We start from the raw sequence: 57,671 nt of genomic DNA, 5'->3' as shown, positions 1-57,671 counted from the left end.
CGCATCACCTTTATCGGCGCCGGATCGACCGTCTTCATGCGCAACATCATCGGCGACGTGCTGTTCAAGCCGGCGCTCGCCGACGCCACCATCGCGCTGATGGACATCGATCCCGAACGGCTCGCCGAGAGCGCCGCCGTCGCCGGCAAGCTCGTCCGCTCGCTCGGTGTCAAGGCCCGGATCGAGACCCATACCGACCGGCGCCGGGCGCTCGAGGGCGCGGACTTCGTCGTCGTCGCCTTCCAGATCGGCGGTTATCGGCCCGCGACCGTGATCGATTTCGAGGTGCCGAAGGAATTCGGCCTGCGCCAGACGATCGCCGATACGCTCGGCATCGGCGGGATCATGCGGGGGCTGCGCACCGTGCCGCATCTCTGGGCGATCTGCGCCGACATGGCCGAGGTCTGCCCCGACGCGCTGATGCTGCAATACGTCAACCCGATGGCGATCAACACCTGGGCGATCGCCGAGAAACATCCGGCGATCAAACAGGTCGGCCTCTGCCATTCCGTGCAGGGCACCGCCTTCGAGCTCGCCCGCGACCTGGACATCCCGCTCGAGGAGATCCGCTATCGCGCCGCCGGCATCAACCACATGGCCTTCTATCTCGCCTTCGAGCAGTTCATGCCCGACGGCAGCCATCGCGACCTCTATCCGGACCTCGTCCGCGGCTATCGCGAGGGCCGGTTCCCGAAGCCGAGCCACTGGAACGAGCGCTGCCCGAACCGGGTGCGCTACGAGATGCTGACCCGGCTCGGCTATTTCGTCACCGAGAGCTCGGAGCACTTCGCCGAATATGTGCCGTGGTTCATCAAGGACGGCCGGCCGGACCTCATCGAACGCTTCGGCATCCCGCTCGACGAGTATCCGAAGCGTTGCGAGGAACAGATCGCCCGCTGGAAGAACGAGGCGCAGGCGCTGATGGGCGCCGAGACGATCGCGGTGACGGAGAGCAAGGAATACGCCGCGACCATCATGAACGCGATCACGACCGGCGAGCCGGCCGTCGTCTACGGCAATGTCCGCAACAAAGGCTGCATCACCTCGCTGCCGGAGGACTGTGCGGCCGAGGTGCCCTGCCTCGTCGACGCGAACGGCATCCAGCCGACCTTCGTCGGCGCCCTGCCGCCGCAACTGACCGCGCTGATCCGCACCAACATCAATGTGCAGGAACTCACGGTGAAGGCGCTCGTCACGGAGCAGCGCGAGCACATCTACCACGCCGCGATGATGGACCCGCACACCGCCGCCGAACTCGACCTCGACCAGATCTGGAGCCTCGTCGACCGCCTGATCGCCGCCCACGGCGCCTGGCTGCCGGACTGGGCGCGCGGCTGAGCACGCGCCGCTCCCCCTCTCCCGCCGGCGAAGTCGGCTGTTGCCGACTTCGCCTTTTCCCCACTCGGCTCGGCAACAGCCGAGCCGAGTGGGGAGAGGGCTTCCGGCCTTGGCGTCGCAGGGAGCGTGAGCGACCGAGACGCGTAGGCCGGAAGGGTGAGGGTGGCACGCCTTCGTCAGCCGAGAGAAGGCCCTCACCCTACCCTCTCCCGCGAGCGGGAGAGGGGGCGGAGACGTTGCGCGGGACGGCTGAGGGTCCCGATTTTTGCGCTCGTCGGCTTGCCGCGTCTTCGGCGGCCTCTCAGCGCAGCACGTGCCGATCGGCTCGCCGGTGGCCCGGCGATTGCTTCGTGCCGGGCGGCTGCGGGTCGGCCGGACAGGAAACGGGCGGATGAACGAACAGGCAGCGCGGGACGGCGGCGACATGATCTGGCCGGTGCCGCTGTCGGCACGGCGCGGCCTCGTCCATCCGGCCTTCGCCTGGTCGGGCTTCACCTCCGCCTTCGCCTCGATCCTGATCGGAGCCCGGCTGCAGGCGGAGCTCGGCACGCTCGATGCGCTGCTCGCCTCGGTCCTCGGCTGCTGGCTGCTGTTCATCTATTCCGCGGCGATCGGCTTCGCCGCGGGACGCTGGGGCCTCACCTCGCAGCTGATGCTCGCCGCGGTGTTCGGCCGGGCGGGCGCGATCATCCCCGGCGCGCTGCTCGCGCTGCTGGTCGCCGGCTGGTTCGGCTTCCACGTCGTGCTGACCGTCACCGTGCTCACCGAAGCGCTCGGCATCGCGGCGCTGCCCGGCATCTGGTTCTTCGCCTTCGGCGCCCTCTTCGCCGCGCCGGTCGTGCTCGGCCTCAGCCGCGGCTTCGGCTTCACCGCGATCGCCTTCCCGGCCATGGTGTTCTATGCCGGCGCGGTGACGCTGCGCGACATCGTGCCGAACCTCGACACGCTGCTCGACGGCCCGCTCGACGGCAGCCTCTCCTTCGGCACCGGCGTGTGCGTCGCCTTCGGCATGTTCGTCGTGTCCGGCACGATGACCGGCGACATCGTCCGCTATTGCCGCACCGGCAACGAGGCGGTGCAGGCGATGGCGATCGGCTTCATCTTCTCGAATCTGCCCTTTCTGATCCTCGGCGTGCTGCTCGGCGCGGCCGGCATCTCGCTCCCCGCGCTCTTCGCGCGGCACGACCCGCTGTCGCTCGTCCTCCTCGGCCTCGTCGTGCTGTCGCACTGGACGACCTGCGATGCCTGCCTCGCCAATGCGAGCGTTACGCTCAAGGGCGCCTTTCCGCGCCTGCCCTTCGCGGCGGCCGCGGCCGGTGCGGCGCTGATCGGCGTGCTGCTCGCGCTCGCCGGCGCGATGGACGATGTCTTCGCCTGGGCGACCTTCCTCACCGCCGTCGTGCCGCCGATCGGTGGCATCATCGTCGCCGACTATTATGTGATGCGCGGCCATATCGGCTTTTCCCGCGGCCGCGATCTGCGGGTGAACGTCGCCGCCCTGATCGCGCTCGCGATCGCGGTCGGCGCCGCCCTCGTCATCCGCAGTGCCTATATGGCGGAGATCACGCCGCTCGTCGGCGCGCCGATCGCCGGCCTCGTCTATCTCGCCCTCGCCACCTTCGCGCCGACCTCGCTCGGCGCCCGGCTCGGTCGGGATTCGCTCGGCGCCGAAGCGATCGACTGAGCGCGATGCCCGACCGGCGGAACCGCCCGCTCCTCTCCCGCACCCCGATCGAGGCCCGCACCGGCCTCGTCGCGATCATCCTCGTCTCCTCGCTCGCTTTCCTGCTCCTCCAGGCGCGGAAGGACATCCAGAGCAATCTCGCCATCCACGAGGCGCGGCTGGCGCTGCAATTCGCGACCGTCGCCGCACAGCCGGGCATCGCCGAACTGAAGACGGTGATCGACGATCCCGGCCGGGCGCTCGGCGACGCGCCGTCCGGCCTCGCGCCGCTCGCCGGCCAGGCGACGATCGCCATCCCGCTCGCCGGGGCCGGTGTCCGAGAGCCGGCGCTCGCCCTCCTCGGCGTGCACGCGGCGCCGCAGGAGGACACCGGCGGCAAGTTCGTCATCCGCAACGGCCGGCTCTTCGCGGCGATCCGCGACGGCACGGTGGCGGTGATGACCTCGGCACCGGTAACGGCGCTGACGGTCGGACTATGGAGCCGGCTCGCCATCGATATCGGCTGCGTCGTCTTCCTCGGCTCACTGCTCCTCCTCGTGCGCGAAAGCCGGCTGAGCGACTATTCGGTGCGCCGGCTGCTCGATTCCTCGCCGGTGCCGCTGCTCCTGATCGACGACGCGGGACGCGCGGAGTTTGCGAACGCCGCCGCGCACGAGCTCTTCCCCGGCACGCCCGCCGGCTCGGTCGGCGGCCTCAAGAGCGCGCTCGCCCGGCACGGCGCGCTGTTCGACTGGCTGGTCGCCGCCGACGGCGTCGAGGGCGCCGCCGAGACGCGGGAGTTCGCCCTTCTCGATGGCGATGGCACCACCCGCCACGTACTGGTCTCGCGCCAGGCGCTCGTGGTGCGTGCGCGGCGCATGATCATCGCGAGCATCGTCGACATCACCGTGCGGCACGAGGCCGAGATGGCGCTCGTCCGGGCGAAGAACGCCGCCGAGGCGCTCGGCCGGATGAAATCCGAATCGCTCGCGATGATCAGCCACGAGCTGCGCACGCCGGTGAACGGCGTGCTCGGCCTCGCCCAGCTGCTCGCCCGCCAGCCGCTCGCCGAGACGCCGATGCGGATCGTCCGCCGCATGGTCGAGGCGAGCCGCACGCTCGGCGTGATCATCAACGACATCGTCGACCTCGCCCTGCTCGAGATCGGCCATATGCGGCTCGAGCGGCGCAGCTTCGACCCGCGCGAGACGATCACCGCGGCGGTGACGCTCGCGAGCGCCGCCGCGCCGGAAAAGGGTCTCGGCGTGCGCGTCACGATGCTCTCGCCGCTGCCGCCGGAAGTGTTCGGCGATCCCGCCCGACTGCAGCAGATCCTCATCAACCTCGTCGGCAACGGCATCAAATTCACCGAGGCGGGCGGCATCGAGGTGCGCACCGACGTCGCACGGCGCGACGAGGCGACGATCGAACTGGCGATCGAGGTGATCGACAGCGGCATCGGCATCGCCGCCGAGGTGCTGCCGCGGCTGTTTCAGCCCTTCTCGCAGGCCGAGACCGGCCGCAGCCGGCGCTATGGCGGCACCGGCCTCGGCCTCGCCATCAGCAAGGGGCTCGCCGAGGCGATGGGCGGCGGAATCACGGCCGAGAGCGAACTCGGCCGCGGCTCGACCTTCCGCGTCCGGCTGCCCTTCGGCCTCGCCGCGGACGTCGAGGCGGCGCCACGCGGGCCGCTCGCGGGGCGGGTGCTCGTCGTCGACGATGTCGCCCTCAACCGCGACGTGGTGGCCGACCTGCTGCGCGCCGAGGGCTGCACCGTCGAGGCCGTCTCCTCGGCCGAGGAGGCGCTCGCCGCGCTCTCGGCCGGGCGCTACGACCTCGTGCTGATGGACATCCGCATGCCGGAGGTCGACGGCCTCGCCGCCACCCGGGCGATCCGCGCCGATCCCGGCGCCGGCCGCCATCTCGGTCCGGTGATCGGCCTGACGGCCCATCTCGCGGCGACCGACCGGCCGCTCTATCTGCTGCGCGGCCTCGACGCGGTGATCGAGAAACCGGTCGAGGCCGACCGGCTGCGGGCCGCGCTCGCCAGGACGCCGCAACCGCCGCGCGCCGCCGCCGAGCCGGCGCGGCTCGTCCATCTGCGCGAGACCCTCGGCCACGAGCGGACGGACCGTATCCTCGCCGCCTTCGCCGGCGTCGCGGAAGAGGCGGTCGAGGCGATCGCCGAAGGCTGTTCGCGGCTCGATATGGCGGGGCTCGCCGATCACGCCCACCGGCTCGCCGGGGCGGCCCGCAATGTCGGCTTCGACGGGCTCGCCGAAGCCGCCGAGCGGCTCGAGGAGGCGGTCGCGGACGGGCCCGCGGCGGTCGCCGAGGCCGCTCTCCCCCTCGTCGCAGCCCATCACGAAGCGGCCGCCCGCATCGCGGCGCTCCCCCGTGGCGGCGCGGCAGCCGCCGAGCCGGCGCTTCAGGCGGAGAACAGATAGCCGGCGCCGTGCACCGTGGTGATCAGGCTCGGCCGCTCCGGATCGACCTCGAGCTTGCGGCGCAGCCGGCGCACCAGCGTATCGATGGTGCGGTCGAGCGGGTCGAAACGGCGGTGGCTCGAGGCAGCGATCAGCCGTTCGCGCGACATCACCTGGCCGGGATGGCGCACGAAGACGGCGAGCAGATCGAACTCCGCCGTCGTCAGCGGCACCGCGCCGCCCGTCTCGTCGGTGACGAGGCGGCGCCCGAGATCGAGCGTATGGCGGCCGAAGCGCAGCGTCTCGGTCGGGCTCGCCAGCCGGCTGTGGCCGACCCGGCGGAGCAGGTTGCGCACCCGCGGCAGCAGTTCGCGCTCGTCGACCGGCTTGGCGATATAGTCGTCGGCGCCGTATTCGAGGCCGAGGATACGGTCGACCTTGTCGTTGCGTCCGGTGATCAGGATGATGCCGAGTTCGGACCGCGCCCGCAGCGCTCGGGTCAGCGTCAGCCCGTCGACGCCCGGCAGCCGGATGTCGAGCAGGACCAGATCGAGCGGGTCGGGCCGCATCAGCCGGTCGAGCCCGTCCGCATCGGCCGCGCAGCGCACGTCATAGCCCTCCGCCTCCAGGAAGCCGGCGAGCGTCTCGCGGATCGAGGCATCGTCATCGACGACGCCGAGCCGGGCATCGGTCCTGTCCTGTCGCACCATCCGAATCCTCGTTCACAAATTTCTACAAAATTATCCTCCCGGTTCAAAGTCCGGCGCGGACTCGTTCACATCGGCTCGCGAAGCTCCACGGCGTGACAGGCGCCCGCCGGCCAGGGCGCGGCGATGAGCGGAGCCCGACCCCATGCATCTTTCCTGCCGTTTCCGCGCCCTCTCTTCCACCCGTCTCGCCGGCCGGCGGGAGCGCTAGACGGATGGGGTCCTTCTCGCTGCTGCGGCGGGTGGCCGGCGCCATCCCGAGCCTCATCGGGGTGATCATCGTCACCTTCCTCCTGTCGCGCGCCCTGCCCGGCGATCCGGCGGTCTATTTCGCCGGCCCGGCGGCGAATGCGGAATCGGTCCAGCAGGTGCGCGAGAGCCTCGGCCTCGACAAGAGCTGGCCGGAGCAGTTCGTCCGTTATGTCCTCGACCTCGCCCATGGCAGCCTCGGCAATGCGCTGACGACGGGCCAGCCGGTGCTCGACGATCTCGTGCAGCGCCTGCCGGCGTCGATGGAGCTGACGCTCTGCGCGCTGCTCTTCGCGGTCGTGCTCGCGGTGCCCCTCGGCGTGCTCGCCGCGGCGAAGCCCGATTCGCTCGTCGACCATCTCTGCCGCGCGCTCGTCACGGTCGGCGCCGCCTTCCCGACCTTCTTCGTCGCGCTGCTCTTCGTCTATCTCTTCTACTATCTGCTCGGCTGGGTGCCGCAGCCGCTCGGCCGGCTCGACGAAATCTACTATTCGATGCCGCCGACCGTGACGGGCTTCCTGCTCGTCGACACGCTGCTCGCCGGCGATCTCGAGGCCTTCCGCGGCGCGGCGGCGCAGCTCGTCCTGCCCTCGATCTCGCTCGGGCTCTTCGCCCTCGCCCCGATCGCCCGGATGACGCGGGCGGCGATGCTGACCGCGCTCGGCTCGGACTTCGTGCGCACCGCCCGGGCGAACGGCCTGTCGCGCCGCACCGTCCTCTTCACCTACGCCTTCCGCAATGCCCTCCTCGGCATCGTCAACACGATGGGCATGGTGTTCTCCTTCCTGCTCGGCTCGAACGTGCTGATCGAGCAGGTGTTCGGCTGGCCGGGCGTCGGTTCCTATGCGGTCAGCGCGGTGATCGCCTCCGACTATGCCGCCGTGCAGGGCTTCATCCTCCTGATGGCGGTCGCCTATGTGCTGCTCAACCTCGCGGTCGATCTCGTCGCCGGGCTGATCGACCCCCGCGTCCGGTTCGAGGGCTGAGCGATGGCGACGACGCTCCGGCTCCGCGACCTCCGCTACGCCTTCGGCGAAAACCCGCTCACCGCGATCGCGCTCGCGATCTTCGCCCTTCTCGTCGCCTGCGCCATCGTCGGCCCCGCGCTCGTTCCGCACGATCCGCTCGCCACCAATTCCGACAGCCGGCTGATGCCGCCCTCGGCGGAACACTGGTTCGGCACCGACCAGCTCGGCCGCGACATTCTGAGCCGCGTCGTCGTCGCGGCCCGGCTCGATCTCGGCATGGCGGTCTCGGCCGTGCTCCTCTCGCTCGCGATCGGCACGACGCTCGGCGCCATCGCCGGCTATCGCGGCGGCTTCATCGACCATCTGATCGGCCGGGTTTTCGACACGATCATGGCCTTCCCGCTCTTCGTGCTCGCCATGGGCATCGTCGCGGCGCTCGGCAATTCGGTCGCCAACATCGTCATCGCGACGGTGATCATCAACCTGCCCTTCTACGGCCGCTTCGCCCGCGCCGAAGTGAACATCCGGCGCGACATGGCCTATGTCGAGGCGGCCCGGATGGGCGGCAATGGCGCGGCGCGCATCCTCGTGCGCCACATCGTGCCGAACATCCTGCCGCCGATGATGGTGCAGGCCTCGCTCAACATGGGCTGGGCGATCCTCAACGCCGCCGGCCTCTCCTTCATCGGCCTCGGCGTGCGGCCGCCCGCCGCCGAATGGGGCATCATGGTCTCGGAGGGCGCCAGCTTCATCTTCTCCGGCGAGTGGTGGACCTTCGTCTTCCCCGGCGGCGCGCTCGTGCTCGCCGTGTTCTGCTTCAACCTGCTCGGCGACGGCCTGCGCGACATGATCGATCCGCGGAGGCGGACATGAGCGCGCCGCCCCTCCTCGCGGTCGAGGGCATGAGCCTCGACTTCCGCACCCGCGACGGGCGGGTCAAGGCTCTCGACGGCATCTCCTTCGAGGTGCAGCGCGGCGAGATCCTCGGCATCGTCGGCGAGAGCGGCTCGGGCAAGTCGGTGAGCGCCTATGCGATCATGGACCTGCTCGACGACAATGCCGAGCTCGGCGCGGCGCGGCTCGACTTTGCCGGCGCCGACCTCCTCGCCGGCGACCGGTCGGCGCTGCGCGGCATGCGCGGCCGCGAGATCTCGATGATCTTCCAGAGCCCGCGCACCGCGCTCAATCCGATCCGCCCGGTCGGCAAGCAGATCGAAGACGTGCTCGTCCGGCACGGTCCCGTGCCGCGGCGGCAGGCCAAGGAGAAGGCGATCGCGGCGCTGCGCAAGGTCCGCATCCCCGACCCCGAACGGCGCTACGACGCCTATCCCTTCGAGCTGTCCGGCGGCATGTGCCAGCGCGTGATGATCGCCATGGCGCTCGCCTGCGAGCCGATGCTCCTGATCGCCGACGAACCGACCACCGGGCTCGACGTGACGACCCAGGCGGTGATCCTCGATCTGGTGCGCGACCTCGTCGACCATTCCCGCATGGCGGCGATCCTGATCACCCACGATCTCGGCCTCGCCGGGGAATATTGCGACCGCGTCGTCGTCATGCACGCCGGCCACGTCGTCGAGACCGCACCCGTCGCCGATCTGCTCGCCCGGCCGGCCCATCCCTACAGCGCCCGGCTGATCGCCGCGACGCCGTCCTCGGCCTCGTCCGTCGACGGGCTGGCGAGCATTCCGGGCAACCTCCCCAACCTGCTGCGGGACGATCTGCCGCTCTGCCGCTTCCGCGAGCGCTGCGACCGGGCGATCGCCCGCTGCGACAGCGATCCGCTGCCCGCGACCGAGGTCGCACCCGGCCATCTCGTGCGCTGCTGGAGGCCGCTGTGACCGCGCTCGTCGAAGCGAAGGGGCTGAAGCGCTTCTACAAGGTCGGCAGCGGCCGGACGCGCGGCACGCTGCACGCCCTCGATGGGGTCGACCTTTCGATCGGCACCGGCGAGAGCGTCGGCCTCGTCGGCGAATCCGGCTGCGGCAAGTCGACCCTCGCCCGCGTGCTCGCCCGGCTCGTCGAGCCGACCGCCGGCTCGATCCTCTTCAGGGGCGAGGACATCGCGGCGATCCCGCTCCGCCGCTTCGTCGCGAGCCCGGTGCGGCCGCGCATCCAGATGGTGTTCCAGGACCCGACCGAGAGCCTCAACCCGCATCTGACCGTCGGCGAGGCGGTGGCCGACCCGATCCGCCGGCTGACGGGCGTCCGCGACACCGCCGAGATCGACCGCCGGGCGCATGCCGCGCTCGAGCGCGTCGGCCTGCCCGAGGTGCTGATCGGCCGCTATCCGCACCAGCTCTCCGGCGGCCAGAAGGCCCGCGTCGGCATCGCCCGGGCGATCGCGGTCGAGCCGGAACTGCTGATCCTCGACGAGCCGACCTCGGCGCTCGACGTCTCGGTCCAGGCGGTGGTGCTGAAGCTCCTCGCCGACCTGCGCGACCGGCTCGGCATGAGCTACGTCTTCGTCTCGCACGATCTCGACGTGGTGCGGCTGCTCTGCGAGCGGGTGGTGGTGATGTATCTCGGCGAAGTGGTCGAGAGCGCGCCGGCCTCCGCCCTCTTCGAGGCGCCGGCGCACCCCTATACCCGCGCGCTGATCGCCGCGATCCCGGACCCGCAGCGCCGCGGCGCGCGGCCGCCGCGGCTCGACGGCAGCCCGAAGAGCCCGATCGACCCCGATCCGAACGCCTGCCGCTTCTACGGCCGCTGCCCGATCGGCCAGCCCGTCTGCGGCACGACCAAGCCGCCGCTGAAGCCGGTCGGAGCGGGACACAGCGCCGCCTGCCATTTCGCCGGACCGCCGGCCGAGACCCTCGGGAGCCAAGGACAATGACGACATCCGACAACGCCATCGCCCGCATGACCGCCGTCGAGATCGCCGAGAAGGTGCGCTCGAAGGCCCTCTCCGCGCTCGAGGTCGCCGAGGCGGCGCTACGCCGGATGGAGACGCTCGAGCCGCACATCAGCGCCTATTGCGTCCCGACGCCGGAGGTGGCGCGCGCCGCGGCGCGGGCCGTCGACGCCAAGATCGCCGCCGGCGAGGACGCCGGTCCGCTCGGCGGCGTGCCGATCGGCATCAAGGATCTCGTCGCCACCGCCGGCATCGAGACCGCGATGGGCTCCAACCTCTACAAGGGCTGGGTGCCGGAAGAGGACGACATCGTCGTCGAGCGGCTGAAGGCGGCCGGCGCCGTGATCCTCGGCAAGACCACCGTGCCGGAATTCGGCTATTCGGGCGTCGGCCACAACCCGCTCGGCATCACGGCGCGCAATCCGTGGAACCTCGCCATGACGCCGGGCGGTTCGTCGGCCGGTTCCGGCGCCTCGGTCGCCTGCGGCGTGTCGCCCTTCGCGATCGGCTCGGACGGCGGCGGCTCGATCCGCATCCCTTCGGCCCATTCCGGTCTCTACGGCATGAAGGCCTCGATGGGCCGTGTGCCGCTCTATCCGGGCTGCCGCGACGAGCGCTTCCCCGGCGTGTCGAGCTGGGAATCGCTCGAGCACATCGGGCCGATGAGCCGCACCGTCGCCGATTCCGCGCTGATGCTGAGCGTCATCGCCGCCGGTCCCGACATGCGCGACCGCTATTCGCTGCCCGGCCCGGAATTCGACTGGAACGCCGCGGCGAAACCCCGCTCGCTCGCCGGGCTGCGCGTCGCCTATTCGTCCGACTGGGGCTATGCCGCGGTCGATCCGGAAGTGCGCCGCGTGGTCGGCGAGGCGGTGAAGGTCTTCGAGCGCGACCTCGGCTGCATCGTCGAGGAGGCGCATCCCGGCTGGGACAATCCGGGTCCGCATTTCTGGACGCTCGTGATGGGCGAATCGGATCTGACGGGCATGCGCAAGATGATCGAGGGCCGCGAGAGCGAGGTCTCGCCCCACCTCGTCGCCTTGATCCAGCACGACTGGAAGGCGGCCGAGATCACCGATGCGAAGACGGTCCGCAAGGCCGTCGTCAACAAGATGTGGCGCTTCATGCAGCGCTACGACCTTCTGCTCACCCCGACGCTCGCGGTGCCCCCCTTCCCCGTCCACATGCAGGGACCGGAGATGATCGAGGGCCGGATGGGAAGCACCGGCGACTGGCTCGCCTTCACCTTCCCGATGAACATGACCGGCCAGCCGGCCGCCTCGATCCCGGCCGGCTTCACGAAGGACGGCCTGCCGGTCGGCCTGCAGATCACCGGCCGCCATCTCGCCGATCCGCTGGTGCTCGCCGCCTCCGCCGCCTTCGAGGCCGCCAAGCCCTGGGCGCAGGTCTGGCCGCCGCTCGTCGCCGAACTGGGGCTGTGAGCATGGCCTGGTCGCCCGAAACCGGCAGCCTCGACTTCCGTACCCTGCACGACGCCTATCGGGCGGGGACGCTGACGCCGAGCGCCGTGATCGACGCCGTCTATGACCGGATCGCCGTCCGCGGACCCGATCCGGCCTGGACGACGCTCATCCCCCGCGAAGAGGCGCTCGCCCGCGCCGCCGCGCTCGAAGCCTCGGGCGAGGGACCCGACGCGCTGCCGCTGTTCGGCCTGCCTTGCGGCATCAAGGACAATTTCGACATTGCCGGCTACCCGACCAGCGAGGCCTGCCGGGCGAACGAGCGGATCGCCGAGACGACCGATCCGACCGTCGCGCGGCTCGTCGCGGCGGGCGCGATCGTCGTTGGCAAGAACAATATGGACCAGTTCGGCATGGGCCTCGTCGGGGTCCGCACCGATTACGGCATCCCGTCCTGCGTCTTCGATCCGGCCTATATCTCCGGCGGCTCGACCTCGGGCGGCGGCGTCGTGGTCGCGGCCGGCCTCGTCAGCTTCGCGCTCGGCGGCGACGCCGCGGGCTCGGGCCGCGTGCCGGCGGCGCTCAACGCCATCGTCGGCCACAAGCCGACCAACGGGCTGATCCCCTTCGGTATCTCGAAGGCGGGCATGGGCGCCAGCCACACCGTGCTGACGCTCACCGTCGAGGACAATGTCGCCGCGCTCAACACGCTCGTCCGGCACGACCCGGACGATCCGCTGTCGCTGCCGGAGGCGGAGGGCTTCACGCTCACCGTGCCGCCCGCGCCCGAGCGCTTCCGCTTCGCGGTACCGAGCCGCGAGAGCCGGCTGTTCGCCGGCGACGCGGCGGCCGAGGCGCTGTTCGACGCGGCGATCGCCCGGCTCGAGGCGATGGGCGGCACCGCGGTCCCGTTCGACTACGCCCCGCTGCACGCCGCGGCGCGGATGCTCTACGAGGACGCCTTCATCGCCCGGCGCTACGCCAATCTCGAAGAGACGTTCCGCCGCTGCGGCGACCGCTTCCACCCGGCGAGCCGGGAGATCCTCGCCTCCGGCGCCCGCTACAGCGGCGCCGACGTCTTCATCGCCCAGTACAGGCTCGCCGGATACCGCAAATACGCGATGCGGATCTTCGAGGACGCCGACGTCATGGTGACCCCGACGACGCCGACCACCTTCACCATCGCCGCGCTCGAGGAGAAGAACATCGGACGCAACGCGATCATGGGCAGCTACACGAATTTCGTGAACCTGATGGAGTTCTGCGCGCTGTCCGTGCCGAACGGCTTCCGGCCGGACGGCCTCGCCCAAGGCCTGATGCTCATCGGCCCGTCCTTCGCCGACAACCGGCTGCTCGGCCTCGGCGCCGCCTATCACCGCGCGCTCGGCCTGCCGATGGGCGCGACCGGCCATCCCCTGCCCGTTCCTGCCGGCTGAGCCCCCCCCGACCGACTCCACCGATCCTTCCCGCTCCACGCCTTCACGGGCCTCGAAGAGCCCGACCTTCCGCAGACCACGACAGAGATCCAGAGGAGAATTCGAGATGTTCGAAGTCAATCGCAGGCAGGCCTTCGGCCTGTTCGGTGGCGCAGCCGCCCTTTCCATGACCGGCGGCTGGCGCGTCGCCGAGGCCGCGACGCCGAAGGACACGCTGATCCTTCTCAACGAGATGGGTCCCAACTCGCTCGATACCATGCTGCCGGCGGCGAACGACCAGGCCCGCATGGTCGCCTGGAGCGTCTATGACCGGCTCGTCACGCACGGCACCAAGACGATGCCGAACGGCGCGACTGGCTACGACGCGAGCGTGTTCAAGCCGGAACTCGCCGAGAGCTGGGAGGTGCTCGACGGCGGCAAGACGATGATCTTCAAGCTGCGCCAGGACGCCACCTTCCACGACGGCAGCCCGGTCACCGCCGAGGACGTCAAATGGTCGTTCGACCGCGCCATCGCGGCCGGCGGCTTCCCGGCCGTGCAGATGTCGGCGGGCTCGCTCGTCAGCCCCGACCAGTTCACCGCGGTCGACACGCACACCTTCAAGATCACCTTCGAGAAGGCGAACAAGCTCTCGCTGCCCGATCTCGCCGTGCCGGTGCCCTGCATCGTCAACAAGAAGCTGGTGATGCAGCACGTCACCGACGCCGACCCGTGGGGCCTCGAATGGACCCAGCGCAACGACGCCGGCGGCGGCGGCTTCACGGTGCAGAGCTGGAAGCCCGGCGATCAGCTCGTGCTCACCCGTTTCGACGACTGGAAGAGCGGCCCGCTGCCCGAGATTAAGCGCGTCGTGTTCCGCCAGATCGCCTCGCCCGGCACGCGCCGCGCCCTGCTCGAGAAGGGCGACGTCGACCTCTCGGTCGGCCTGCCGCCGAAGGACTATGCCGAGCTCGCCGCGGCCGGCAAGCTGAAGGTGATCGGCACGCCGGTGCAGGGCGACCTCCTGTTCATCGACATGAACGTGCAGATGAAGCCGTTCGACAATCCGAAGGTCCGCGAGGCGATCGCCTATGCGATCCCCTATGAACAGATCATGGAGACCGCCCTCTACCAGCGCGGCCTGCCGATGTTCGGCGCCGATCCGGCGCCCGAGACCTATCCCCCGACCTGGCCGACGCCCTCGCCCTTCAAGACCGATCTCGACAAGGCGAAGGCGCTGCTCGCCGAAGCCGGCCTCGCCGAGGGCTTCGAGACGACGCTCTCCTTCGACCTCAGCCAGGCGACGACGCGCGAGCCGATCGCCCTCCTCGTCCAGGAATCGCTCGGCAAGATCGGCGTCAAGATCACCATCGAGAAGGTCCCCGGCGCCAACTGGTTCGCCAACATGGCGTCGAAGAAGATGCCCTTCGTCATCGCCGAGTTTTATCCCTGGCTCGACTATCCGGAATACCACTTCTTCTGGACCTATCACGGCGGCAACAATTCGGTGTTCAACACCTGCAACTATGTGAACCCGGCGCTCGACGCGCTGATCGAGACGGCGCGGTTCACCACCGACGAGGCGGAATACAAGGCGACGCTGAGCAAGATGGTCGGCACCGTGATGGCCGACGTGCCGCGCATCCCGCTCGCCCAGCTCTTCGGCGACGTGGCGATGCAGCCGAATATCGAGAACTACGTCTACTGGTTCCACCAGCACATCGACTACCGGACCATCAAGAAGGCCTGAGGAGGGGCAGAGGATGCGTGACGCCTACGGAGCCTTCGTTCCCCATGTCGACTGCGTCGTGCAGGGATCCGGCCGTGGCCCGCTCGCGGGTCTGACCTTCGCGGCCAAGGACCTGTTCGACGTCGCCGGCCATGTGACGGGGAGCGGCAATCCGGACTGGGAGCGCACGCATCCTCCCGCCCGCCGGCACGCCGTCGCGGTGGCCGCCCTGCTCGACGCCGGCGCGACGCTCGCCGGCAAGACGATCACCGACGAGATCTCGCTCGGCCTCGTCGGCCGCAACCAGTTCCACGGCACGCCGATCAACGCGAAAGCGCCGGATCGCGTGCCGGGGGGCTCGTCCTCCGGCTCGGCTGCGGCGGTCGCCGCCGGCCTCGTCGACACCGCGCTCGGCACCGATTCCGGCGGCTCGGTGCGCACGCCGGCCGCCTTCTGCGGCCTCTACGGGCTGCGGCCTACGCATGGCCGCATCTCCGTCGAGGGGATGGCGACGCAATCGCCGAGCTTCGACACCTGCGGCTGGTTCGCCGCCGATGCCGAGACCTTCGTGCGGGTGGGCGAGGTGCTGCTCGCCGCGCCCGCCGTCGAGGACGGGCCGCGACGGATGATCGTCGCGACGGACTGTTTCGCGCTCGCCGAACCGGACGTGGCGGCGGCGCTCGCACCGGTCGTCGCCCGCATCGCCGGCGGCTTCGACACGGTCGTCGAGGCGCCGCTCGCCGAAGGTGACATTCTCGACTGGTCGCGCAACCAGTCGCTCCTGCAGCGGGGCGAGTTCTCGCGCACCTTCGCGCCCTGGGTCGAGCGGGTCGTGCCGCGCTTTTCGATCGAGGTCGGCACGACGCTCGCGCTCGCCGCACTGCTCACAGAGGCCGACCTCGCCGGGCCGAAGGCCTTCCGCGAGACGGCGCGCCGGCGGATGGCCGATCTCCTCGCCGACGACACGGTGCTCTGCCTGCCGACGACGCCGATCCTGCCGCCGCGGCGGGACGAGCCCTTCTCGGCGCTGATGCGCTCGGTCGGCCGGATCATCGAACTGACGGCGATCGCCGGTCTGACCGGCCACCCGCAGGTCAACCTGCCCTTCGCCGTGCATGGCGGAATCCCGGTCGGCCTGTCGCTGATCGGGCCGAAGGGATCGGACGAGCGCCTCATCGCGCTCGCCCGCCGGCTCGCCGCCCTCTGACCGCGGTCAGCGGAAGCGGAGGTTCTTGCGCGTCAGATCGGCGACCGAGCTCGCGCCCATCAGGCGCATGTCGCGCTCGATCTCGGTCCGCATCAGGCCGAGCGCCCGCTCGACGCCGGCCCGGCCCGCGGCGGCGAGCGGGAAGAGATAATAGCGGCCGAGGCCGACCGCCTTCGCCCCGAGCGACAGCGCCTTGAGGACATGGCTGCCGCGCTGCACGCCGCCATCCATCATCACATCGATGCGGTCGCCGACCGCGTCGACCACTTCGGCGAGCTGGTCGAAGCCGGAGCGCGAGCCGTCGAGCTGGCGGCCGCCATGGTTCGACAGCACGATGCCGTTGCAGCCGATCTCGGCCGCCCGGCGGGCATCGTCGACCGACATCACGCCCTTCAGGCAGAACGGCCCGCCCCACTGGTCGACCATTTCGGCGACATCGTCCCAGGCCATCGCCGGATCGAGCATCTCGGTGAAATAGCGGCTGATCGACATCACGCCCGAGCCCATGTGGACATGGGTGTCGAGCTGCGGCAGACGGAAGCGCTCATGCGTGAAATAGTTGATCGCCCAGGCGGGCTTCACCGCGAACTGGGTGATGCCGGCGAGATTGAGCCGGAAGGGAATGGCGAAGCCGGTGCGCTTGTCGCGCTCGCGATTGCCGCCGGTGATGCTGTCGACGGTGAGCATCATCACCTCGACGCCCGCCTCCTTGGCGCGCGCCATCATCTCGCGGTTGAGGCCGCGATCCTTGTGGAAATAGAACTGGTAGACCTGCGGCCCGGAGCTGATGCGGCGCGCCTCCTCGAGGCTCACCGTGCCGAGCGAGGAGACGCCGAACATCGTGCCGAACTTGTGCGCCGCGGCGGCCACCGCGCGCTCGCCCTCGTGGTGGAAGAGCCGCTGCAGCGCGGTCGGGGAGCAATAGACGGGCATGGCGAGGCGCTGGCCCATCACGGTGACCGACATGTCGACATGGCCGACGCCGCGCAGCACGTTCGGCACGAGGTCGCAGTCGTCGAAGGCGGCGGTGTTGCGCCGGAGCGTCACCTCGTCCTCGGCCGCGCCGTCGATATAGTTGAAGATCGGCCCCGGCAGGCGCTGCTGCGCCATGCGGCGGAAGTCGTGGAAATTGTGACAGTCCTGAAGACGCATGGCCGTTCCCTCGCCGATCCGGCGAGGGCGTAGCACATCCGCGGGACCGCTTCCTACCCGTGCCGCGCCGGCCGCTGCGCCGCCCGAGGCGACGGAGCGGCCCGGCGGGAGATCAGCCGGGGAAGAGCGTGATGCCGCCGTCGACCCGGATCACCTGGCCGTTGATGAACTTCGCCCGCGGCCCGGCGAGGAAGGCGACCGCGTCGGCGATCTCGTCGGGCTCGGCATAGCGGTTGAGCGATCGGATCGAGGAATCCATCCGGTTCGGATCGACGACGCGGGTCGCCTGGAAGCGGGCCGATTTGGTCGGGCCGGGGCTCACCGCATTGATGCGGACGCCCTGGTCGATCAGCTCCTTGGCGAGGCAGCGCGTATAATGGACGACCGCCGCCTTGAGCGTCGAATAGACGACCTCGGGCGAGCAGCCCATATGCGCGGCGGCGGACGCGATGTTGATCACCGAGCCCGTGCCCGCCTTCACCATCGGCGGCACGAAGGCCTGGCAGACCAGCATGGTGCCGATCAGATTGTTCTCGGTCAGCACCTTGATGTCTTCGAAGGCGATATCGAGCGCATTGTTGGGGTTCGGCTTGGTCCCCGCCGCGCCGATGTCGCCGCCGGCGCAATTGACGAGGATGTGCACCTCGCCGAGCGCCGCCTCGATCTCGGCCTTCATCTTCGCGACCGCGTCCTTGTCGCCGATATTGCCGGTGACGGCCGTGACGCGGCCGCCATGCCGGCCGATCTGCGCCGCCACCTCACCGAGGTCCTTGAACTCGCCGTATTTCGCCGGCTGGTTCCAGTCCATGTCGTGGATGGCGACATCGGCGCCGAGCTCGGCGAGCCGCTCGGCCATCACCCGGCCGAGTCCGCGGCCCGAGCCCGTCACGAAGGCCGTCTTGCCGCTCAATTCCCTGGTCATCGATCGCTCCCGTCGCTCAACGCATGATTCCGAGCGCCCGCATGGTCGCGGCGCTGCGCCGGATCATGTCGAGCTCATAGGCTTCGAGGGCGCCGTCCTCGCCGCGTTCCCAGGGGGTGCGGGGATCGGCGTCCTCGGGCAGCCGGTTGACCTGCGCCGCCCTGAGGCAGGCGGCGAGCTCGCGCGCCGTCTTCGGCGCATAGCCGTTCCACCAGTCCGGCGTGAAGAGGCGGACATGGCGCGCCTCGAGCGCACCCGGCTCGAGCACCGCGGTCAGGCTGTCGTGATGTTCCGCGAGCAGCGCGATCATTGCGGGATAGGGCACGGCACCGTCGCCGATCGCGCAGCGCACCAGCCGGTAGCCCTCTTCGGTGAACTGGACGCGGTAGTCCTTGAGGTGCACATGGCGCACGAAGGGCGCGATGCGGCGGGTGAAATCGAGCGGCGCCTCGGCGACCGGGAAGGTGTTGCCCGTGTCGAAGGTGATGCCGACGCCGGATCCCGCCTCCTCGCAGAAGGCGACGAGCTCCGCGCTCGTGAAATCCTGATGGTTCTCGATCGCCAGCACCGTGCCGGCATCGGCGGCGCGCGGTCCCCATTCGGCGAGTGCGGCACGGATCGAGGCGACGAGCGCATGCCATTTCTCGCCGAAGGCATTGCGGTCGCCGCACAGCACCGGCGAGAGGCCGAGCCGGATCGTCGTCGCCCCAAGCGCTGCGGCCGAGCGAAAGGCGCTCTCCATCGGACCCATCATATTGAGGCCGGCGCTCACCACCGGCGTCATGCCGAGATCACCGAGCCGCGCCTTGAGCCCGGCGAGCTCCGCGTCGCTCATCGCCTGCAGCCACGGATCGTAGATCTCGAGCGTCTCGGCGCGGAGCTCGGTCGCGATCGCGATGAAGCCCTCGAGCCCGGTGGCGGCTGCGTTGGCGCGCGGTGTGCCGCGGCCCTGCAGGCCGAGATGATAGGTCAGTCCATAAGGGTTCAGTCCGACGCGGAGCATGGCGGGTCCTTCAGCGCAGGCCGGCATCGACCGTGATGGTCTGCTTGGTGATCATCCGGCTGTCGTCGGCGGCGAGGAACAGCACGGTGCGGGCGATCTCCTCGCCGAGCAGAACCCGCTTCAGGATCTGCCGGCCGACGATCGCCTCGACCGATTGCTCGGTCGGATACCAGAGTGCCCGCTGCCGATCGGTCATCACGGCGCCGGGCTCGATGGCGTTGACGCGGATGTTGTCGTCGCCGAAGGCGCGGGCGAGCGCGCGGGTGAGCCCGTTCACCGCCGATTTCGCCGTCGCATAGACGGCCATGTCGCCGGCACCGTGCCGCCAGGCGATCGAGGAGAAGTTGACGATCGAGCCGTGGCCGAGCGCCCGCATGTGCGGACGCACCGCCTGGGCGGCGAAGAATTGCGGCTTCAGATTGATGCCCTGCGACCAGTCCCAGTATTCGGGCGTGACGTCGTCGACCTTGTGGCGGTCGTCGTTCGCGGCATTGTTGACGAGGACGGCGACCGGCCCCAGCCGGTCCCGCACCGTCTCGATCGCGGCCCGGAGCGCGTCGATGTCGGAGAGGTCGCACGGCAGGAAGAGCGGCGCATGGGCCGCACCGCCGAGCGCCGCGGCGAGCGCCCCGCCCGCCTCCGCCTGGATGTCGAGAAAGGCGACGCGGGCATCATTGGCGGCGAAGGCGCGCACCACATCGGCGCCGATGCCCGAGGCGCCGCCCGTGACGAGCACGACGCGCCCGGCAAGGCTCGGATATTTGGCGAAGGTCACGGGAAGCCTTTCAGATCAGGCGCTGCGTCTCGGGATCGAAGAGGCAGGCGCGGGTCATGTCGACGCCGAGGCGGATCCTCTCGCCCATCCTCGGCGCACTGTCCGGCTCGAAGCGGCCGACCACTTCGAGCGCACCGAAGCGCAGCACCGCGATCGTCTCCGCGCCGGTCGGCTCGACCACCTCGACCGGCGCCGACAGGGTCGCGATGCCCGGCTTGCGGGCATGGATCTCGGCATCGTAGCGCGACAGATGTTCGGGCCGCACGCCGAGCACCACGGCGCGGCCGATCCGCTCCGCCGCCACATCGGTCGCGAGCGGCAGCACGGCGCTGCCCCCATCGGCGAGCGGGAAGGTGACGGCGACGCGGTCGTCGGCCCGTGTCAGCTGCGCCGGAATGAAATTCATCGAGGGCGAGCCCATGAAGCCGGCGACGAACATGTTGGTCGGCCGGTTATAGGTGACGTGCGGCTCGGCGAATTGCTGCAATTCGCCGCGATGCATGACGGCGATGCGCGAGGCGAGCGTCATCGCCTCGACCTGATCGTGGGTGACGTAGATCGTCGTCTTGCCGACACGGTGGTGCAGCTTCTTGATCTCGGTGCGCATCTCGACGCGCAGCTTGGCGTCGAGGTTCGACAGCGGCTCGTCGAAGAGAAAGAGCTTCGGATCGCGCACGAGCGCGCGGCCCATCGCGACGCGCTGGCGCTGGCCGCCGGAGAGCTGGCCGGGCTTGCGGCCGAGCAGCGCCTCGATCTGCAGGAGCGCCGCGACCCGCTTCACCGCGGCGTCGCGCTCGGCCTTCGGCACGCCGCGCGATTCCATGCCGAAGGTGATGTTCTCGCGCGCCGTCATGGTCGGATAGAGCGCGTAGGACTGGAACACCATCGCGATGTCGCGGTCCTTGGGCGGCACGGAATTGACGAGCCGCCCGCCGATCCGGATCTCGCCGCTCGTCACCGTCTCGAGCCCGGCGATCATCGACAGAAGAGTCGACTTGCCGCAGCCCGACGGGCCGACGAGGGCGATGAACTCGCCCTCCTGCGCCTCGAGGTCGACGCCCTTCAGGACTTCGTGCGCGCCGTAATTCTTGCGCAGGCTGCGGATCACCAGTGAAGACATGGGACTTCCATCACTTGATCGCCCCTTGGGTGAGGCCGCGGACGAAATACTTGCCGCCGAAGAAATAGACGAGCAGCGGCGGCAGCGCGCCGATCAGCACCGCGGCGCTCATCACGTCATAGGTGCGCGCCGTGGTGCCGCCGGCGGTGAGCGCGACGAGCGCGGCGGTGATCGGCTGTTCGCGGCCGGAGGTGAACACCACGCCGAAGAGATATTCGTTCCAGATGCCGGTGAACTGCCAGATCACCGTGACGATCAGGATCGGCGGCGACAGAGGCAGCACGATCTTGCGGAAGATCCGCCAGAAGCCGGCGCCGTCGATGCGCGCGGCCTTGATCAGGTCATCCGGGATCGAGACGTAATAGTTGCGGCAGAACAGTGTCGTGAAAGAAATGCCCTGGATGACGTGGACGAGCACGAGGCCGTAGGTCGAATTGGTGAGGCCGAGCTTGCCGAGCACGAAGGCCCAGGGCATCAGCGCGATCTGGCCGGGCATGAAGACGCCGAGCAGCATCAGCGTGAACAGCGCCTCGGAGCCGCGGAAACGCCATTTCGACAGCACATAGCCGTTCAGCGCGCCGAGCAGCGTCGAGATGATCGTCGCCGGAATGGTCATGGCGAGCGAGTTGAGGAAGTTGCGCTTCATGCCCTCGCAGGTGCCGCCGATGCAATAGCTGCCCCAGGCGGAGCTCCAGGCCTCGAGGGTAAAACTCCTCGGCAGGTTGATCAGGCCGTTGCGGGCGATCTCGGGCTGCTCGCGGAAGGAATTGAGCACCACGACGACGAGCGGCGCGAGATAGATGAGCGCGAAGACGCCGAGGATGCCGTAGATCGCGATGCGGCCGGCGAGGAAGCGGCGGCCGGCGGCGGCGGCCTCGGGATCGGCGACGCGGGCGAGCGAGAGGTCAGCCATGACGGCTCTCCCGGCGCCGGCGCCAGACGACGAAGAAGGAATAGGGCACGAGCACCACGGCGAGCGCGGCGAGCATCATCATCGCCGCGGCGGCGCCCTCGCCGATCTGGCCGCGCTGGAACATCAGATCGTAGACATAGATCGCCGGGAAAGTGGTCGAGACGCCCGGCCCGCCGCGGGTGAGCGCGGCGACGAGGTCGAAGGTCTTGATGGCGAACTGGATCTGCACGACGGCGACGGCGAGGAAGATCGGCGCGATGGTGGGCAAGATCACCTTGCGATAGGTGCGGAAGGCCGAGGCGCCGTCGATCTGCGCCGCCTTGACGAGATCGGGGTCGACCGAGCGCAGCCCGGCGAGGAAGAGCGCCATCGCAAAGCCCGAGGACTGCCAGATGCCGGTGATGATGACGGCGTAGATCGCCGTGTTGCGGTCGGAGGCGAGCGCGAAGGAGAAGCTCTCCCAGCCGAGGCTGCGCACCAGCATCTGGACGCCGTCGGCGGGATTGTAGAGCCAGCTCCACACCGTGCCGGTGACGATGAAGGAGACCGCGAGCGGATAGAGGAAGATCGTCCGCCACAGCGCCTCGCCCTTGACGCGCTGGTCGATCAGGATGGCGAGCAAAAGGCCGACCGCCATCGAGCCGAGAATATAGAAGGCCGAAAAGAAGAAGAGATTGTTATAGGCGATGTTCCAGCGCCGGTTGGCCCACAGCGAAGCGTAGTTCTCGAGGCCGACGAAACCGTAGCTCGGCAGGAGGCCCGAATTCGAGAGCGAGATGTAGAGCGTCCACAGCGTGAAGACCACGACATAGACGAAGGAGGCGAGAAGCGAAGGGGCGAGAACCACGACCGGCCACCATCGTCCGGCGCGCTGGCGGAAGGACACACCTTCGCCGTCAACCATCGCAATCGTCATCGCAGGCCCGTCCGACGCTTCTCGCGGGAGAAAGGGGGCCGGGCGGCGAACCGCCCGGCCGGCGGAGATCACATCTGGGCTTCGACGGCGTCGGCCATCGCATTGGCGCCGTCTTCCGGAGACATCGACGGGGTGTTCACGAACTCCGTCACCGTATCCATGATGGCGCCGCGATATTTCTGCGGGATCGTCATGTTGTGGGCCATCGAGCGGACGAGCGTGCCCGCCTCGATCGAGGCCTGCAGGTCCTTCTGGGAGAGCTGCTGGCAGGGGTTGAAGCCCTGCGACAGGTCGACGTCGAGCCGGGCCGGGATCGAGCCCTTGGCCTGGTTGAAGACCGTCTGGAACTCCGGCGACAGGATGGTCTTGGCGAGCAGCTGCTGGCCGTCGATGTAATCCTGGTCCTTCTGCGTGAAGAAGACGACCGAGTCGGAGTTGAGGATGAAGCCCGGCTTGCCCCAGTCGGTCGGCGCCTGGCTGCAGACATAGTCGGTGCCTTCCTTGAAGCCGCCGGCGGTCAGGAGGCCGATGGTCCAGTCACCCATGATGTGGAAGGCGGCCTCGCCGCGGCCGACGAGATGGGACATCGTATCCCAGTCGCGACCGACCATGCCGGGGTCCATGTATTCCGACGTCATCTTGCGCAGCTGGGTGAGCGCCTTGACCATGCCCTCGCTGCGCATCGCCTCGACGTCGCCCTCGACGAACGCCTTCTTGTAGAGGTCGATGTCCTGGCCGTACACCACGACCTCGAACACGGTCGAGTCGGTCCAGTCGGCGGTCGAATGCGCGATGCAGATCTTTCCGGCGGCGACGACCTTGTCGCAGGCCGCGTTGAACTCGGCCCAGGTCTTCGGAACCTCGGCGACGCCGGCTTCCTGCAGCACCTTGGGCGAGGACCACAGCCAGTTGATGCGGTGGATGTTCATCGGCGCCGCCACCCAGTGGCCGGCCGGCTTCATGACCGGCAGCAGCTCGGGGGCGACCACCTTCTCCCAGCCCTCGGCGGCGGCGAGATCGTCGAGATTGGCCGTCATGCCCGTCTCGTTCCATTCGGCGATCTCCGGCCCCTTCAGCTGCACCGCGGGCGGCGCGTTGCCGGCGACCACGTCGGCCCGCAGCTTGGCGAGCGTATTCGCCGTATGACCGGCGATCGAGGTCTGTTCCCAGGTGCCGCCGGCCGCGGTGAACATCTCACCGAGCTTGGCGATCGCCGCGGCGTCCGATCCGGTCGCCCACTGGTGCAGGATATTGGTCTTGGGCTCGGCGGAGGCGGCCCCGACCAGAGCGGCATAGGTGATCGTTACGGCGAGAGCCGTCTTCAGCATGGCGTTGTCCTCCCTCGCGCCGGCTGCGGTTTTCCGCTTCGTCGATCCGGCGGCCCTGTTCTCGGGGCTCAATAAGTTCTATGATGAAATAATTCGGCTGTCAACGTTTCGACCATGATGCACGAGAGTCGCCTGAAATCCCTGCTCGACGACCGCGAGTCCGGCGCGCCCGCGACGCGGATCGTCCGCATCATGAGCGAACGGGGCGCCCTGTCGGCGGCCCAGATCGCCCGTCTGACCGGCCTCGCCCGCTCGACCGTGTCGATGGCTCTGGCGGAATTGCGCCAATCCGGCATCGTCGTCGAGGTTCCGGGCGGAGAGGAGGCGGCGAAGGGCGTCGGCCGGCCCGCAACCGCCCTCACCCTCAACCCCGAAGCCGGCACCTGCATCGGCCTGCACATGAGCCTCGACGACATCCAGCTGGTCGTGGCCGACGTCTCGCATTCTGTCATTGCCGAACAAAATATTGCAATGCAGCGCGATTATTCGCCCGAGGAAGCAGCTGCAGCGACGAAAGCCGCCGTCGAACGGACCTATCGCGAGAACGGGCTTTCGGCCTGTGGCCTGCTCGGCGTCGGGGTCTCGGTCTCCGCGCCCGTCAGCCCGGACGGAACGGTGCAGCGGGCGAGCATCGTGCCGACCTGGGCCGGCGTGAACATCCGCGACGCCTTCGAGCCGGTGTTCGGAAGCCCGATCCTCGCCGACAATGAGAGCAATTGCGCCGCGATCGCCGAGATGATGTGGGGCGCGGCGATCGGCTGCGAGGACTTCGTCCTCTTCAAGATCGATCTCGGCGTCGGCGGGGCGATCGTCTCGGGCGGCCGGGTGATGACCGGCATCGCCGGGGGCGCCGGAGAGTTCGGCCATCTGTCGCTCGATCCGGACGGCGATCTCTGCCGCTGCGGCAATCGCGGCTGCCTCGAACTGACGGCGAGCTTCAACCGGCCGCTCGAGCAGCTCTCGCGCCTCTATGGCCGCCGCATGACGATGGACGACGCCATCCGGCTGGCGGAACAGGGCGATGTCGGTGCCCGGCGGCTGATCGAGGACACCGCGGCGGTCGCCGGCCGCGGGCTCGCCCTCGTCGGCACGCTGATCAACCCGCCGCTGATCATCATCGGCGGCCGTATGGCGCTCGCGGGCGACATCCTGCTCGCGCCCCTCGTTGCGGCCTATGAGAAGCACACGCTGATCAAGGCGCGCGACGTCGCCGAGCGGCTCAGGACGCGGATCACGATCGGCAAGTTCACCGAGAACGACAAGCTGCTCGGCGCCGTCGGCCTCGTCTTGCGGCATCACGGGCGGCTCGACTGAGCCGCCCGCCGGTCCCGCCTCAGAACCGCGTGCCGAGCCGCGCCGAGCCCGTGCCGCCCGCCACACCGTCCCCGTCGAGACGGGTCCGGTAATCGAGATCGAGGAGCCAGCCGGGATCGAACCGGATGCCGAGCGCGAGCCCGACGGTCGCGATGTCACGCGCATCCGCTTCCGTCTCGACGGCATAAGGCAGGCCGCCGAGATCGCTATAGCCGAGCCCGACCCGCGACCCGTCGGCGAAATCGTGGCTGTATTCCGCGCGGACCTCGGGCGCGATGCTCCCCCATTCCGTATCGAAGACGTAGCGCAGCCGCGCCCCGAGCGCGCCGGACAGGCTGTCGACCGTCTGGTCGCCATAGGTCAGGCCATAGACCCCCCCGCCCGTCTCCGAGAACCCGTCGAGCCAGGCGCGGGAGAACCCGGCCCGGGCATAGGGCGAGATCAGCCAGGCGTCGTCGCGAAATTCATAGGCGGCCGTGAGAGAGCCGAACAGCTGCGTGCCGCTCCGGCTGCCATCGGCCGTGCTGCCGTCCACCGTGACGTAACGGCTGGAATCGAGGTCGATCCAACTGCCGCCGAGGAGCCCGTCGAGGAACAGACCATCGATCGGCTTGTAGCTGCCATAGAGCGCGCCGCTATAAGCGTCGACCAGCGTCTCCGTCCCGTTGTCGCCGACATCCGAGCGGTCCCGGCCATAGCCGAACCCGAAGCCGGCGACGAGGGCGGGGGAGAAGCGGTAGTCGACGCCGCCGCTGACGCCGACCGCAGTCGAATCGAGATCGATCCCGCCGTCGCGCCGGGAGAAATCGATGAAACCGCCCGACCACACGGCGAGCGGGCCGCGATCGGCCGCCGGCCGAGCGATCGCCGCATCCGCCGGCGATGCCTGCGGATCGGCGGCTTCGTCAAAGGCGAGGAGGCCCTGGGGTCCGGCGTCGCCCACCGCCGTTGTCGCGCGCTCGAAGAAGGAATCCTCGGGGCGCGCGGACCGGTCCTGCAGCACGCCGATGCGCACCTCCATGCTCGAGGCCCATCGCTCATCGTCGTCGTGCAGGCGTTCGAGCCGGCCCTCGAAGTTCTGGAGCTGAATGCGGGCGACCCGCCTCGTGGCGTCGGCCTGGGCGTTCACGAGCCCGATCACTTCGACATCGAGCGAGGGATCGGGCCGGGCCGGCGGATCCGCCGCGATCGCGATCGTATAGGCGGCGCTGCCGGTGTTGCCGACATTGTCGGTGGCGGTGATGGTGAAGCTCGCGGTCTCTTCCGTCGTCGGCGTGCCGGACAGCGCGCCGTACAACCCGCCGGCGTCAAGGGCGAGTTCGACTCCGGCCGGCAGGGCGCCCGAAGTCACCGCATAGCTATAGGGCGACGTTCCGTCCGAGGCGGTGACGCTGACGCTGTAACCCGTCCCCACCGTGCCGCCGGGAAGCGCCCCGGCCGCCGGCGAGAGGCTGAGCGTCACCGCCTGATAGGTGAAGCCCGAAGCGAGCGTGTCCGAGCCGTCGCCCGTCGTCACGACGACGTCGACCGCGCCGGCGACATGGGCCGGCGTCTTCACCGTCAGCGTCGTATCGTTGGTCACCGAGAGGTCGGTCGCCGCCGTGCCGCCGAAGGTCACGCCGGTCGCGCCGGTGAAGCCCGTGCCGGTCAGCGTCACGCTCGTCCCGCCCGTCGTCGGCCCGGTCGTCGGCGAAAGGCTCGCCAGCTCCGGACCGGACGCCTCGGCGGCGATCGCGATCGTATAGGCGGCGCTGCCGGTGTTGCCGAGGCTGTCGGTGGCGGTGATGGTGAAGCTCGCGCTCTCTTCCGTCGTCGGCGTGCCGGACAGCGCGCCGGTGCTCGCATTGAGATTGACGCCCCCCGGAAGGGCGCCCGAAGTCACCGCATAGCTATAGGGCGACGCTCCGTCCGAGGCGGTGACGCTGACGCTATAATCCGTCGCCGCCGTGCCGCCGGGAAGCGCCCCGGCCGCCGGCGAAAGGCTGAGCGTCACCGCCTGATAGGTGAAGCCGTCATCGAGCGTGTCCGAGCCGTCGCCCGTCGTCACGACGACGTCGACCGCGCCGGCGACATGGGCCGGCGTCTTCACCGTCAGCGTCGTGTCGTTGGTCACCGACAGGTCGGTGCCCGCCGTGCCGCCGAAGGTCACCCCGGTCGCGCCGGTGAAGCCGGTGCCGGTCAGCGTCACGCTCGTGCCGCCCGTCGTCGGCCCGGTCGTCGGCGAAAGGCTCGTCAGCTCCGGGCCGGACGCCGCGGCGGCGATCGCGATCGTATAGGCGGCGGCGCCGGTGTTGCCGACATTGTCGGTGGCGGTGATGGTGAAGCTCGCGCTCTCTTCCGCCGTCGGCGTGCCGGACAGCGCGCCGGTGCTCGCATTGAGATTGACGCCCCCCGGCAGGGCGCCCGAAGTCACCGCATAGCTATAGGGCGACGTTCCGTCCGAGGCGGTGACGCTGACGCTGTAACCCGTCCCCACCGTGCCGCCGGGAAGCGCCCCGGCCGCGGGCGAAAGGCTGAGCGTCACCGCCTGATAGGTGAAGCCCGAGGCGAGCGTGTCCGAGCCGTCGCCCGTCGTCACGACGACATCGACCGCGCCCGCCGCATGGGCCGGCGTCTTCACCGTCAGCGTCGTATCGTTGGTCACCGACAGGTCGGTCGCCGCCGTGCCGCCGAAGGTCACCTCCGTCGCGCCGGTGAAGCCGGTGCCGGTCAGCGTCACGCTCGTCCCGCCCGTCGTCGGCCCGGTCGTCGGCGAAAGGCTCGCCAGCTCCGGACCGGACGCCGCGGCGACGATGGTGATGGTATACTCGGCCGAGCCGAACAGGCCCAGGCCGTCGGTGTAGCGGATCGTGAAGGTTGCCGTCCCCGCCTCCGTCGGCGTGCCGACCAGCCCGCCCCAGTCGGGATCGAGCTCGATTCCGGCGGGCAGCGCGCCTGCCGCGAGAGAGATGGTGTAGGGAGCCGCGCCACCGCCCGATTTGTCGATGAACACGCTGTAGGGGACACCCACCGTGCCGCCGTCGAGCGCGCCGGACTCCGGCGACAGAGTGACCGGGGGATAATAGGTGAAGCCAGAGGCGAGCGTGTCGGAGCCGCCGGGGGTCGTCACGACGACGTCGACCGCGCCCTCCGCATGGGCCGGCGTCTTCACCGTCAGCGTCGTGTCGTTGGTCACCGAGAGGTCGGTCGCCGCCGTACCGCCGAAGGTCACGCCGGTCGCGCCGGTGAAGCCGGTACCGGTCAGCGTCACGCTATCGCCGCCCGTCGTCACGCCGAAGTCCGGCGAAAGGCTGGTCAGCTCGGGACCACCGGCGCTCGCCAGCCGGCAGGTCAGCGTCGCCGTCGCGGTGCCCGATGACGCCGTGCTGCTGTAGACGCCCACCGCATAATCCTCGTCCGGATCGAGGATGAGCGTGCCAGTCAGCGACACCTCGGAGCCGTTGCCCGGCCTCGCATCGGGCACGGCATAGTCATTGTAGTCGTTCTTGAAAATTGTGAACACAGCCGAACCATTCCAGTCCGATGACTCCGGCTCGGCGTTGAGTTCCGCGTTCGACGAATTGCTCGTGCTCGCCTGGTAATCGATCACCTCACCCGCGGCGAAGCTGGCATATTCTTTCTCGACCTTGTTATTCGGGGAGGCTCCCTGGGGCGAGGTAACGCCGGCGCCCCAGTCCGCATTCACCGCGACGCAGGCGTCCGACAGCGCTGCGGCGGGCGAGGACAGACCGACGAGGACGAGGAGCAGGAAGAGCCCCGCGCCCAGCCGGGCGGCCCGTTGCCGCACAGAGCCCCACAAAACACGCCGCCCAGCAGAACACCTGCCGCGCACGCGCCCCCCCTCTTCCGCCCCGAAGCCCGGCATGAATGAATTTCACTCCGAATAAAATTTCTATCGAGCTAAAAACTAGCTCACCCCAGGAAGGAAGACTTACACGAGGAGAATAAAAAATCAAACTATTCCGTTGACCTTTTTCAGAGATGTGCCACCATTGTATTATGTAGATCGCGTATAAAATATACGCAAGAAGTCAAATCTCATTCGGAAAAATACGGATATGAATATATGTCCGTAAATATAAATGTTCGGTCTTCGCCAATAGAAGGTGGATTCGCTGTCTGTATCAGACCGGCGAGGCCTGCCGCCCGTCCGAACGGCGATCCCGGCCAGGAAGACCGACGGATCACTCTGGCCAAGAGCTTCGGCGCACGGGGTGCGACAGAGGCATCGGCCCTTGATCGTCTTGCCTTCGATCCGGTGCGAGGCGCTCGCCAGACCGGCGACCGCCCCATGGCCGCTCCCGGCACCCTTCCCGCCCCCTCGCCTGTGCCCTTAAGAAATGGAGGAACGTCATGGTGACCGAGCCCACGAAATCCACGGACAGGGAGGCAGAAATCGTCTCTCTCATCGGTCATGTCGCGCTCATGGCGGTGAGCGAGCCGCCGAAGAACTGGATCCCCTGCGACGGCAGAACACTTCTCAGAGAGGCGAATGAGATCCTCTTCTCCGTCATCGGGACGACCTATGGCGGTGACGGCGAGCGGACCTTCCTCGTCCCGGATCTTCGAGCGGCGGTGCCGATCCATGATTCGACGCATTACGGCCAGGGCGTCAAATCGGCGCGGCTGGAACAGCCGGTGATCGCACTCACAGAGAAGAATCTCCCGCCCCACACCCACGCGGCGAGGTTCACGGGCAAGGACAGCGAGGCGACGGGGTCGGTCGCCCTGACGGTGGTGGACAAATCCGGTCAGGCGGCCCCGGAGAAGGATGGGTTCCTGGGCAAGGGCGGCAGCGGAACAGACGGAGCACAGATCTATGTGACGCCGGCGGACGCCAAAGACGCCGCCAGCGTGACGCTGAGCGGAGGCGCGGCTCAGATCAAGCTGCCCGGAAACGTGACCACGGACCCGACGGGCTATCCCGACGTCCAGCTCAAAGTCCCCGCTGTGGGGATGATGTGGTGCATCTGCGCCGCCGGTCTTTATCCCGAATTCTAAGGCCAACCGCCATGACCCCGAGCATCTACACCGATCTCCAGCTCGTCAACGCGACGCGCGACGCGCTCTATTCCGGCAATGGCGGCAGCAATGCGCACATCTCCCATTCCTACCAGATGTGGTATTGGTTCGGCGGCTATCGCGACGACCAGAAATTCACATCGCCCCTCGTCGAGCGGGCGAAGACCAGGACGCATCGCCTGCAGTTCATGCGCGGTGTCGGCGATCAGACCGACGCCGCGGATATGCAGATCAATGTCGGCGAGGCGAACACCGGCGCCTGCAACGTCGTGTATGTGCGGGCCGACAGCTTTCCGGGCACGCGCCACGAAATCAGGGCCGAGGTGCAGAAGCCGGCGCTGCCGATACAGGGTCCGTTCATCGTCGCCTTGAACGAGCACGGCAAATGGCCGGCCGACGGCGCAACGACCCTCAAATGGTTCGCGGCCGGCCAGCGCCTCCCGATGACGATCGACGACGGCGATCAATGCATGGCGATCATCGATCTCGGCATCTTTCTGCCCTCCGCCCTCGCCAGCCGACTGGTCGACTCGATCGCCGCCGGCACCTTCGGCGGCGATGACGCCCAGACGGTCTGGTTCAACGTCACCCGCTATGTCGACCTGACGCCCGGGAATTGACCCGGCGCCACGCCGGAACGGGCGGTCCGTCCGCCTCTCACCCCCTCACGCCCGGCTTCGGCACGATTCGGAGGAGTCTCATGGCTGCGCAACCCGACGATCGCTACGACCAGCTCAGTATTCTCGACGGCGTCATAGGGCAAGTCGCCCTTCTGGCGATGAACGCCATCCCAAGATATTGGACGGCCTGCGACGGAAAGATTCTTCAGATTGATCATAATCAAACTCTTTTCTCTCTCATCGGGAATGCCTTTGGTGGCGACGGATTAAAGACCTTCGCCGTCCCGGATCTTCGCACTGCGGTGCCGATCCACCGTCCGGCCCAGCGGGGGGCGGGTGTCAAATCAGCGGACCCCCAGATGCCGGCGATCAAGCTCACCACGGCTCATCTCCCGGCCCACACGCACAAGGCGACCTTCACAATGGTGGAGGGCAAGGCGTCGGGATCCGTCACCCTGACGGTCGTGAAGAAGGCCGGCACCGGCACGCCGACGGACGGGGGTTTCCTGGGCTTGGGCGGCAGCGCCGCCGCCGCCGCACCGATCTATGTGAAGCCGGAGGACGCCAAGGACGTCAAGGACGTCAAGCGCGTGACACTGAACAGCGTCGCGGTGAAACCGACAGGAGAGGTAAACATCCCCTTCAAGGGCGAGGCGCCGTTGGTCATCCCCTATCTGAAAATGATCTGGTGCATCTGCATTGTCGGTATCTACCCGAAATTCAGCGAGAAATCGCCATGACACCGGATATCTTCACGGACCTGCACTTCGTCAATGCGACGCGCCACGCGCTCTATCCCGGCCATGGCGACAGCAATGAAGGGTTCTGCCACACCTATCAGATGTGGTGGTGGTTCGGCTCCTACCGCGACAATCAGGAATTCGACACGCCGATCGTCGACCGCGCCAGGGCGAAGACGTTCCGGCTGCAGCTCAACCGCGGCGTCGGCGACCAGGACGACGGCGCCGACATGCAGGTCAATGTCGGCGACGACAACACCGGCACCTGCAATGTGGTCTTCGTGAAGGGCCGCAGCGACAATCGCAGCGGCCATCACCTCATGGCCGACGTGCAGAAGCCGGCCCTTCCCGGACAGGGACCCTTCGTCATCGCCTTCAACGAGCACGGCAGATGGCCGACCGACGGGTCGGCTTCCCTGCGCTGGCTCGCGCCGGCAACGCATCTCGAGATCCCGATGTGCGAGGCCGATCAATCCATGGCGATCATCGATCTCGGCCTCTTTCTGCCCTCCTCGTCGCCAGCCGGCTGGTCGACTCGATCATCGCCGGCACCTTCGGCGGCAATGACGCCCAGACGGTCTGGTTCAACGTCACACGCTATGTCGACCTGGCGCCGAGCGCCTGACCCGGCCCCGGTGGAGCGGACGGCGTGCCGTCCTCCCGCCGCCCTCTCAGACCCCGCCGCGACTTGATTCGGAGATCCTCATGCCCGCGCAAACACCCCCTGTCCCGGAGATCATCGACGGGATGATCGGACAGATCGCCCTCTTCGCATTTCAGAAAATCCCGGAGAACTGGCTCGCCTGTGACGGGACAGCCATCAATACCGCCGATTATCCCCTCCTCTTCAGGCTCATCGGCCAAGCCTACAACAAAGAAAATGAGAAAGCCGGTACCTTCCGCCTTCCCGACCTTCGAAACGCGGTGCCGATCCACAATCCGGCTCAGCGGGGGCCGATCGTCGACTCGGCGCTGGCCGACGCGCCGGCGATCAAGCTCACCAAGGAATGTCTCCCGTCCCACACCCACACGCCGGTAAGCACCGACGGGATATCGATGCCGGTCGACGTCGCGCTCACCATTCTGAAAAAGACCGGCGCCAACGTTCCGACGGAGGGAGGGTTCCTGGGCGCCGGCGGCACCGGCGCTCCGATCCATGTGAAGAAGGAGGACGCGGAGGGCGCCGAGCACGTGACGCTGAACGGCGGCGCTGCGGTGACGATGAAATACACGCCATCGGGGACCTTGACCTTGGATGAGGCCGGCACGGAGACACTGGCCCCCGTCACCATCCCTTACGTCGGGATGTCGTGGTGCATCTGCTATGCCGGCACATACCCCGTGTTCCGATAGGCCGGAGCCAGCGCCCGCCCCCTCCGCCGCTTCTCGTCCCCCGCGCCACGCCCCCCGGGGCCTGCACCGTCCGGCAGCGCCATCGCCGCGGCACGATGGGACGGCGCCTCGCGCGCTGTCCGTCGCATGGCCGGCCCCGGCGCCCGCGCCACCTCCCCGACCGACCGTCGCGGCCGGCGATGTTTATCTACACTAAACAGAACCCCGGACCTCGCGTGATCAGGGCGGCGCAGGTCTGCACGATCGGTCTCTATTAAGTAAATATTACCTATTATTACATTGATTTCTTCTCGCCGATAAAAGACCCTCCCTCGCATTGATCCTGAAGACACGAGCGCCGATCACTTCGAGCGTTGCGCGATGTTCTCCGCTGCTCTTCGCAGCGACGGGCATGGCTCGCACGCGGGGGCAGCGCTGCTCGTGATTTCGGGACCGGCATAGAGCGGAGGAAGCCTGCCTTGGAACCCGTCCCCGGACCCCTGCTCGGTCAAGTGAGCCTGTTCGCCGGCAATTTCGTGCCCCGGGGCTGGATGTCCTGTGACGGCTCCCTTCTCGCGATCAAGGACAACATGGCGCTCTTCGCCATCATCGGCACGCTCTATGGCGGGAACGGGACGACGACCTTCGCCGTGCCGGATCTGCGCAGCGTCGCGCCGATGCACGACATGGCCTATGTCGGCCAGAGGACGGCATCGGCGATGACCGGCGCGCCGGCCGTCGTGCTGGCGACGAACCAGTTGCCCTCGCACACCCATAAAGGCTCGTTCACCGGAACCGCCAGCAATGCCACCGTATCGATGGCCCTGACCGTCAAGGACACGGTCGGCAATGCCGATCCGCAGGCCGGCGACTTCCTCGGCAAGGGCGGCACGGGCGGCGCCGCGGCGCCGATCTATGTGCGCAAGACCTCCACGGCCGCGGATGTCAGGCTCAGCCCGACGATGGTCGGCATGACTATGGTGCCGCAAGGAACGGTGACGGTCGGCCTCGCCGGCAGTGGCGAGGCGGTCGTGCTGCCGCACATCAAGATGATCTGGGCGATCTGCATCGTCGGCCTGATGCCGAGCCGCTGGTAAGGAGCGCCGCCATGTCACCCGATGTCTTCACTGATCTTCAGGTACTTAACGCCACCGCCAGCGGCCTCTATCCGGGCAGCGGCGGCAGCAACAAGGGCTTCTGCCACAGCTATCAGATGTGGTATTGGTTCGGGTGCAAGGAAGAGGCGCAGAACTATCCATCGCCGGTCGTCGAGCGGGCGAAGGCGAAGACCTACCGGCTGCAGTTCAAGCGCGGCGTCGGGGATCAGGACGACGGCGCCGACATGCAGCTGAACGTCGGCGACAAGAACACCGGCGATTGCAACGTCGTCTATGTGAAGGGCCGCAGCGACAATCGCAGCGTCCATTTTCTGTCGGCGGAGGTGCAGACGCCGAACCTCACCGGCCGCGGCCCCTTCGTCGTCGCCTTCAACGAACGGGGCAAATGGCCGACGCTCGGACCCGGCCCGCTGCAATGGAAGACGCCGGAGCAGAGCTTCGCGATGCCGATGTACAATGACGATCAGTGCCTGGCGATCATCGATCTCGGCATCTGGGTGCCGCCCTTCATCGCGGATGTCTGGCTCAGGGCGATGAGGGCCGGCACGTTCGGCGGCAACGACGCCATCATGCTGTGGACCTATGTCATGCGCTATCTGGACGGCCAGGTCGACGGCTGACAGCGCCATTGCGGGCGGGGGGCCGCGCCTCGGCCCCGCGATGAGGGCGCGAAGCGGCACCAAAGGGCCGGCGGCCTCGATCGGGATGGGCGCGGGCGGCCGACGGGCCGCCCGCGCGTTTGGTCAGTAGGCGATCTTGAGGCCGATATGGCCGGCGACGCTCGCATCGCCCTCGTCGGGCAGCCGGCCGGTCACCTTGGCGAGCCCGCTCACCGAGGCGCCGAACGGCACGTCGAAGGCGACGCTCGTCTCGAGCCAGTTCGCCGCGCCGACATCGCCCTCCACCGTGCCGCCGAACAGGCCCGGCAGGTCGAAGGCGATCGTGTCGCCATCCGTCTCGCGGTGCACGCCGGCAAGGCCGAGCCGCGCCGTCGGGCCGGCCGCGAAGCGATGCTCCAGTTCGAGCCCGGCGCGGATCAGCTGCGTCGTCGTCGTGAAGCCCGAGATCACCGCCGGGAACGGCCCGTTCGTCTCCGTCCAGCCGTCGAAATCGCTCTGCATGACGGTGTAGGTCGCGTAAGGCGTCAGGCTCGTCGCCGGCGCCGGCAGGGCGAAGCGCCAGCCGAGCGTCGCCGAGGCGCCGAGCGTGTAGCCCGAGGTGTCGCCGCGCGAGGTGACCGGATCGACGCCGTTCAGATAGCCGCGCTTCACGTCGCCATCGAGCCAGGCGGCCGCGAGGCCGGCCTCCCACACGAAGCCCGCCGCCGGACGGCCGGCGATCTTGGCGACGACCGAGGTGGCGTCGAAGGACGACCAGCCGTCATAGGCGAGATCGGTGTCGAGCACCGACTGGTCGACGAGGAAGCCCGCCGTCACCGTGTCGGAGAGGCGGAAGTCGAGCCCGACGCCGCCGCCCGCCATCGGGTCGGTGTCGAAGGACCCGTAGGCATAGGCCGAGCCGTTCTTGCCGACCGGGCCGGCGAGCGCGTGCGAGACCGTGTCGAACAGGTCGTCGACATGGAGATTGGCGGTCTCCCCGCTCGCCCCGACGCTCTCCACCGACCGGTAGACCCCGTCAACCGTCGTCACGCCGCATTCGTCGCCGTCGCCGCAGCGCGACAGCCAGAAGATGAACACGGGGTTGTTGACGCCATCGTCATAGGAGCCGTTACCCACCATGACGTTGCCGTCGGCCGAGATGCCGCTGGGGGTGCCGAAGAGGCCGCCGGCCGACAGGAAGCTCATGCCGGTGACGTCGATCCCCTTGCCGGTGAAATAGTCCGCCATGGTCTGCCAGCCGTCCTCCAGGGACCAGCGGAAGGCCGAGCGCGGCGCGGTCGTCATCTCCGGGTAGAGATCGGCGGTCTGAAGAGAGGTGCCGACGATCACGGTGCCGTCGTCCGACATGCCGCCCATCAGGTCCTGATAGCTGCCCGTGCGCTCCGCACGGTCGATCGAGATGTCGACCAGCCCGTCCGCATCGGTCCAGCGGAAGGCGTGCGTCGAGGTGATGACGCCGAAGTCGCCCGTCTGCATGTAGCCGGCGACGACATCGCCCGAGCGCGACATCAGCGCGCCGAAGCCGCTATCGAAGCCGTCGAGCATGCCGAGATCGCGGAAGCCGTCCGTGTCCGACCAGAGGAAGGGGCGACTGCCTTCGCCCACAAAGTAACCGGTCAGCCGCGAGCCGTCGTAATTGGTCGCCGAGGCCCAGAGGTCCGAAGCCGTGTTTCCCGTATCGCTCAGGAATGCCGCCTTCGTGAGCGTCTGCAGCGCGCCGCTATCGGTCTGCCAGCGCGCGAGCTCGGTGGTCGGCGCACCCAGACGTCCATAGATGACCTCGCCGTTGCCGGAGACGAGGTTCGCTTCGCCATACGTCCAGATGCCGGCATCGAGCGCATGGATCGCGCCGGTCGAATCCCAGTAGACGGGAACGTTCTGCGCGGCGAGCGCTTCCGCACTGTTATAGGCCCGGCCGACGATCACATTGGCATCGCCGCTCGCCGCCGCGATGGCATCCAGATAGTTCGTGCTCGGGGTCGCGAAGGTTTCGAGCAGAGTGAGCGTGGTGCCGTCGAACCGGAAGCGGGACTGCGTGGGGCCGCTGCCGACCATGCCCACCAGAGTGTCGCCATCGTCGGACAGCGCCACCGGCGTGACCGTATCGCTCTCCCGGCCGGGCAGGCCGAACGGCACCGGCGTTCCGCCATCCCACCAGGCCACCCCGTCCCCCGACGACTGGATCACCGCCCGGCTGCCGTCGCGCGCCAGCAGGGGCGGCAGGTAGACGCTCATCATGATGATGTCAGCGGGTGAGACGTCGTTGAAGACGCTCGTATGGAGCTCCTCCGACCAAGCCGGCGTCAGGCTCGTCGTCGCGAGCAGCAGCGCGCCGGCCAGTCCGCCGAACCGCAGCGCGGTCCCGCGCGATCCGCGGGTACCCCTCATCGTCGTCATGTCCCAAACCCCCTCGATGCACCGGAGGGGCGCCGGCCTTGCGGCGGCAGCGCCCGTCGCGGAGAGGACCCGGCCGCCCCGCGGTCCGCCCCTCGTTCCTTCCACCTCTCGCCACCCCGCCCGGGGGCAACGATGCGGGCACGGCCGGGTGGGATGTCCCGGCCTGCGGACGCCTTCGGTCGCCCCCGAGCGAAGTGTCGAGCGCCGATCATGGTGAGAAATGCGAGGGTCTGCCTTTCGCCGGGCGGCCGCCGCTTGTCCTCGGGCGGCTTTTTATGCAGCCACCACTCAGCGTTGCCGGCGGCGGGCGTCGCGGCGCGAGGCGGACGCCACGCCCGTCAAGGGCGGGAGCGGAGCAAGGGGAAGACACGGGCGGAGCGGAGAGCCGACGGTGCGGCGGGACGGACACACGCGAGGAGAGGCCCGCCCGTCCCGGTCGAGCGGCGGCGGAGCGCCGGTCGAAAGAACATAGGCGCCCGCGAGAGACGGGCGAAGCCGGCGAGGGCTTGTGCGGGATGGCGCGGGCGGCCGGCGGGCCGCCCGCGCGTTTGGTCAGTAGGCGATCTTGAGGCCGATATGGCCGGCGACGCTCGCATCGCCCTCGTCGGGCAGCCGGCCGGTCACCTTGGCGAGCCCGCTCACCGAGGCGCCGAACGGCACGTCGAAGGCGAGGCTCGTCTCGAGCCAGTTCGCCGCGCCGACATCGCCCTCCACCGTGCCGCCGAACAGGCCCGGCAGGTCGAAGGCGATCGTGTCGCCATCCGTCTCGCGGTGCACGCCGGCAAGGCCGAGCCGCGCCGTCGGGCCGGCCGCGAAGCGATGCTCCAGTTCGAGCCCGGCGCGGATCAGCTGCGTCGTCGTCGTGAAGCCCGAGATCACCGCCGGGAACGGCCCGTTCGTCTCCGTCCAGCCGTCGAAATCGCTCTGCATGACGGTGTAGGTCGCGTAAGGCGTCAGGCTCGTCGCCGGCGCCGGCAGGGCGAAGCGCCAGCCGAGCGTCGCCGAGGCGCCGAGCGTGTAGCCCGAGGTGTCGCCGCGCGAGGTGACCGGATCGACGCCGTTCAGATAGCCGCGCTTCACGTCGCCATCGAGCCAGGCGGCGGCGAGGCCGGCCTCCCAGACGAAGCCCGCCGCCGGACGGCCGGCGATCTTGGCGACGACCGAGGTGGCGTCGAAGGACGACCAGCCGTCATAGGCGAGATCGGTATCGAGCACCGACTGATCGACGAGGAAGCCCGCCGTCACCGTGTCGGAGAGGCGGACGTCGAAGCCGACGCCGCCGCCCGCCATCGGGTCGGTGTCGAAGGACCCGTAGGCATAGGCCGAGCCGTTCTTACCGACCGGGCCGGCGAGCGCGTGCGAGACCGTGTCGAACAGATCGTCGACATGGAGATTGGCGGTCTCCCCGCTCGCCCCGACGCTCTCGACCGAGCGATAGACCCCGTCAACCGTCGTCACGCCGCATTCGTAGCCACCGCCGCAGCGCGACAGCCACGTCATCGCCACAGGCGGGTCGCTGCCTTCGGCGATCGTGCCCATGCCGACCATGACCGTGCCGTCGGCGGAGATCGCATTCGTCAACAGCACCGGGCTGCCGATCGCCAGGAAGCTCATGCCGGTGATGTCGATCCCCTTGCCGGTGAAGTAATCCGCGACGGTCTGCCAGCCCTCCGCGACCGACCAACGGAAGGCAGCCCAGTCACTGATACTTTCGACGTTCGTCAGTGAGGTCCCGGTCGATGTGATGCCGACGATCACGGAGCCATCGTCCGACATGCCGGTCACGACATCGCTGTAGGTGCCCGTCCGCTCGGCCCGATCGACCGAGATGTCGACCACGCCGCCCGCCTCCGTCCAGCGGTAGGCGTGCGGCTCGACGAGGCTGGTGATGTCGTTGCCGGCCGTCCCGGACATGATGCCGCCCACGACATCGCCGTCGCGCGACATCAGCATGCCCATGCCGGCCTCGAAGCCATCGGGCAGAGCGATCTGCTCGAAGCCGTCCGAAAGGGACCACACGAAGGGCTTGGCCGCGCTCTCGAGCAGCGCGTAACCCGTCATGTGCGCGCCGTCATGGTCGATTGCTGCCACGGCGAGCGATGTTCCGAGAGTAGAGGTGTCGCTCTGATAGTCGGCATCGCCATAGATATCCCACGTTCCGCCGGGGATATCCCATCGATAGATTCCATCGTCCGACGAGCCGAAAGCATATGTGCCGTCATACGAAACCCGCCATGCCACGCCGGCACCACTCGTCGTATAGAGTTGATGGATGGTTCCGTCCGCTTCCCAGTAGACCGGTACTGATGTGACGCCGTCGCCGACACTAGCCGAATACGCCCCGCCGACGATCACGCTGCCGTCGCCGCTCAGCGCCCAGGGCTCGTCCCCGCTTTTCGTGCTCGGCGAGGTCAGCCTGCCGAGCGGGACGAAGGATGTCCCGTCGAAGAACACGGCCGAGTCGAACGCCGCCGCATCGTTCACGGTACCGAAGTAACGGGAGCCGTCATCGGACAGGCCGATGCCGTAAAAGGGATAGTCCGACACGGTGATCGGCCGCGGCTCACCTCCGTCCCACAGGCCGAAGGTGCGCGCTTCTTCAGGACCCGTCCAGACGAGGGCGACGCTGCCGTCACGCGCCAGCACCGACGGCCGGAACAGCGCCGAGATGTAGAACAGAAGTTGCGACTGATCAGAGTCCAGCGAAAATCCCGACAAGGGATTGGTCGCCAGCTCCGCCGACGACGCCGGCGTCAGAATGCTCGTCGCCAGCAGGACGGCGAGCGCCGCGCCCCCGATCCGCCCGGCGCTCCGCCGGGCGCCGCTTCCATTCGTCGACGCCATGTCCGCCCCTTCACGACTCGCGGCGAGGGCTGCAGCCTTTCACAGGCTCCCCACCGCCGAGCAGCCGACCGCCCCCCGGCGAACCGTCGCTCGTCCATCCTCATGTCGCACCCGGCACAGCGGCCGAACACGACTGCCCGAGTCGCGGCGCGGTCTTTCCCCGCCGCATGCGCCGCCGCCCCTTTCGAGGCGGCATTGACGGGAGAGGATCATCCGGAATAGGGATCATCGACTTGTCGTGGAGACGCCGTTTCTTGTCATGAAGCGGATTTTTTCGCGGCAGGGTCTCGCAGTCCTTCGTCGGATACGGTCCGGAAGGGGGGTGAGGCGAGCGCCGGGGGGCGTGGCATGGCGGTGCAGACGGCGGCAGGAGAGGAAGCCTCGATCCTGCTGATCGACGATTCGACGGTGGACCTGCGGGTGCTCGTCGATACGCTTTCGGATTTCGGCCTGCGCGTCTATCTCGCCTTTGACGGCCTCGAAGGCTACCGTCGGGCCGAGCTCGTGCTGCCCTCCCTGATCCTGCTCGACATCGGCATGCCCGGGCTCGACGGCTTCGGCACCTGCCGGCGACTGAAGAGCAATCCGCGCACACGGGACATTCCGGTGATCTTCCTCTCGTCCGCCACGGAACGCGAACGCCGGCTCGAAGGGCTGGAGCTCGGTGCCGTCGACTACATCGCCAAGCCGTTCGACGAAGCGGAAGTGCTCGCCCGGGTGCGCATCCATCTCGACATCGCGCGGCGGCTGCGCGGCGCCGCCCCGGACGACGCCGGTGCGGAGCCGGAGCGCCCGGCCGGCCTGTCACGCCGCGACGCGACGCTCGTCGAGGGCGCGACCGCGATCCTTCGCCGGGCGATCGGTGCGCCGCCCTCCCCCGATGCGGCCGCCCGCATGCTCGGGACCAATGAGAAGCGTCTCAACGAGGCGTTCCATGCCGCCTTCGGCGTGCCCGTCTTCGCCTGGCTGCGCGAGGAAAGGCTGCGTCTCGCCCGCGAGCTGCTCGTCGAGACGGAGACGCCGATCGCCGAGATCGCCGCCCATCTCGGCTATTCCAACCAGGCGAACTTCTCCCGCGCCTTCCGGCAGCGCTACGGCTGCGCCCCGATCCGCCTGCGCAACGGAGGCGCCCCTATGCCGGACGCGTCGTCCGATACCGCCGAACCGCCCGGCCCGCCGGCCGTGCCATGAGCCGCCGAGGCGCCACCGCTCGTATTCTCGGCCGTCTCCTCGCGCTCCTCCTTTCACTCGCGCTGCTGCCGGCCATGCCGGCCGGCGCGGCCGAGCCGGTCGCCGCGCGCGATCTCGCGGTCTGCGCGGCCCCGCCCGACCTGGCCATCGCCGCCGTGGCCGCGGGCGGCTGCGCTTTCGAGCCGGTCTCGACGAAAACGGATCTGGCGCGCGGCTTCTCGGCCGACACCAACTGGCTGCGCCTGACCATCCGCAACACCGCCGCGGAGGAGACCGAGCGCTGGCTGGCGATCGGGCATCCCCGGCTGCAGCGGGTGACGCTCTATGCGCCCGACCCGGCGGGGGGGTGGCACGCCACCGCCTCCGGCACCCGCATAGCGATGGCCGCGAAGCCGCTCGCGACCGCCGACGCGGTGTTTCCGCTCCGTCTCGCCGCGCGCTCGGAGGCCGCGCTCTATGTTGCGGTCTCCTCCGAGACATCGATCGACCTGACGCCGACGCTGTGGCGGCCCGACACCTATCGCGAGCGCAGCCACACGACGCGGCTGGTCCAGGCGGTCGCGATCGGCGCCCTCCTGCTCGCCGCAGCGCTGACCCTCTTCCTCTACGGACGGCTGCGCGAGCGGGTCTATCTCTATTTCGCGGCGAGCCAGCTCGCCATCGTCGTCATGGATGCGAGCTATACCGGCTTCCTGCCGGCGACGCTCTGGCCGCCGCCGCTGCCCTTCGACATCCGCGTGCAATCGCTCGCGAGCGGGGCGAGCTGTCTCTTCTTCATTCTGTTCGTGCGGGCCTTCCTGCCGCCCGGGAGCCGCCTCCACCCGCTCTCCCGCGTGCTCACCGTGCTGCTCGTGGTAATGATCGTCGCAACCGGCTATGCCTGCCTGGTGCGCTATGGCACGGCGGCGCCGGTTCAGGCGCTCGCCGCGATCGCCATCATCTCCGTCGCCATCCTGCTCTTCCTCCACGCCTGGCGCTCGGGCATCCGGCCGGCGCGCTACCTCCTCTTCTCCTATGCCGTGCTCGCCGTCGTCCTCCTCTACCGGATGGGGTCGGCCTTCGGCCTCGCGACCCCCTCCCTGCTCTACCAGATCGGCTTTTCGTGGTGCTTCGTCCTCGTCGCGCCGAGCATTCTGATCGGCGTGATCGAGCAATCGGAGAGCCTGCGGCGGAACGCCGTGCAGATCCGCTCCGAGGCGCTCGCGCGGATGCGGCTGATGGCGCAGATGAGCCATGAGCTGCGTGCCCCGCTCAATGCGATTCTCGGCTTCTCGCTGTTGCTCGGCCGCGGCAGCGGGCGCACGACGCCGCTCGAAGCCGCGGCGACGATCGAACGCGAGAGCCGGCGCCTGCTCATCATGGTCGACGAACTGCTCGATTTCTCGCGCAGCGAGGTCGGCCAGCTCGCGCTGTCGCCGGCGCCGGTGCGGCTGTCGGCGCTGCTCGAGGACGTGCGGCGCGCCGGCGAGGTGGCGGCCGCTGCGCGGGCCAACCGCTTCAGGATGGAGGTCGAGCCGGACCTGCCGGAACGGGTGGTGGTCGACGCCCGGCGGCTCAGGCAGGTGCTCGACAATCTCGTCGGCAACGCCGCGCGCTACACCGAATCCGGACGGATCACCCTCGATGTCGCGATCGACCGGGACGCCGGCGGCGCGCCGCGCCGGGCGCGATTCGCGGTCGGCGACACCGGCCCGGGCATCGGCCCGGAGGAGCGCGGCCGCATCTTCGAGCCCTTCGTGCGGGGCGAGGCCGGGCGGGCGCAACCCGACGAAGGCGCCGGCATCGGCCTCGCCCTCAGCCGGCAGCTGGTGACGCTGATGGGCGGCGAGATCGCCCTCGAGAGCCCGCCCGAAGGCGGCAGCCGGTTCCGCTTCTCGGTCGCCGTCGAACCCGCGCCCGGCGACGAGGCGGACGGCGCGACCCCGGCCCCGCCCGCCCGTGACCCGCCCGCCGATCCCCGTCTGGCGCCGCTCGGCGCGCTGATCGAGGCGGGCGCGCTGAGCGACATAGAAGACTGGCTGGAAGCCTTCCGCGCCGCCCATCCGGACGAGACGGCGCTCCACGCCGCGCTCGCCGATGCGACCGCCCGGCTCGACTTCGCCGCGCTCCGCCGGATCGTCGAGGGCGAGCGCGCGTGAGCGCGAGGCGCGCCGTCGCCTGACGCGCAGGGCCCCGGCGATCCACCGAAACCGCGACCGGTCCGCACCGCGGCGGGAGAGCGCAGGCCGGCGGCCGCCCATCCGGGAGCGGACACGGAGCGGCACACCGGGCCTCGGTCCGCACTTCATCATGCAGGTATTTGCCTGCCCTTGACATGCAGGTCAATGCCTGCATGATAGCGGTCATGACGAACGAGAACGCGCCGCCGGATGCCGACAGGGTCTTCAAGGCGCTCGCCGATCCGACGCGAAGAACGCTGCTCGACCTGCTGGTCGAGCGGAACGGGCAGACCCTCGGCCAGCTCTGCGCGAATCTCGCCATGGCGCGGCAGTCGGTCACCCAGCATCTCGGGATTCTCGAGGACGCCGGCCTGATCAGCACCAGACGACGCGGCCGCGAGAAGCTCCATTTCATCAATCCCGTGCCGCTGCACGAGGTCTATGTGCGGTGGGTGAGGAAATTCGAACGGCAGCGGCTCGATCTGCTGCACGACCTGAAGCAGGACCTCGAAGGAGACGGGCCATGAGCCGGGAAAAGACGAGCTTCGTCTATGTGAGTTACATCCGCTCGACGCGCGACAAGGTGTTCGAGGCGATCACCCGGCCCGATCTGGCGCGGCGTTACTGGGGTCACGAGAACGTCTCCGACTGGCAGCCCGGCTCGGACTGGCAGCACGTCCGCGCCGACGCGGCGCGCACCCTCGATCTGGTCGGCAAGGTGGTCGAGATCGCCCCGCCGGACCGCCTCGTCATCACCTGGGCGAACGCCTCGCAGGCCGACGACGCCGAGGCCTACAGCCGGGTCACCTTCCTCCTCGAGGACTACCGGGACATGGTCCGCCTCACCGTCTCGCACGACGAGCTCGAGGCCGGCAGCGGCATGGAGAAGGGCATCACCCGCGGCTGGCCGGCCGTCCTGTCGAGCCTCAAATCCTTCCTCGAGACCGGCGCCGGCCTCGACATCGTGCCGAAGCCGTAAGGGGCGGGCCGCGAGGCGCCGGAAAAGGCGCGGGACCGTCCGGCGGAGGCGCGCACGAAGCCGGCCCCGCCCCTGCGCCCGGGCAAGGCCGTCGCGCAGCCTTCACGCCGCATCGCTCGACGGAGGACCACGACATGACGCCCCCCTATACCGGCGGCTGCGCCTGCGGCGCCGTCCGTTACACGATCGCCGCCGAGCCGATCTTCCAGAACCATTGCCAGTGCCGCGACTGCCAGAGGCGGAGCGGCACCGGCCACGGCTCCTATCTGAGCTTTCTGTGCCGCTCCGGGGCGGCGATCACCGGCGAGACGGCGGAATGGCGCGTCACGGCCGACAGCGGCCGCGACAAGCTCTACGCCTTCTGCCCGCGCTGCGGCACGCCGACCCACCTCACCTTCCCCGCCATGCCCGAGCTGATCGCCGTCCCGGCCGCGAGCCTCGACGACCCGACCCGCTTCCACCCCGCCGCCCTCACCTACGCGATCCGGGGCGAAGCCTGGGACCCGATCGACGAGACACTGCCGCGATTCGAGCGGATGCCGGGGGGATAGGGGCCAGCGGGGGCTTCGCGCAGAGGCGTATTTCGACCCCTGCGTAAGGAGGAAGAGTCGACATTCCCGGCAAAACAAGATCTAATATTTGAAACAGACAACCCGCTTCGATTACCATAGGAGCCTTTTATAGTAATCAGAATGGCTTTGTATTTGAAATGAGAATCAGCACATCCTTTGCGGATCGGGACGTCGATGGAGCTTTCGTCCACCTGCGGATCGGGAATCGCCCCATCGAGGATATCTTTGACCCACGCGGCGACGCCGAGGGAATCCGGATCACGCTTGTAAACTCCGATCGGACGGACCCAATCTCCGTCCAAGCCGTAATGCAACGGCGATATTGGGGCGATCCTCCTCATCTATACTGGGCAGCGGCACCCGATAACGAGACCTGGACATTTGGGGCGGCACCTGTCCACAAAGATGTGCAGGACGAGGCGAGTTCAGACGTGTGACGGCTCAGGTAAATCGACTGGGTCGATAGGGGACGAGGTCCTAAGTCCTGTCGACAAAGTGTGGCATCCATATTTTTGCCGCGGCGAGTGCCAGGAGGCCACGCCTTTGCCCTGATTGAACCGGTCAGCCAACACTGATACCAGAAAAATTTGGGGTTCTACGGGACTTCCGTCGACATTTTTTTGATATTATATGTTTTTAAACTTGTAACAAAAGGCCAGGATTGAGCAAAGCAGGCGACCATCATTACGTGCCGCAGTTTCACCTCGGGATGTGGAGCGGACCGTCCGGTCAGATTAACCAATGGGGACGCATCGCTTACAACAACAAGCTCGTTTGCACGCCTGTCACCACAGCCGCCACGGCATACGTCCCCGGCCTATATTCGCTTGCTCACGTCAACGATGAGGAAGCCCAGCAGATAGAGACAGAACTGTTCGGCAGAATTGAAACTTCTGCGAAGCCTGTGCTGGAGAAGCTGATCAGCCACGGACCCGCCAAGCTCTCGGTTAAAGAGCGATACTGGTGGACCATCTACCTCAACGCCTCACTGCTGCGGGTGCCCCATATCGTGGAGATGGTCACGTCGAGCGTGCAGGAGCGTATCGCTCGGGACATGTCTCAGACAATTCCCGAGTTCGACGCAGCAAAGGGCGACGCACCGGAAAACACGCTGTACGAGTGGGCTTCGAAGCACGCACCCGCTCGTGTCGCTAACTCGGGATTGAAGGTCCTGGTCGATCTGATCCAAAGCGAAAAGGCCATCGACCGAATCATTCATCTTCACTGGCTCGTCAAAGACGTTTCGACAGGGCCGAGGCGGTTGCTCCTTGGTGACAACCCCTTTAAACGGGTCGGCGACCTCTACAAGACTCGCACGACCATCTCGATACCTTTGTCTCCGACGCGCCTCTTCATAGCCAGTGATGCGCAGGACATCATCGACCACTTTGCCCGCCTTCCCGCCCGCGATGTGGTCAAGGCGAACAACCAATCGTCCCTCATCAACGCGAAGAAGTTCGTTTACGGAGATGCTGAGCGCAATTTTATCGAAACCTACCTGCCACGGCATCAACTCAGCACGTGATTCCCACACGCATCCCGCGCCGCCGGTTATGAGCGTGAGCGAGCAGACGTTCCGTGAAGTCTACGGACATCACCACCCGGATTCCTTGCGGAACGCCGCAGCCAGAATCACCCGCAAGAGACTAGGCGGGCCGACCCACCTCACCTTCCCCGCCATGCCCGAGCTGATCGCCATCCCGGCCGCGAGCCTCGACGACCCGAGCCGCTTCCATCCCGCCGCCCTCACCTACGCGATCCGCGGCGAGGCCTGGGACCCGATCGACGAGACCCTGCCGCGATTCGAGCGGATGCCGGGGGGATAAAAAGCCCTCGGGCCGCCGATGAAGAACGGCTGGAAGGAAAGTCGTTGCCGGCGGTCGTCTCCGAAGAAATCCCCCTATGACTGCCCGGCGGCGCAATCTGAGCTTGCCACGACCCGTTTAATTCGGAATCGTTGTGCCGGCGGCGGGGCGCGCTGATGCCAGAGGGAACGGCAAGAAAAGGCGATGTCATGACGGATGTGGCGGCGGCTGCGGCCGAGGCGACGGAAGAAGGCAAGGCTGCGCGGCTCGACCGAAAGATCGAGCAACTCACTCACAGAATCTCGCAGGCGGAAGCCGTCGGTGATACGGCAGAGGAAATGGAAGAGCTTCGGCAGGTGATTGCCGAGCGCGGCCGGACCTATGTGCCCATCTCCGTTCAGAAGCGCCGCCGGGCGTCCTGAGGCAGGCGTGTGAGCTCCGGGGCCTCATGGGGCTCGGAGCGTCTATGTTACCCAGGCCATCGGGATTGCTTTCCCAAAGCCCTCGGCATTCATCGCGTTGCGGGCTGGTGACCAAGAAGGAGCGCCGCTCGTCTCGCGCCGCTGTACCCCGCTCTCCTGCATTGACAGCCGACGAGGACGTCCGGTTCGTCTGCGCTTCGCGCGCATGATCGCGCGCCGTCACCAACTCACTCCGCCGAAAGGGCATTTCCCGGACGGCGAAAGTCGGCTCCGGGGCGGCTGGCTGACCTAAAGATCGAAGAAAGTTCGAGCTTGGTGGGCCCGGCAGGATTCGAACCTGCAACCAGACCGTTATGAGCGGCCGGCTCTAACCGTTGAGCTACAGGCCCGTAGCCGATGCCGTCCTATAGGAGAGGGCGGCCCGCGGGCAAGGGGGGATCGACGGCGGGGTGGTCGGCAAGGCCGTTGCCGGCGCGCACTCCCGCTGGTCTGCAGGGCCGATCACACGGTTGCTTCGGAGTGTTTCGTGTCGGCGGTTGCGGCGGGCGGCTTCGGGCGCGGGGTCCGGCGCCCCGCTTCGGGGGACGGGTTGGACGGCCCCCCGGGCTTCGGGCTCCGGGGCTCTTGGCGGCGCAGCCGGGCTCTTGGCGGCGCGGCCGGGCTCTTGGCGGCGCGGCCGGGGGCCGGTCCAGAGCGAGCCGGCGGGGTGGCGGTTCGCCGGCCGCCCCGCGTGACGATTATGGACCCCGGCACAGAGGCCGGGGTGACGATCGCTCGGGGTCGGGAGGGCGTACGGCCCCTCCGCCCGCCATGGCGACCTGCGCCGCCATAACGCCTGCGCCGTGCCCTCCCACCGGCATGACGGCCTGCGCAGCGCTCTCCCACCGTCATGCCGGCTTGCGCAGGCCCCTCCGCCCGTCATGCCGGCCTCAAGTGCCGGCATCCATAATCGGGCCGGTCGGCGTTCCGGGCGGCCGGGCTCCGTCGGTCGGGGCTCTGCCGCGAGGGGCGGTCCCCCTCGCGGGGAAGCCGGCCGCTGTTTCTGGCGCAGGGGAGGCGCCGGGTTTCCCGGCGGCCCGGTCCGCCGCTTTTGGGCAGCGGCGGAGCCGAGGCAATGGCGACCGGGGGCGGCCCTTTCCCGCCAGCCGCCGACCGCAGGCGGCCGGCGATCGGGCCGGCCCTCGGTTCCGGGCCGTCGGCGCCGGGACCGCCCGCCGGTGCCGCGGGGCGGCCTTCCGCGCGCCAAAGTGGCGTCGCATTCCTCTGCGATCGCTCGGGCCGAAGCGGCGCCCTCCGGCGGCCGCACGAACGGAGTGACGCTCATGTCGAGGCCGATCCGCGGCGCCCTCTTCGGACTGTTTGCGACCACCTTTCTGGCGCTGCCGGCGCTGGCCGATACGCTGCCGCCGCCGAACCTCACCGTCACCGCGGAGGGCAGCGTCGCCGCGGCGCCCGACATCGCGGTGATCACCCTCGCCGTCGTCGCCGAGGCGAAGACCGCGCAGGCCGCGCTCGCCTCGAACGCCAAGGACATGACCGCGGTGATCGCCGAGGTGAAGGCGGCCGGCGTCGCCGACCGCGACGTCGCGACCTCCGGCCTGTCGGTCGACCCGGTCTATTCCGATCCCGAGAAGTCGCCGGACGGCCGGCCGCGCATCGTCGGCTACCAGGTGACCAACCAGATCACCGTGCGGGTGCGCGAACTCGCCGTTTCGGGCGGGCTGCTCGACGCCGTGATCAAGGCCGGCGCCAACCGCGTGCTCGGCATCGGCTTCGAGATCGAGGGGGTCGACGCCCTCAAGGACAAGGCGCTCGAGGCGGCGGTGCGCGAGGCGCGGCGGAAGGCGACGCTGATCGCCGCGGCGGCCGGCACGACGCTCGGGCCGATCCGGTCGCTGTCGACGAGCGAAGGCGGGATGCCCTTCTACCGCATGGACATGGCGCGCGCCGCGCCCGCCGCCGCGCCGAAGACGCCGATCATGGGCGGCGAGCAGACGGTCAGCGTTTCGGCCACCATCGTCTATGATCTCATCGAGAAATGAGCCTCGCCCGCTGGAGCAAGGATCAATGTCAGGCCGCGGCCTCGGCCGGCCGCGGTACGAGCACGGTGATCGCGGCGGGCCGCGCCTCGTAGACGAGCGGCGTCTCGGCGCGCCGGATCTCGCCGTCGACCGCCAGCCAGAGGCGCGGCCGGCGGCTCTCGATCGTCAGCCTGGTGGTGACGATCGATTCGATCTCCGGATTGTCGCGCCAGCGGCCGGAGATCAGGTCGACGCCCGCCTGGATGCGGCGGGCGACCTCGCGGCCGCGGGCGAAATGCACCTCGATGACGCCCTCGTCGAGCCGCGGCCGGTCCCAGGCCGAGCTGCCGAAGCGGTTGTTGGTGACGAGCACGGCATAGGCCTCGATCTCGCGCCGCTCGCCTTCCGCCTCGAGGGCGAGCTCGAGCACCCCGGCGCGCAGGAAGGCGCGCACCGAGGAGCGGGCGACCGCGACGAAGCGGCCGAAGGGCAGGCTGCTGCCGCGCACCTGCTCGCGGGCGCGGGCGATCTCGGCGAAGAAGCCGAGGCCGGACACCGAATGGAACAGCCGTCCGTTGACGGCGGCGAGGTCGAGCCGCTTCGGCTCGGCGCGCGCCGCCGCGGCGAGCATGGCGTCGAGCGTCGCCGGCATGCCGATGTCGCGGCCGAAGAGGTTGAGCGTGCCGAGCGGCAGCACGCCGAGCACCTTGTCGGTCCCGGCGAGCGCCCGCACCGCATGGCTGACCGAGCCGTCGCCGCCGCCGACCACGACATAGCGGGCGTCCGACGCGGCGGCCCTGTCGATCGCCGCGACGATCTCGCGGCCGGGCACCAGCTCGATGACCGGCTCGTGGCCGGAGCCTTCGAAGGCGCGTTCGATCGCCTGGCGCACCGTCGCCGGGCTCAGATCGGCGATCAGCCCGGCCTTCTCGTTGAGGACGACGGCGGTGTCGCGCATCGGCGCGGCCCCGTCCCGCTCAGCCCCGCTCCGGCAGAGGCGGCTCGCCGCGGCGCGCCCGCATCGCATTGACGAAGCGGGTGAAGAGATAATGGCTGTCGCGCGGGCCGGGCGAGGCCTCGGGGTGGTATTGCACCGAGAAGATCGGCCTGTCCTTGACCCGGATGCCGCAGTTCGAGCCGTCGAACAGCGAGACATGGGTCTCCTCGACGCTATCCGGCAGGGTCGCGGTGTCGACCGCGAAGCCGTGATTCATCGAGGTGATCTCGACCTTGCCGGTGGTGAAGTCCTTCACCGGATGGTTCGCGCCGTGATGGCCCTGATGCATCTTCTTCGTCTCGCCGCCGAGCGCGATGGCGAGCATCTGGTGGCCGAGGCAGATGCCGAACACCGGCAGGTCGGCGGCGATCACGTCGCGGATCGCCGGCACGGCATAGGCGCCCGTCGCCGCCGGGTCCCCCGGGCCGTTCGACAGGAACACGCCGTCGGGCGCATGGGCGAGGATGTCCTCGCCGGTCGCGGTCGCCGGCAGGACGGTGACGCGGCAGCCGGCATCGGCGAGCAGCCGCAGGATGTTGCGCTTGATGCCGTAATCGAGCGCGACGACGTTGAAGACCGGCGCCTCCTGCCGGCCATAGCCGGAGCCGAGCGTCCAGGAGGTCTCGTCCCAGGTGAAGCTCTGGCCGCTCGTCACGTCCTTCGCGAGGTCCATGCCCTCGAGCCCCGGCCAGGCCTTCGCCTCGGCGGCGAGCGCGGCACGGTCGAAGCGGCCGGCGCCGTCATGGGCGATGACGGCGTTCGGCATGCCCTGCTCGCGGATGCGGGCGGTCAGCGCGCGGGTATCGATGCCGGCGATGCCGATGATGCCGCGCGCCTTCAGCCAGGCGTCGAGATGCTTGAGCGAGCGCCAGTTCGACGGATCGGTCGGGTCGACCCGCAGCACCACGCCGCGCACGCCGGAGGACGAGGCCATGTTGACGGTCTCGATGTCCTCGTCATTGGCGCCGACATTGCCGATGTGCGGGAAGGTGAAGGTGATGATCTGGCCGGCATAGGAAGGATCGGTGAGGATTTCCTGATAGCCGGTCATCGCGGTGTTGAAGCAGACCTCGCCGACCGCGGTGCCGGTGGCGCCGATGCCTCGGCCCTCGACGATCGTTCCGTCCGCGAGTACGAGCAGCGCCGTCGCGACGGGCTCGGCCCAGACATCCTCGCCGAAGGCATCGGTGGCGATCTCGATCATCGGGTTCTCCTTCGATCCGCGGTCCGCACACGAAACGCGGCGGATCGTTCTCCGATCCACCGCCCCAAACCCGCACACGCCCGCTGGTGAGGGGGAGATAGTGGAGGAGACCCGGCGCGTCAACGCGGGCGACACCGTGCGGGCGCTTGCACCGCGGCCGATCACGCGCCATGTGAGGCCGCCTCATCCCATGATGCCATCCCGCGATGCGATGACCAGGAGGGTCGAACGATGCGCGACACGATCACCGCCGATCTCAGGACGGCCACGCTCGCCCGCGACAAGGAGCGCACGGCGACGCTGCGCCTCGTCGCCGCGGCGATCAAGGATCGCGACATTCTCGCCCGCGGCGCCGGCACGGAGCGGGCGACCGAGGGCGAACTCGTCGACTTGCTCGCCAGGATGATCAAGCAGCGCGAGGAATCCGCGCGCCTCTACGACGAGGGCGGCCGCCCCGAACTCGCCGCCAAGGAGCGCGCCGAGATCGCCGTCATCCGCACCTATCTGCCGCAGCAGCTCGACGAGGCGGCGGTCGCCGCGGCGATCGACAAGGCGGTCGCCGACAGCGGCGCGGCCGGCCTCAAGGACATGGGCAAGGTGATGGCCCTCCTCAAGGAGCGCCATGCCGGCCAGCTCGACTTCTCGAAGGCGAGCGGCCTCGTGCGGGCGAAGCTCGCATAAGGCGTCAGGAGCGGCAGGCTCCCTCCCCCCTTGTGGGGGGGTGATGACGCCGAAGGCCCTCCTTCCCCGAACACCCGTCACCCCGGCCTCCGTGCCTGGGTCCATAATCGGGCCGCCGGGCGAGAGGGCGCGCCGTCACCATCCCGCACATCCCTCATCCGGGGCGGAGCCGGAGGCCCGGACCATCCGGCGTACCCTCTCCCCCGTCATCCTCGCGAAGGCGAGGATCCATCACGCCGGACCGTCCTCTGTTGCATGGATTCCCGCCTTCGCGGGAATGACGGAGTGGGGAGGACGGCCCCGGAGCACCGGCCCCCACGATTATGGATGCCGGCACGGAGGCCGGCATGACGGGTGGGGGGGGGTGTTCGAAGGGCTGGCGGGGAGCGCACGGGGAGAGGGCCGCCGGACCGCCTGAGCCCGAGAGCACCGTCGCCACCAGAGCACCCGTCACCCCGGCCTCCGTGCCGGGGTCCATAATCGTGACGCCGGGCGAGAGGGCGCGCCGTCACCATCCCGCACATCCCTCATCCGGGGCGGGGCCTCTCCACTCGTCATCCTCGCGAAGGCGAGGACCCATCACGCCGGACCGTCCGCTGTTGCAGGGATTCCCGCCTGCGGGGGAATGACGGGGGGAGGACGGCCCCGGAGCATCGAACGGCACGATTATGGATGCCGGCACGGAGGCCGGCATGACGGTGGAGGGGGTGATCGAAGGGCTGGCGGGGAGCGCACAGGGAGAGGGCCGCCGGACCGTCTCAGCCCGAGAGCACCGTCGCCGCCCCAAAGCACCCGTCACCCCGGCCTCCGTGCCGGGGTCCATAATCGTGACGCCGGGCGAGAGGGCGCGCCGTCACCATCCCGCACATCCCTCATCCGGGGTGCGCGGAGCACGGACACGGGTTCCATCCCGCGTACCCTCTCCACCCGTCATCCTCGCGAAGGCGAGGATCCATCACGCCGGACCGTCCTGTGTTGCATGGATTCCCGCCTTCGCCGGAATGACGGAGTGGGGAGGACGGGCCCCGGAGCACCGGCGGTCACGATTATGGATGCCGGCACGGAGGCCGGCATGACGGGTGGGGGGCGCCGTTCGCAGAGCGGGAAGGTCGAGGAGCGCGAGAACGGACCGCAGTGGCAGGCCCCTTCAAGACGCAGAGCGCCGTCGCCGCCCCAAAGCACCCGTCACCCCGGCCTCCGTGCCGGGGTCCATAATCGGGACGCGGGGCGAGAGGGCGCGCCGTCACCATCCCGCACATCCCTCATCCGGGGTGCGCGGAGCACGGACACGGGACCCATCCCGCGTACCCTCTCCACTCGTCATCCCCGCGAAGGCGAGGATCCATCACGCCGGGCCGTCCGCTGTTGCATGGATTCCCGCCTCCGCGGGAATGACGGGGGAGGACGGCCCCGGAGCACCGAACGGCACGATTATGGATGCCGGCACGGAGGCCGGCATGACGGGTGGGGGGCGCCGTTCGCAGAGCGGGAAGGTCGAGGAGCGCGAGAACGGACCGCAGTGGCAGGCCCCTTCAAGACGCATAGCGCCGTCGCCGCCCCAAAGCACCCGTCACCCCGGCCTCCGTGCCGGGGTCCATAATCGGGACGCGGGGCGAGAGGGCGCGCCGTCACCATCCCGCACATCCCTCATCCGGGGCGCGCGGAGCACGGCCACGGGACCCATCCCGCGTACCCTCCCCGGTCATCGTCGCGAAGGCGAGGATCCATCACGCCGGACCGTCCTGTGTTGCATGGATTCCCGCCTTCGCCGGAATGACGGAGTGGGGAGGACGGCCCCGGAGCACCGGCGGTCACGATTATGGATGCCGGCACGGAGGCCGGCATGACGGGTGGGGGGCGCCGTTCGCAGAGCGGGAAGGTCGAGGAGCGCGAGAACGGACCGCAGTGGCAGGCCCCTTCAAGACGCAGAGCGCCGTCGCCGCCCCAGAGCACCCGTCACCCCGGCCTCCGTGCCGGGGTCCATAATCGTGACGTCGGGCGAGAGGGCGCGCCGTCACCATCCCGTACATCCCTCATCCGGGGCGGAGCCGGAGGCCCGGACCATCCGGCGTACCCTTTCCACCCGTCATCCTCGCGAAGGCGAGGATCCATCACGCCGGGCCTTCCGCTGTTGCAGGGATTCCCGCCTGCACGGCAACGACGGGGGGAGGACGGCCCCGGAGCATCGAACGGCACGATTATGGATGCCGGCACGGAGGCCGGCATGACGGGCGGAGGGGCTGGTTCGGTAAGACCCCGAAGGGCAGCCGAGGGAACGGACGGTCACCCCCCGCCCTGCCCTGCCCTGCCCCACAAGGGGGGGTAACCGCTCCGGGGAGGGGAACCGCCCCTGGCGGGGTAACGGCTCTTCCGCTTGCCGGCCGCGTCAGAACCGCACGGTGGCGTTGTCGCTCGCCTCGCCGGTGTGGGCGCGCTCGCCGGTGATCACCGCTTTCGCGTAGCCGTAGAGCTGGACGAGGGTCGAGGACGACACGTCCCAATACTCGGCGATGTCGATGTCGATCCTGAGCGCCGCGATGCCGGGATCGTCCTTGCCGTTGGGGAACCAGGCGCGGGCCGGCTCCGACCACAGCCGGTCGATGGTCGGCCGGTCGGTCTGAAGCGACGCGGTGCCGCCGAGCGACAGATAATTGTCGTGGCTCTCGTCGGCCACGGTGACGAGGACTTCGGAATCGCGGGCGAGCTCGTCGGCCTTGATCGAGCGCCTGTCGGTGAGGAACCACAGCACGCCGTCTTCATCGCAGGCGGCCACCGCCATCGGCCGGGCGTGATAGCGGCCGTCCGCGGATCGCGTCGCCAGCATCACGAAGCCGGCGTCGTCGAGGATCTCCTTGACCTTGGCGCGGCCGTCCTCGGCGTTTTCCATCATCGGGGTCTCCTTCTGTTCGCGCCGGTCAATGGCCGGGCGGCGAAGGCGGTTCCGGCCCGTGTGGAAAAGCGAGGTGTGGAAAGAGGGGACGGACATCGCGTCCCCTGTCTGCGGCGGCCCCGCTCCGCTACATAGAGGGGATGCGTTTCGCTCCGGCCTTTCTCGACGAAATCCGTGCCCGCATTCCCATCTCGCAGGTGGTCGGCCGGCGCGTGACCTGGGACCGGCGGAAGACCCAGGCGGCGAAGGGCGATTTCTGGGCCTGCTGCCCGTTCCACCAGGAAAAGTCGCCGAGCTTCCACTGCGACGACCGGCGCGGCATCTATCACTGCTTCGGCTGCGGCGTGACGGGCGACCATTTCCGCTTCCTGACCGAGAAGGAGGGTCTCTCCTTCCCGGAGGCCGTCGAGCTGCTCGCCTCCGAGGCGGGCCTCGCCATGCCGGCCCGCGACGAGCGGGCCGAGGCGGAGGAGAAGAAGCGCGCCTCGCTCCACGACGTGATGGAGCTCGCCACCCGCTTCTACGAGGCGACGCTGCAGAGCCGCGACGGAGCGGCGGCGCGCGGCTATCTCGCCCGAAGGGCGATCGCGCCGGAGACGCAGCGCCGCTTCCGGCTCGGCTATGCGCCCTCCGCCCGCAATGCGCTCAAGGAGCATCTCGCCGGCAAGGGCGTCGGCCATGACGAGATGGTCGCCGCCGGTCTGCTCGTCGCCGGACCGGACGTGCCGGTCTCCTTCGACCGCTTCCGCGACCGCGTGATCTTCCCGATCACCGATTTCCGTGGCCGTATCGTCGCTTTCGGCGGCCGGGCGATGGCGGGCGACGTGCCGGCGAAGTATCTGAACTCGCCCGAGACGCCGCTCTTCTCGAAGGGGTCGCTGCTCTACAATGGTGCCGAGGCGCGCAAGGCCGCCCGCGAAAAGGGCACGGTGATCGCGGTCGAAGGCTATGTCGACGTCATCGCGCTCGTCGCCGCCGGCTTCGAGCATGCGGTCGCGCCGCTCGGCACGGCGCTGACCGAACGCCAGCTCGACCTCCTGTGGCGGATGGCCGAAGAGCCGATCCTCTGTTTCGACGGTGACAAGGCGGGCATGCGGGCCGCCTTCCGGGCGGTCGAACTCGCCCTCCCCGGCCTCGCGCCCGGCCGCAGCGTCCGCTTCGCGGTGCTGCCGGAGGGCAAGGACCCCGACGATCTCGTCCGCGAGCAGGGCCGCGAGGCGATGGCGCAGGTGCTCGCCTCCGCCCGGCCGCTCGTCGAGATGATCTGGATGCGCGAGACCGAAGGCGGCGCCTTCGAGACGCCGGAACGGCGCGCCGCGCTCGAGGCGCGCCTCAAGGAGGCGGCGCGGCAGATCCGCGACGAGGCGGTACGCCGCCATTACGATCAGGCGCTGCGCGAGCGGGTGCGGGAGTTTTTCGGGTTCGGCGGCTCGGGCTTCGGCGGTGCTGCGAAGGCCGGTCGTTCGGGCGGCCGGCCGGAGCGCGGCACGGCGCAGGGCCGCGGCGGCGCGCGGGGCGGAAGGCCGCCGCCGCTCGCCGTTTCGGAGAGCCTGCGCCGGTCGACGCTGATCGCCGGTCCGGCCGCGGTGCCGCTGCGCGAGGCGGTGCTCGTCGCGACGCTCCTCAACCACCCGGCGCTGCTGGCCGCGCATCTCGACGCCTTCGCCGCGCTCGAGCTGACGAATCGCGAGCTTGACTCGCTTCGCGGGCAAATTTTAGAGATTGCCGCGGAAGACCCGCAGATCGGCGCCGCGACGCTGCGCTCGCGGATCGCACGCGGGCCGCTCTCCGGCCTCGTCTCCCGGCTCGACGCGCAGATCGAACGCGCAGGGGCCTGGCAGGCGGCGGCAGAGGCGGCGGACCGCGATGCGGAGGACGGCTGGATTCAGGCGCTCACCTTGCATAGCAAGGCGCGAACGTTACATAAGGACCTCAAGGAAGCGGAGACCGCCCTTGCCGCCGATCCGAGTGAAGCGAACTTCGCATCGTTGATCGACATTCGAAACCAGTTGGCGCGCAGCGACGGAACCGAGGCTCTGATCGAAGGCTTCGGGGAGAGCTCGGGCCGACGGCAGCGTACGATGTGAGGCCGGCAGACGGTTAATCGGCGCTTAAGAGAGTTTGGCGATCTGTCGGGACGGGATGGCGAAGGCCTTCCGGTCCCGAAACTGCATGAGCGCTTCGGGTCGAGGCGCGGGGACGACAAGGGGCGGCTGGAGACGAGGCGACGCGCTTCGGCCGGCCATATCGGAGAACTTTATGGCGACCAAGGTTCAGGAGAACGACGAGGCGCAGGAAGCGCAGACCGAAGGTCCGGACGGCCCGCTTCTCGATCTTTCCGATGCGGCCGTCAAGCGGATGATCAAGGTCGCCAAGAAGCGCGGCTTCGTCACCTATGACGAGCTGAACTCGGTCCTGCCCTCGGAAGAAGTCACCTCGGAGCAGATCGAGGACATCCTCGCGATGCTGTCCGAGATGGGCATCAACGTCATCGAGGCGGACGAGGTCGAAGAGGCCGAGGCGGGCGACGACGAGGAGGAATCGGGCGAGCTCGCCGAGACGCCGGGTACCGCGGTCGCGCGCACCACGACGACGCGCGAGCCGACCGACCGTACCGACGATCCGGTCCGCATGTAT

Annotated in this window: 46 protein-coding genes and 1 tRNA gene (2 of these 47 cut by a window edge); 31 read left to right on the top strand and 16 right to left on the bottom strand. The window is 68.9% G+C overall.

Going from position 1 to position 57,671, the window contains the following annotated elements; all coding sequences use genetic code 11:
- From melA to GGQ63_RS09660, 3 genes are all read left to right on the top strand, one after another.
- On the top strand, positions 1-1,338 hold the 3' portion of the coding sequence (gene melA / locus GGQ63_RS09670; protein WP_183855114.1) for an alpha-glucosidase/alpha-galactosidase. Its footprint begins 12 nt before the window's first position; only the last 1,338 of its 1,350 coding nucleotides appear in the window; the start codon falls outside the window, past its left edge; it ends in the stop codon at positions 1,336-1,338.
- Between the two features lie 391 nt (positions 1,339-1,729).
- Positions 1,730-3,022: a cytosine permease gene (locus tag GGQ63_RS09665; RefSeq protein ID WP_183855112.1), complete on the top strand. Its 1,293-nt coding sequence runs from the start codon at positions 1,730-1,732 to the stop codon at positions 3,020-3,022.
- Positions 3,023-3,027: 5 nt separating this feature from the next.
- Positions 3,028-5,448, top strand: a complete 2,421-nt coding sequence (locus GGQ63_RS09660) for a hybrid sensor histidine kinase/response regulator (RefSeq protein WP_183855110.1) — start codon at positions 3,028-3,030, stop codon at positions 5,446-5,448.
- Here GGQ63_RS09660 and GGQ63_RS09655 read toward each other — a convergent pair.
- On the bottom strand, positions 5,430-6,137 hold the full coding sequence (locus tag GGQ63_RS09655; RefSeq protein WP_183855108.1) for a response regulator: 708 nt from the start codon (positions 6,135-6,137) through the stop codon (positions 5,430-5,432). The genes GGQ63_RS09660 and GGQ63_RS09655 overlap by 19 nt on opposite strands.
- A 212-nt stretch (positions 6,138-6,349) precedes the next feature.
- On the opposite strand from GGQ63_RS09655, the gene GGQ63_RS09650 reads away from it, so the two are divergent.
- The 8 genes from GGQ63_RS09650 to GGQ63_RS09615 all read left to right on the top strand — a co-directional run bounded on the left by GGQ63_RS09650 (position 6,350) and on the right by GGQ63_RS09615 (position 15,977).
- A complete protein-coding gene (locus GGQ63_RS09650) occupies positions 6,350-7,369 on the top strand; it encodes an ABC transporter permease (protein WP_183855106.1) in 1,020 nt (339 codons plus the stop codon).
- A gap of 3 nt (positions 7,370-7,372) precedes the next feature.
- Entirely contained in the window at positions 7,373-8,224 is an 852-nt protein-coding gene (locus tag GGQ63_RS09645) for an ABC transporter permease (protein WP_183855104.1), read from the top strand.
- On the top strand, positions 8,221-9,192 hold the full coding sequence (locus GGQ63_RS09640; protein WP_183855102.1) for an ABC transporter ATP-binding protein: 972 nt from the start codon (positions 8,221-8,223) through the stop codon (positions 9,190-9,192). Before GGQ63_RS09645 ends, GGQ63_RS09640 begins: the two co-directional genes overlap by 4 nt.
- The gene (locus GGQ63_RS09635; RefSeq protein WP_183855100.1) at positions 9,189-10,187 is read left to right on the top strand and encodes an oligopeptide/dipeptide ABC transporter ATP-binding protein; all 999 of its coding nucleotides are present in this window, start codon (positions 9,189-9,191) and stop codon (positions 10,185-10,187) included. The genes GGQ63_RS09640 and GGQ63_RS09635 overlap by 4 nt, the downstream gene beginning before the upstream one ends.
- Entirely contained in the window at positions 10,184-11,647 is a 1,464-nt protein-coding gene (locus tag GGQ63_RS09630) for an amidase (RefSeq protein WP_210308440.1), read from the top strand. Before GGQ63_RS09635 ends, GGQ63_RS09630 begins: the two co-directional genes overlap by 4 nt.
- Before the next feature lie 2 nt (positions 11,648-11,649).
- Positions 11,650-13,062, top strand: a complete 1,413-nt coding sequence (locus tag GGQ63_RS09625) for an amidase family protein (RefSeq protein ID WP_183855098.1) — start codon at positions 11,650-11,652, stop codon at positions 13,060-13,062.
- A 106-nt stretch (positions 13,063-13,168) separates the two neighbouring features.
- On the top strand, positions 13,169-14,791 hold the full coding sequence (locus GGQ63_RS09620) for an ABC transporter substrate-binding protein (RefSeq protein WP_183855096.1): 1,623 nt from the start codon (positions 13,169-13,171) through the stop codon (positions 14,789-14,791).
- Positions 14,792-14,804: 13 nt separating this feature from the next.
- Positions 14,805-15,977, top strand: coding sequence for an amidase (locus GGQ63_RS09615; RefSeq protein ID WP_183855094.1), 1,173 nt, complete (start codon positions 14,805-14,807; stop codon positions 15,975-15,977).
- 6 nt (positions 15,978-15,983) lie between these two features.
- On the opposite strand, the gene GGQ63_RS09610 is transcribed toward GGQ63_RS09615, so the two are convergent.
- The 8 genes from GGQ63_RS09610 to GGQ63_RS09575 form a co-directional block, all read right to left on the bottom strand.
- A complete protein-coding gene (locus GGQ63_RS09610; RefSeq protein WP_183855091.1) occupies positions 15,984-17,129 on the bottom strand; it encodes an alpha-hydroxy acid oxidase in 1,146 nt (381 codons plus the stop codon).
- Positions 17,130-17,241: 112 nt separating this feature from the next.
- Entirely contained in the window at positions 17,242-18,051 is an 810-nt protein-coding gene (locus tag GGQ63_RS09605) for an SDR family NAD(P)-dependent oxidoreductase (protein WP_183855089.1), read from the bottom strand.
- A 16-nt stretch (positions 18,052-18,067) separates the two neighbouring features.
- Positions 18,068-19,054, bottom strand: coding sequence for a sugar phosphate isomerase/epimerase family protein (locus GGQ63_RS09600; protein ID WP_183855087.1), 987 nt, complete (start codon positions 19,052-19,054; stop codon positions 18,068-18,070).
- Positions 19,055-19,064: 10 nt separating this feature from the next.
- Entirely contained in the window at positions 19,065-19,829 is a 765-nt protein-coding gene (locus tag GGQ63_RS09595) for an SDR family oxidoreductase (RefSeq protein ID WP_183855085.1), read from the bottom strand.
- A gap of 10 nt (positions 19,830-19,839) precedes the next feature.
- Positions 19,840-20,949, bottom strand: coding sequence for an ABC transporter ATP-binding protein (locus GGQ63_RS09590; protein WP_183855083.1), 1,110 nt, complete (start codon positions 20,947-20,949; stop codon positions 19,840-19,842).
- A gap of 10 nt (positions 20,950-20,959) precedes the next feature.
- Positions 20,960-21,862 carry a carbohydrate ABC transporter permease gene (locus GGQ63_RS09585; RefSeq protein WP_183855081.1) on the bottom strand — a complete coding sequence of 301 codons (903 nt, stop codon included), beginning with the start codon at positions 21,860-21,862 and terminating at the stop codon, positions 20,960-20,962.
- Positions 21,855-22,778, bottom strand: coding sequence for a carbohydrate ABC transporter permease (locus tag GGQ63_RS09580; protein ID WP_183855079.1), 924 nt, complete (start codon positions 22,776-22,778; stop codon positions 21,855-21,857). The genes GGQ63_RS09585 and GGQ63_RS09580 overlap by 8 nt, the downstream gene beginning before the upstream one ends.
- Before the next feature lie 68 nt (positions 22,779-22,846).
- Complete coding sequence (locus tag GGQ63_RS09575; protein WP_183855077.1) at positions 22,847-24,106, bottom strand: ABC transporter substrate-binding protein; 1,260 nt, start codon at positions 24,104-24,106, stop codon at positions 22,847-22,849.
- Positions 24,107-24,220: 114 nt separating this feature from the next.
- Between GGQ63_RS09575 and GGQ63_RS09570 the strand changes: the two genes are divergently transcribed.
- The gene (locus GGQ63_RS09570) at positions 24,221-25,420 is read left to right on the top strand and encodes an ROK family transcriptional regulator (protein ID WP_183855075.1); all 1,200 of its coding nucleotides are present in this window, start codon (positions 24,221-24,223) and stop codon (positions 25,418-25,420) included.
- A gap of 19 nt (positions 25,421-25,439) precedes the next feature.
- Here the strand turns inward: GGQ63_RS09570 and GGQ63_RS09565 are convergent, their stop codons facing one another.
- On the bottom strand, positions 25,440-29,207 hold the full coding sequence (locus tag GGQ63_RS09565; RefSeq protein ID WP_183855073.1) for an IPT/TIG domain-containing protein: 3,768 nt from the start codon (positions 29,205-29,207) through the stop codon (positions 25,440-25,442).
- Between the two features lie 566 nt (positions 29,208-29,773).
- On the opposite strand from GGQ63_RS09565, the gene GGQ63_RS09560 reads away from it, so the two are divergent.
- From GGQ63_RS09560 to GGQ63_RS09530, 7 genes are all read left to right on the top strand, one after another.
- On the top strand, positions 29,774-30,421 hold the full coding sequence (locus tag GGQ63_RS09560) for a phage tail protein (protein WP_183855071.1): 648 nt from the start codon (positions 29,774-29,776) through the stop codon (positions 30,419-30,421).
- Between the two features lie 11 nt (positions 30,422-30,432).
- Positions 30,433-31,062, top strand: a complete 630-nt coding sequence (locus GGQ63_RS09555) for a hypothetical protein (protein WP_183855069.1) — start codon at positions 30,433-30,435, stop codon at positions 31,060-31,062.
- Between the two features lie 80 nt (positions 31,063-31,142).
- Complete coding sequence (locus GGQ63_RS09550; RefSeq protein ID WP_183855066.1) at positions 31,143-31,802, top strand: phage tail protein; 660 nt, start codon at positions 31,143-31,145, stop codon at positions 31,800-31,802.
- Positions 31,751-32,494 (top strand): hypothetical protein, encoded by a 744-nt coding sequence (locus tag GGQ63_RS09545; RefSeq protein WP_183855064.1) that lies wholly within the window; start codon positions 31,751-31,753, stop codon positions 32,492-32,494. The genes GGQ63_RS09550 and GGQ63_RS09545 overlap by 52 nt, the downstream gene beginning before the upstream one ends.
- Positions 32,495-32,507: 13 nt before the next feature.
- Entirely contained in the window at positions 32,508-33,155 is a 648-nt protein-coding gene (locus GGQ63_RS09540) for a phage tail protein (RefSeq protein WP_183855062.1), read from the top strand.
- Between the two features lie 458 nt (positions 33,156-33,613).
- The gene (locus GGQ63_RS09535; protein ID WP_183855061.1) at positions 33,614-34,231 is read left to right on the top strand and encodes a phage tail protein; all 618 of its coding nucleotides are present in this window, start codon (positions 33,614-33,616) and stop codon (positions 34,229-34,231) included.
- Between the two features lie 11 nt (positions 34,232-34,242).
- Positions 34,243-34,872, top strand: a complete 630-nt coding sequence (locus GGQ63_RS09530) for a hypothetical protein (RefSeq protein ID WP_183855059.1) — start codon at positions 34,243-34,245, stop codon at positions 34,870-34,872.
- A 123-nt stretch (positions 34,873-34,995) separates the two neighbouring features.
- Here the strand turns inward: GGQ63_RS09530 and GGQ63_RS09525 are convergent, their stop codons facing one another.
- Both GGQ63_RS09525 and GGQ63_RS09520 read right to left on the bottom strand, forming a co-directional pair.
- Positions 34,996-37,269 (bottom strand): autotransporter domain-containing protein, encoded by a 2,274-nt coding sequence (locus GGQ63_RS09525; protein WP_183855057.1) that lies wholly within the window; start codon positions 37,267-37,269, stop codon positions 34,996-34,998.
- 552 nt (positions 37,270-37,821) lie between these two features.
- Positions 37,822-40,113, bottom strand: a complete 2,292-nt coding sequence (locus tag GGQ63_RS09520; RefSeq protein ID WP_183855055.1) for an autotransporter domain-containing protein — start codon at positions 40,111-40,113, stop codon at positions 37,822-37,824.
- A gap of 348 nt (positions 40,114-40,461) precedes the next feature.
- Between GGQ63_RS09520 and GGQ63_RS09515 the strand changes: the two genes are divergently transcribed.
- The 8 genes from GGQ63_RS09515 to GGQ63_RS09480 all read left to right on the top strand — a co-directional run bounded on the left by GGQ63_RS09515 (position 40,462) and on the right by GGQ63_RS09480 (position 47,241).
- Complete coding sequence (locus tag GGQ63_RS09515) at positions 40,462-41,304, top strand: response regulator transcription factor (RefSeq protein ID WP_183855053.1); 843 nt, start codon at positions 40,462-40,464, stop codon at positions 41,302-41,304.
- Positions 41,301-43,442 carry a sensor histidine kinase gene (locus GGQ63_RS09510; protein WP_183855051.1) on the top strand — a complete coding sequence of 714 codons (2,142 nt, stop codon included), beginning with the start codon at positions 41,301-41,303 and terminating at the stop codon, positions 43,440-43,442. The genes GGQ63_RS09515 and GGQ63_RS09510 overlap by 4 nt, the downstream gene beginning before the upstream one ends.
- Positions 43,443-43,648: 206 nt before the next feature.
- Positions 43,649-43,990 (top strand): ArsR/SmtB family transcription factor, encoded by a 342-nt coding sequence (locus tag GGQ63_RS09505; protein ID WP_183855049.1) that lies wholly within the window; start codon positions 43,649-43,651, stop codon positions 43,988-43,990.
- A complete protein-coding gene (locus tag GGQ63_RS09500) occupies positions 43,987-44,442 on the top strand; it encodes an SRPBCC family protein (RefSeq protein WP_183855047.1) in 456 nt (151 codons plus the stop codon). The genes GGQ63_RS09505 and GGQ63_RS09500 overlap by 4 nt, the downstream gene beginning before the upstream one ends.
- 134 nt (positions 44,443-44,576) lie before the next feature.
- Positions 44,577-44,993, top strand: coding sequence for a GFA family protein (locus tag GGQ63_RS09495; protein WP_183855045.1), 417 nt, complete (start codon positions 44,577-44,579; stop codon positions 44,991-44,993).
- Between the two features lie 682 nt (positions 44,994-45,675).
- Positions 45,676-46,539, top strand: a complete 864-nt coding sequence (locus tag GGQ63_RS09490; protein ID WP_183855043.1) for a DUF4238 domain-containing protein — start codon at positions 45,676-45,678, stop codon at positions 46,537-46,539.
- Between the two features lie 34 nt (positions 46,540-46,573).
- The gene (locus tag GGQ63_RS09485) at positions 46,574-46,840 is read left to right on the top strand and encodes a GFA family protein (protein ID WP_183855041.1); all 267 of its coding nucleotides are present in this window, start codon (positions 46,574-46,576) and stop codon (positions 46,838-46,840) included.
- Between the two features lie 188 nt (positions 46,841-47,028).
- Entirely contained in the window at positions 47,029-47,241 is a 213-nt protein-coding gene (locus GGQ63_RS09480; RefSeq protein WP_183855038.1) for a hypothetical protein, read from the top strand.
- Between the two features lie 313 nt (positions 47,242-47,554).
- On the opposite strand, the gene GGQ63_RS09475 is transcribed toward GGQ63_RS09480, so the two are convergent.
- Positions 47,555-47,630: transfer RNA gene (locus GGQ63_RS09475), tRNA-Ile, on the bottom strand.
- Positions 47,631-48,563: 933 nt separating this feature from the next.
- Between GGQ63_RS09475 and GGQ63_RS09470 the strand changes: the two genes are divergently transcribed.
- Entirely contained in the window at positions 48,564-49,283 is a 720-nt protein-coding gene (locus GGQ63_RS09470; RefSeq protein ID WP_183855036.1) for an SIMPL domain-containing protein, read from the top strand.
- A gap of 28 nt (positions 49,284-49,311) precedes the next feature.
- Here GGQ63_RS09470 and GGQ63_RS09465 read toward each other — a convergent pair whose 3' ends face one another.
- Positions 49,312-50,220, bottom strand: a complete 909-nt coding sequence (locus GGQ63_RS09465; RefSeq protein WP_183855034.1) for a diacylglycerol/lipid kinase family protein — start codon at positions 50,218-50,220, stop codon at positions 49,312-49,314.
- Positions 50,221-50,239: 19 nt separating this feature from the next.
- Positions 50,240-51,463, bottom strand: a complete 1,224-nt coding sequence (carA, locus tag GGQ63_RS09460) for a glutamine-hydrolyzing carbamoyl-phosphate synthase small subunit (RefSeq protein WP_183855032.1) — start codon at positions 51,461-51,463, stop codon at positions 50,240-50,242.
- Positions 51,464-51,694: 231 nt separating this feature from the next.
- Between carA and GGQ63_RS09455 the strand changes: the two genes are divergently transcribed.
- The gene (locus tag GGQ63_RS09455) at positions 51,695-52,144 is read left to right on the top strand and encodes a GatB/YqeY domain-containing protein (RefSeq protein WP_183855024.1); all 450 of its coding nucleotides are present in this window, start codon (positions 51,695-51,697) and stop codon (positions 52,142-52,144) included.
- 2,386 nt (positions 52,145-54,530) lie between these two features.
- On the opposite strand, the gene GGQ63_RS09450 is transcribed toward GGQ63_RS09455, so the two are convergent.
- Positions 54,531-55,034 (bottom strand): pyridoxamine 5'-phosphate oxidase family protein, encoded by a 504-nt coding sequence (locus GGQ63_RS09450; protein WP_183855022.1) that lies wholly within the window; start codon positions 55,032-55,034, stop codon positions 54,531-54,533.
- Positions 55,035-55,174: 140 nt separating this feature from the next.
- Between GGQ63_RS09450 and dnaG the strand changes: the two genes are divergently transcribed.
- Positions 55,175-57,121, top strand: coding sequence for a DNA primase (dnaG, locus tag GGQ63_RS09445; RefSeq protein WP_183855020.1), 1,947 nt, complete (start codon positions 55,175-55,177; stop codon positions 57,119-57,121).
- Positions 57,122-57,293: 172 nt separating this feature from the next.
- On the top strand, positions 57,294-57,671 hold the 5' end (the start) of the coding sequence (rpoD, locus tag GGQ63_RS09440) for an RNA polymerase sigma factor RpoD (protein WP_183855017.1). Its footprint extends 1,608 nt past the window's final position; only the first 378 of its 1,986 coding nucleotides appear in the window; the start codon lies at positions 57,294-57,296; its stop codon lies off the right edge, out of view.

Origin of the sequence: Prosthecomicrobium pneumaticum (assembly GCF_014199915.1) — a bacterium.
Classification (GTDB): Bacteria; Pseudomonadota; Alphaproteobacteria; order Rhizobiales; family Kaistiaceae; genus Prosthecomicrobium; species Prosthecomicrobium pneumaticum.
The sequence above is the reverse complement of the archived record's forward strand: the minus strand, read 5'-3'. Positions and strand labels throughout refer to the sequence as shown.

What these genes read in the sequence shown, in the direction of transcription:
- GGQ63_RS09570 (WP_183855075.1), top strand. Translation starts at nt 24,221, where the DNA reads ATGATGCACGAGAGTCGCCTGAAATCCCTGCTCGACGACCGCGAGTCC.
- GGQ63_RS09555 (WP_183855069.1), top strand. Translation starts at nt 30,433, where the DNA reads ATGACCCCGAGCATCTACACCGATCTCCAGCTCGTCAACGCGACGCGC.
- GGQ63_RS09620 (WP_183855096.1), top strand. Translation starts at nt 13,169, where the DNA reads ATGTTCGAAGTCAATCGCAGGCAGGCCTTCGGCCTGTTCGGTGGCGCA.
- GGQ63_RS09525 (WP_183855057.1), bottom strand. Translation starts at nt 37,269, where the DNA reads ATGACGACGATGAGGGGTACCCGCGGATCGCGCGGGACCGCGCTGCGG.
- GGQ63_RS09660 (WP_183855110.1), top strand. Translation starts at nt 3,028, where the DNA reads ATGCCCGACCGGCGGAACCGCCCGCTCCTCTCCCGCACCCCGATCGAG.
- GGQ63_RS09665 (WP_183855112.1), top strand. Translation starts at nt 1,730, where the DNA reads ATGAACGAACAGGCAGCGCGGGACGGCGGCGACATGATCTGGCCGGTG.
- GGQ63_RS09465 (WP_183855034.1), bottom strand. Translation starts at nt 50,220, where the DNA reads ATGCGCGACACCGCCGTCGTCCTCAACGAGAAGGCCGGGCTGATCGCC.
- GGQ63_RS09630 (WP_210308440.1), top strand. Translation starts at nt 10,184, where the DNA reads ATGACGACATCCGACAACGCCATCGCCCGCATGACCGCCGTCGAGATC.
- GGQ63_RS09550 (WP_183855066.1), top strand. Translation starts at nt 31,143, where the DNA reads ATGGCTGCGCAACCCGACGATCGCTACGACCAGCTCAGTATTCTCGAC.
- GGQ63_RS09610 (WP_183855091.1), bottom strand. Translation starts at nt 17,129, where the DNA reads ATGCGTCTTCAGGACTGTCACAATTTCCACGACTTCCGCCGCATGGCG.
- GGQ63_RS09655 (WP_183855108.1), bottom strand. Translation starts at nt 6,137, where the DNA reads ATGGTGCGACAGGACAGGACCGATGCCCGGCTCGGCGTCGTCGATGAC.
- GGQ63_RS09515 (WP_183855053.1), top strand. Translation starts at nt 40,462, where the DNA reads ATGGCGGTGCAGACGGCGGCAGGAGAGGAAGCCTCGATCCTGCTGATC.
- GGQ63_RS09580 (WP_183855079.1), bottom strand. Translation starts at nt 22,778, where the DNA reads ATGACGATTGCGATGGTTGACGGCGAAGGTGTGTCCTTCCGCCAGCGC.
- GGQ63_RS09615 (WP_183855094.1), top strand. Translation starts at nt 14,805, where the DNA reads ATGCGTGACGCCTACGGAGCCTTCGTTCCCCATGTCGACTGCGTCGTG.
- GGQ63_RS09480 (WP_183855038.1), top strand. Translation starts at nt 47,029, where the DNA reads ATGACGGATGTGGCGGCGGCTGCGGCCGAGGCGACGGAAGAAGGCAAG.
- GGQ63_RS09640 (WP_183855102.1), top strand. Translation starts at nt 8,221, where the DNA reads ATGAGCGCGCCGCCCCTCCTCGCGGTCGAGGGCATGAGCCTCGACTTC.
- GGQ63_RS09540 (WP_183855062.1), top strand. Translation starts at nt 32,508, where the DNA reads ATGCCCGCGCAAACACCCCCTGTCCCGGAGATCATCGACGGGATGATC.
- GGQ63_RS09605 (WP_183855089.1), bottom strand. Translation starts at nt 18,051, where the DNA reads ATGACCAGGGAATTGAGCGGCAAGACGGCCTTCGTGACGGGCTCGGGC.
- dnaG (WP_183855020.1), top strand. Translation starts at nt 55,175, where the DNA reads ATGCGTTTCGCTCCGGCCTTTCTCGACGAAATCCGTGCCCGCATTCCC.
- GGQ63_RS09530 (WP_183855059.1), top strand. Translation starts at nt 34,243, where the DNA reads ATGTCACCCGATGTCTTCACTGATCTTCAGGTACTTAACGCCACCGCC.
- GGQ63_RS09590 (WP_183855083.1), bottom strand. Translation starts at nt 20,949, where the DNA reads ATGTCTTCACTGGTGATCCGCAGCCTGCGCAAGAATTACGGCGCGCAC.
- GGQ63_RS09585 (WP_183855081.1), bottom strand. Translation starts at nt 21,862, where the DNA reads ATGGCTGACCTCTCGCTCGCCCGCGTCGCCGATCCCGAGGCCGCCGCC.
- GGQ63_RS09575 (WP_183855077.1), bottom strand. Translation starts at nt 24,106, where the DNA reads ATGCTGAAGACGGCTCTCGCCGTAACGATCACCTATGCCGCTCTGGTC.
- GGQ63_RS09560 (WP_183855071.1), top strand. Translation starts at nt 29,774, where the DNA reads ATGGTGACCGAGCCCACGAAATCCACGGACAGGGAGGCAGAAATCGTC.
- GGQ63_RS09455 (WP_183855024.1), top strand. Translation starts at nt 51,695, where the DNA reads ATGCGCGACACGATCACCGCCGATCTCAGGACGGCCACGCTCGCCCGC.
- GGQ63_RS09520 (WP_183855055.1), bottom strand. Translation starts at nt 40,113, where the DNA reads ATGGCGTCGACGAATGGAAGCGGCGCCCGGCGGAGCGCCGGGCGGATC.
- GGQ63_RS09495 (WP_183855045.1), top strand. Translation starts at nt 44,577, where the DNA reads ATGACGCCCCCCTATACCGGCGGCTGCGCCTGCGGCGCCGTCCGTTAC.
- GGQ63_RS09650 (WP_183855106.1), top strand. Translation starts at nt 6,350, where the DNA reads ATGGGGTCCTTCTCGCTGCTGCGGCGGGTGGCCGGCGCCATCCCGAGC.
- GGQ63_RS09500 (WP_183855047.1), top strand. Translation starts at nt 43,987, where the DNA reads ATGAGCCGGGAAAAGACGAGCTTCGTCTATGTGAGTTACATCCGCTCG.
- carA (WP_183855032.1), bottom strand. Translation starts at nt 51,463, where the DNA reads ATGATCGAGATCGCCACCGATGCCTTCGGCGAGGATGTCTGGGCCGAG.
- GGQ63_RS09510 (WP_183855051.1), top strand. Translation starts at nt 41,301, where the DNA reads ATGAGCCGCCGAGGCGCCACCGCTCGTATTCTCGGCCGTCTCCTCGCG.
- GGQ63_RS09600 (WP_183855087.1), bottom strand. Translation starts at nt 19,054, where the DNA reads ATGCTCCGCGTCGGACTGAACCCTTATGGACTGACCTATCATCTCGGC.
- GGQ63_RS09625 (WP_183855098.1), top strand. Translation starts at nt 11,650, where the DNA reads ATGGCCTGGTCGCCCGAAACCGGCAGCCTCGACTTCCGTACCCTGCAC.
- GGQ63_RS09505 (WP_183855049.1), top strand. Translation starts at nt 43,649, where the DNA reads ATGACGAACGAGAACGCGCCGCCGGATGCCGACAGGGTCTTCAAGGCG.
- GGQ63_RS09645 (WP_183855104.1), top strand. Translation starts at nt 7,373, where the DNA reads ATGGCGACGACGCTCCGGCTCCGCGACCTCCGCTACGCCTTCGGCGAA.
- GGQ63_RS09450 (WP_183855022.1), bottom strand. Translation starts at nt 55,034, where the DNA reads ATGATGGAAAACGCCGAGGACGGCCGCGCCAAGGTCAAGGAGATCCTC.
- GGQ63_RS09470 (WP_183855036.1), top strand. Translation starts at nt 48,564, where the DNA reads ATGTCGAGGCCGATCCGCGGCGCCCTCTTCGGACTGTTTGCGACCACC.